Annotated in this window: 58 protein-coding genes and 1 tRNA gene (2 of these 59 running past the window's edge); 26 read left to right on the forward strand and 33 right to left on the reverse strand. The window is 71.7% G+C overall.

The genetic code is table 11. From position 1 onward, the window contains the following. Positions 1–342, reverse strand: partial view of a TrmH family RNA methyltransferase gene (locus KU893_RS04280; protein WP_218233149.1) — the 5' portion only. The gene continues 306 nt to the left of window position 1, outside the view; only the first 342 of its 648 coding nucleotides appear in the window; it begins with the start codon at positions 340–342; the stop codon falls past the left edge of the window. A gap of 133 nt (positions 343–475) precedes the next feature. Between KU893_RS04280 and KU893_RS04285 the strand changes: the two genes are divergently transcribed. Both KU893_RS04285 and KU893_RS04290 read left to right on the forward strand, forming a co-directional pair. After that, positions 476–1,210, forward strand: a complete 735-nt coding sequence (locus KU893_RS04285) for a DedA family protein (protein ID WP_257440857.1) — start codon at positions 476–478, stop codon at positions 1,208–1,210. Positions 1,211–1,334: 124 nt separating this feature from the next. Next, positions 1,335–1,769 (forward strand): VOC family protein, encoded by a 435-nt coding sequence (locus tag KU893_RS04290; RefSeq protein WP_218233068.1) that lies wholly within the window; start codon positions 1,335–1,337, stop codon positions 1,767–1,769. Positions 1,770–1,903: 134 nt separating this feature from the next. Here KU893_RS04290 and pyrE read toward each other — a convergent pair whose 3' ends face one another. Then, positions 1,904–2,449, reverse strand: a complete 546-nt coding sequence (gene pyrE / locus KU893_RS04295) for an orotate phosphoribosyltransferase (protein WP_218233069.1) — start codon at positions 2,447–2,449, stop codon at positions 1,904–1,906. 27 nt (positions 2,450–2,476) lie between these two features. Here pyrE and KU893_RS04300 point away from each other — a divergent pair, with 27 nt between their 5' ends. Then, positions 2,477–3,649, forward strand: a complete 1,173-nt coding sequence (locus KU893_RS04300) for a pyridoxal phosphate-dependent aminotransferase (RefSeq protein ID WP_218233070.1) — start codon at positions 2,477–2,479, stop codon at positions 3,647–3,649. 24 nt (positions 3,650–3,673) lie between these two features. Here the strand turns inward: KU893_RS04300 and KU893_RS04305 are convergent, their stop codons facing one another. Continuing rightward, positions 3,674–4,705, reverse strand: coding sequence for a hypothetical protein (locus tag KU893_RS04305; protein WP_218233071.1), 1,032 nt, complete (start codon positions 4,703–4,705; stop codon positions 3,674–3,676). Positions 4,706–4,827: 122 nt separating this feature from the next. Then, positions 4,828–7,419 (reverse strand): ATP-dependent chaperone ClpB, encoded by a 2,592-nt coding sequence (gene clpB, locus KU893_RS04310; protein ID WP_218233072.1) that lies wholly within the window; start codon positions 7,417–7,419, stop codon positions 4,828–4,830. Between the two features lie 505 nt (positions 7,420–7,924). On the opposite strand from clpB, the gene KU893_RS04315 reads away from it, so the two are divergent. Beyond that, positions 7,925–9,418: a helix-turn-helix domain-containing protein gene (locus tag KU893_RS04315; RefSeq protein ID WP_218233073.1), complete on the forward strand. Its 1,494-nt coding sequence runs from the start codon at positions 7,925–7,927 to the stop codon at positions 9,416–9,418. 27 nt (positions 9,419–9,445) lie between these two features. Here the strand turns inward: KU893_RS04315 and KU893_RS04320 are convergent, their stop codons facing one another. From KU893_RS04320 to KU893_RS04360, 9 genes are all read right to left on the reverse strand, one after another. Further along, positions 9,446–10,363 (reverse strand): Abi-alpha family protein, encoded by a 918-nt coding sequence (locus KU893_RS04320; RefSeq protein ID WP_218233074.1) that lies wholly within the window; start codon positions 10,361–10,363, stop codon positions 9,446–9,448. A gap of 25 nt (positions 10,364–10,388) precedes the next feature. Further along, complete coding sequence (locus KU893_RS04325) at positions 10,389–11,723, reverse strand: DUF445 domain-containing protein (RefSeq protein WP_257440858.1); 1,335 nt, start codon at positions 11,721–11,723, stop codon at positions 10,389–10,391. Positions 11,724–11,886: 163 nt separating this feature from the next. After that, the gene (locus tag KU893_RS04330) at positions 11,887–12,336 is read right to left on the reverse strand and encodes a heat shock protein transcriptional repressor HspR (protein WP_246591758.1); all 450 of its coding nucleotides are present in this window, start codon (positions 12,334–12,336) and stop codon (positions 11,887–11,889) included. Then, a complete protein-coding gene (dnaJ, locus tag KU893_RS04335) occupies positions 12,336–13,517 on the reverse strand; it encodes a molecular chaperone DnaJ (protein ID WP_218233076.1) in 1,182 nt (393 codons plus the stop codon). Before dnaJ ends, KU893_RS04330 begins: the two co-directional genes overlap by 1 nt. 39 nt (positions 13,518–13,556) lie before the next feature. Continuing rightward, complete coding sequence (grpE, locus tag KU893_RS04340; RefSeq protein ID WP_257440859.1) at positions 13,557–14,108, reverse strand: nucleotide exchange factor GrpE; 552 nt, start codon at positions 14,106–14,108, stop codon at positions 13,557–13,559. After that, the gene (gene dnaK / locus KU893_RS04345; RefSeq protein ID WP_218233077.1) at positions 14,105–15,964 is read right to left on the reverse strand and encodes a molecular chaperone DnaK; all 1,860 of its coding nucleotides are present in this window, start codon (positions 15,962–15,964) and stop codon (positions 14,105–14,107) included. The genes grpE and dnaK overlap by 4 nt, the downstream gene beginning before the upstream one ends. Before the next feature lie 452 nt (positions 15,965–16,416). Beyond that, a complete protein-coding gene (locus KU893_RS04350) occupies positions 16,417–17,019 on the reverse strand; it encodes a hypothetical protein (protein WP_218233078.1) in 603 nt (200 codons plus the stop codon). Positions 17,020–17,048: 29 nt separating this feature from the next. Then, positions 17,049–17,489: a nuclear transport factor 2 family protein gene (locus tag KU893_RS04355; protein WP_218233079.1), complete on the reverse strand. Its 441-nt coding sequence runs from the start codon at positions 17,487–17,489 to the stop codon at positions 17,049–17,051. A gap of 22 nt (positions 17,490–17,511) precedes the next feature. Then, complete coding sequence (locus tag KU893_RS04360; RefSeq protein WP_218233080.1) at positions 17,512–17,997, reverse strand: nitroreductase family deazaflavin-dependent oxidoreductase; 486 nt, start codon at positions 17,995–17,997, stop codon at positions 17,512–17,514. A gap of 46 nt (positions 17,998–18,043) precedes the next feature. On the opposite strand from KU893_RS04360, the gene KU893_RS04365 reads away from it, so the two are divergent. Both KU893_RS04365 and KU893_RS04370 read left to right on the forward strand, forming a co-directional pair. Beyond that, positions 18,044–18,934 carry a TIGR03619 family F420-dependent LLM class oxidoreductase gene (locus KU893_RS04365; RefSeq protein WP_218233081.1) on the forward strand — a complete coding sequence of 297 codons (891 nt, stop codon included), beginning with the start codon at positions 18,044–18,046 and terminating at the stop codon, positions 18,932–18,934. Beyond that, on the forward strand, positions 18,934–20,103 hold the full coding sequence (locus KU893_RS04370; RefSeq protein WP_218233082.1) for a hypothetical protein: 1,170 nt from the start codon (positions 18,934–18,936) through the stop codon (positions 20,101–20,103). Before KU893_RS04365 ends, KU893_RS04370 begins: the two co-directional genes overlap by 1 nt. A 9-nt stretch (positions 20,104–20,112) precedes the next feature. Here KU893_RS04370 and KU893_RS04375 read toward each other — a convergent pair whose 3' ends face one another. After that, on the reverse strand, positions 20,113–20,961 hold the full coding sequence (locus KU893_RS04375; RefSeq protein WP_218233083.1) for an aldo/keto reductase: 849 nt from the start codon (positions 20,959–20,961) through the stop codon (positions 20,113–20,115). Between the two features lie 127 nt (positions 20,962–21,088). On the opposite strand from KU893_RS04375, the gene KU893_RS04380 reads away from it, so the two are divergent. Together KU893_RS04380 and KU893_RS04385 are read left to right on the forward strand one after the other, a co-directional pair. After that, entirely contained in the window at positions 21,089–21,883 is a 795-nt protein-coding gene (locus KU893_RS04380) for an SDR family oxidoreductase (protein WP_218233084.1), read from the forward strand. Further along, positions 21,880–23,037 carry a sulfotransferase family protein gene (locus KU893_RS04385; RefSeq protein WP_218233085.1) on the forward strand — a complete coding sequence of 386 codons (1,158 nt, stop codon included), beginning with the start codon at positions 21,880–21,882 and terminating at the stop codon, positions 23,035–23,037. The genes KU893_RS04380 and KU893_RS04385 overlap by 4 nt, the downstream gene beginning before the upstream one ends. A gap of 18 nt (positions 23,038–23,055) precedes the next feature. Here KU893_RS04385 and KU893_RS04390 read toward each other — a convergent pair whose 3' ends face one another. Further along, complete coding sequence (locus KU893_RS04390) at positions 23,056–23,415, reverse strand: VOC family protein (RefSeq protein ID WP_218233086.1); 360 nt, start codon at positions 23,413–23,415, stop codon at positions 23,056–23,058. A gap of 112 nt (positions 23,416–23,527) precedes the next feature. Here KU893_RS04390 and KU893_RS04395 point away from each other — a divergent pair, with 112 nt between their 5' ends. Next, the gene (locus KU893_RS04395) at positions 23,528–24,073 is read left to right on the forward strand and encodes a hypothetical protein (protein WP_218233087.1); all 546 of its coding nucleotides are present in this window, start codon (positions 23,528–23,530) and stop codon (positions 24,071–24,073) included. Here KU893_RS04395 and KU893_RS04400 read toward each other — a convergent pair. Genes KU893_RS04400 through KU893_RS04410 form a run of 3 tightly spaced genes read right to left on the reverse strand, consistent with a single transcriptional unit; the run spans position 24,024 to position 28,667 of the window. Continuing rightward, a complete protein-coding gene (locus KU893_RS04400; RefSeq protein WP_257440860.1) occupies positions 24,024–25,442 on the reverse strand; it encodes a cytochrome P450 in 1,419 nt (472 codons plus the stop codon). The genes KU893_RS04395 and KU893_RS04400 overlap by 50 nt on opposite strands. Before the next feature lie 40 nt (positions 25,443–25,482). Beyond that, on the reverse strand, positions 25,483–28,461 hold the full coding sequence (locus KU893_RS23125; RefSeq protein ID WP_218233088.1) for a helix-turn-helix transcriptional regulator: 2,979 nt from the start codon (positions 28,459–28,461) through the stop codon (positions 25,483–25,485). Positions 28,462–28,514: 53 nt separating this feature from the next. Continuing rightward, positions 28,515–28,667, reverse strand: a complete 153-nt coding sequence (locus tag KU893_RS04410; protein WP_218233089.1) for a hypothetical protein — start codon at positions 28,665–28,667, stop codon at positions 28,515–28,517. Between the two features lie 167 nt (positions 28,668–28,834). Between KU893_RS04410 and KU893_RS04415 the strand changes: the two genes are divergently transcribed. Further along, positions 28,835–29,494 carry a nitroreductase family protein gene (locus tag KU893_RS04415; RefSeq protein WP_218233090.1) on the forward strand — a complete coding sequence of 220 codons (660 nt, stop codon included), beginning with the start codon at positions 28,835–28,837 and terminating at the stop codon, positions 29,492–29,494. After that, positions 29,494–31,461 carry an ABC transporter ATP-binding protein gene (locus KU893_RS04420; protein ID WP_218233091.1) on the forward strand — a complete coding sequence of 656 codons (1,968 nt, stop codon included), beginning with the start codon at positions 29,494–29,496 and terminating at the stop codon, positions 31,459–31,461. The genes KU893_RS04415 and KU893_RS04420 overlap by 1 nt, the downstream gene beginning before the upstream one ends. 72 nt (positions 31,462–31,533) lie before the next feature. On the opposite strand, the gene KU893_RS23480 is transcribed toward KU893_RS04420, so the two are convergent. Together KU893_RS23480 and KU893_RS04430 are read right to left on the reverse strand one after the other, a co-directional pair. Further along, complete coding sequence (locus KU893_RS23480) at positions 31,534–32,715, reverse strand: PucR family transcriptional regulator (RefSeq protein ID WP_218233092.1); 1,182 nt, start codon at positions 32,713–32,715, stop codon at positions 31,534–31,536. Between the two features lie 98 nt (positions 32,716–32,813). Continuing rightward, a complete protein-coding gene (locus tag KU893_RS04430) occupies positions 32,814–33,002 on the reverse strand; it encodes a DUF1918 domain-containing protein (RefSeq protein ID WP_218233093.1) in 189 nt (62 codons plus the stop codon). A 71-nt stretch (positions 33,003–33,073) separates the two neighbouring features. On the opposite strand from KU893_RS04430, the gene KU893_RS04435 reads away from it, so the two are divergent. The 3 genes from KU893_RS04435 (at position 33,074) to KU893_RS04445 (ending at position 35,611) form a co-directional block, all read left to right on the forward strand. Beyond that, positions 33,074–33,565 (forward strand): DnaJ family domain-containing protein, encoded by a 492-nt coding sequence (locus tag KU893_RS04435; RefSeq protein ID WP_218233094.1) that lies wholly within the window; start codon positions 33,074–33,076, stop codon positions 33,563–33,565. An 85-nt stretch (positions 33,566–33,650) separates the two neighbouring features. Next, a complete protein-coding gene (locus KU893_RS04440) occupies positions 33,651–34,739 on the forward strand; it encodes an HpcH/HpaI aldolase/citrate lyase family protein (protein WP_218233095.1) in 1,089 nt (362 codons plus the stop codon). A 5-nt stretch (positions 34,740–34,744) separates the two neighbouring features. Next, a complete protein-coding gene (locus KU893_RS04445; RefSeq protein WP_218233096.1) occupies positions 34,745–35,611 on the forward strand; it encodes an HpcH/HpaI aldolase/citrate lyase family protein in 867 nt (288 codons plus the stop codon). A gap of 102 nt (positions 35,612–35,713) precedes the next feature. Here the strand turns inward: KU893_RS04445 and KU893_RS04450 are convergent, their stop codons facing one another. Further along, complete coding sequence (locus KU893_RS04450) at positions 35,714–36,580, reverse strand: SGNH/GDSL hydrolase family protein (RefSeq protein ID WP_218233097.1); 867 nt, start codon at positions 36,578–36,580, stop codon at positions 35,714–35,716. Then, positions 36,577–37,767, reverse strand: coding sequence for a PucR family transcriptional regulator (locus tag KU893_RS04455; protein ID WP_218233098.1), 1,191 nt, complete (start codon positions 37,765–37,767; stop codon positions 36,577–36,579). The genes KU893_RS04450 and KU893_RS04455 overlap by 4 nt, the downstream gene beginning before the upstream one ends. 93 nt (positions 37,768–37,860) lie before the next feature. Here KU893_RS04455 and KU893_RS04460 point away from each other — a divergent pair, with 93 nt between their 5' ends. The 8 genes from KU893_RS04460 (at position 37,861) to KU893_RS04495 (ending at position 44,540) form a co-directional block, all read left to right on the forward strand. Next, positions 37,861–39,015 (forward strand): ferredoxin reductase, encoded by a 1,155-nt coding sequence (locus tag KU893_RS04460; RefSeq protein ID WP_218233099.1) that lies wholly within the window; start codon positions 37,861–37,863, stop codon positions 39,013–39,015. A gap of 64 nt (positions 39,016–39,079) precedes the next feature. Beyond that, positions 39,080–40,321: a fatty acid desaturase family protein gene (locus KU893_RS04465; protein WP_218233100.1), complete on the forward strand. Its 1,242-nt coding sequence runs from the start codon at positions 39,080–39,082 to the stop codon at positions 40,319–40,321. Between the two features lie 89 nt (positions 40,322–40,410). After that, positions 40,411–41,811, forward strand: a complete 1,401-nt coding sequence (locus KU893_RS04470; protein WP_218233101.1) for a hypothetical protein — start codon at positions 40,411–40,413, stop codon at positions 41,809–41,811. 5 nt (positions 41,812–41,816) lie between these two features. Beyond that, positions 41,817–42,806 (forward strand): hypothetical protein, encoded by a 990-nt coding sequence (locus KU893_RS04475; protein ID WP_218233102.1) that lies wholly within the window; start codon positions 41,817–41,819, stop codon positions 42,804–42,806. Positions 42,807–42,850: 44 nt separating this feature from the next. Continuing rightward, entirely contained in the window at positions 42,851–43,648 is a 798-nt protein-coding gene (locus KU893_RS04480; protein WP_218233103.1) for a crotonase/enoyl-CoA hydratase family protein, read from the forward strand. A 140-nt stretch (positions 43,649–43,788) separates the two neighbouring features. After that, complete coding sequence (locus tag KU893_RS04485) at positions 43,789–43,929, forward strand: hypothetical protein (RefSeq protein ID WP_218233104.1); 141 nt, start codon at positions 43,789–43,791, stop codon at positions 43,927–43,929. 12 nt (positions 43,930–43,941) lie between these two features. Then, positions 43,942–44,268 (forward strand): DUF1294 domain-containing protein, encoded by a 327-nt coding sequence (locus KU893_RS04490; RefSeq protein WP_218233105.1) that lies wholly within the window; start codon positions 43,942–43,944, stop codon positions 44,266–44,268. Positions 44,269–44,384: 116 nt separating this feature from the next. Then, positions 44,385–44,540, forward strand: coding sequence for a hypothetical protein (locus tag KU893_RS04495; RefSeq protein ID WP_218233106.1), 156 nt, complete (start codon positions 44,385–44,387; stop codon positions 44,538–44,540). A gap of 17 nt (positions 44,541–44,557) precedes the next feature. On the opposite strand, the gene KU893_RS04500 is transcribed toward KU893_RS04495, so the two are convergent. The 5 genes from KU893_RS04500 to KU893_RS04520 form a co-directional block, all read right to left on the reverse strand. Further along, positions 44,558–44,842 (reverse strand): DivIVA domain-containing protein, encoded by a 285-nt coding sequence (locus tag KU893_RS04500; protein ID WP_257440861.1) that lies wholly within the window; start codon positions 44,840–44,842, stop codon positions 44,558–44,560. Further along, complete coding sequence (locus KU893_RS04505) at positions 44,839–45,765, reverse strand: oxidoreductase (protein ID WP_218233107.1); 927 nt, start codon at positions 45,763–45,765, stop codon at positions 44,839–44,841. The genes KU893_RS04500 and KU893_RS04505 overlap by 4 nt, the downstream gene beginning before the upstream one ends. Positions 45,766–45,826: 61 nt before the next feature. After that, on the reverse strand, positions 45,827–46,642 hold the full coding sequence (locus tag KU893_RS04510; RefSeq protein WP_218233108.1) for a maleylpyruvate isomerase family mycothiol-dependent enzyme: 816 nt from the start codon (positions 46,640–46,642) through the stop codon (positions 45,827–45,829). Positions 46,643–46,667: 25 nt separating this feature from the next. Then, the gene (locus KU893_RS04515) at positions 46,668–47,768 is read right to left on the reverse strand and encodes a family 43 glycosylhydrolase (RefSeq protein WP_218233109.1); all 1,101 of its coding nucleotides are present in this window, start codon (positions 47,766–47,768) and stop codon (positions 46,668–46,670) included. 94 nt (positions 47,769–47,862) lie between these two features. Next, complete coding sequence (locus tag KU893_RS04520) at positions 47,863–49,728, reverse strand: acyl-CoA dehydrogenase (protein WP_218233110.1); 1,866 nt, start codon at positions 49,726–49,728, stop codon at positions 47,863–47,865. Between the two features lie 265 nt (positions 49,729–49,993). On the opposite strand from KU893_RS04520, the gene KU893_RS04525 reads away from it, so the two are divergent. Next, positions 49,994–50,452 (forward strand): RrF2 family transcriptional regulator, encoded by a 459-nt coding sequence (locus KU893_RS04525; RefSeq protein ID WP_218233111.1) that lies wholly within the window; start codon positions 49,994–49,996, stop codon positions 50,450–50,452. A gap of 104 nt (positions 50,453–50,556) precedes the next feature. Here KU893_RS04525 and KU893_RS04530 read toward each other — a convergent pair whose 3' ends face one another. Next, a complete protein-coding gene (locus KU893_RS04530; RefSeq protein WP_218233112.1) occupies positions 50,557–51,225 on the reverse strand; it encodes a hypothetical protein in 669 nt (222 codons plus the stop codon). A 192-nt stretch (positions 51,226–51,417) separates the two neighbouring features. On the opposite strand from KU893_RS04530, the gene KU893_RS04535 reads away from it, so the two are divergent. Both KU893_RS04535 and KU893_RS04540 read left to right on the forward strand, forming a co-directional pair. Beyond that, the gene (locus KU893_RS04535) at positions 51,418–51,870 is read left to right on the forward strand and encodes a nuclear transport factor 2 family protein (protein ID WP_218233113.1); all 453 of its coding nucleotides are present in this window, start codon (positions 51,418–51,420) and stop codon (positions 51,868–51,870) included. Positions 51,871–51,919: 49 nt separating this feature from the next. Continuing rightward, positions 51,920–52,411 carry an FBP domain-containing protein gene (locus KU893_RS04540; RefSeq protein ID WP_218233114.1) on the forward strand — a complete coding sequence of 164 codons (492 nt, stop codon included), beginning with the start codon at positions 51,920–51,922 and terminating at the stop codon, positions 52,409–52,411. Positions 52,412–52,423: 12 nt separating this feature from the next. Here KU893_RS04540 and KU893_RS04545 read toward each other — a convergent pair whose 3' ends face one another. The 3 genes from KU893_RS04545 to KU893_RS04555 form a co-directional block, all read right to left on the reverse strand. Then, a complete protein-coding gene (locus KU893_RS04545; protein ID WP_218233115.1) occupies positions 52,424–53,056 on the reverse strand; it encodes a DUF2461 domain-containing protein in 633 nt (210 codons plus the stop codon). 75 nt (positions 53,057–53,131) lie between these two features. Further along, positions 53,132–53,716 carry a phospholipase D-like domain-containing protein gene (locus KU893_RS04550; protein ID WP_218233116.1) on the reverse strand — a complete coding sequence of 195 codons (585 nt, stop codon included), beginning with the start codon at positions 53,714–53,716 and terminating at the stop codon, positions 53,132–53,134. Between the two features lies 1 nt (position 53,717). Next, positions 53,718–54,446 (reverse strand): phospholipase D-like domain-containing protein, encoded by a 729-nt coding sequence (locus KU893_RS04555; RefSeq protein WP_218233117.1) that lies wholly within the window; start codon positions 54,444–54,446, stop codon positions 53,718–53,720. 379 nt (positions 54,447–54,825) lie between these two features. Between KU893_RS04555 and KU893_RS04560 the strand changes: the two genes are divergently transcribed. After that, on the forward strand, positions 54,826–55,053 hold the full coding sequence (locus tag KU893_RS04560; protein WP_218233118.1) for a DUF5652 family protein: 228 nt from the start codon (positions 54,826–54,828) through the stop codon (positions 55,051–55,053). Positions 55,054–55,104: 51 nt separating this feature from the next. On the opposite strand, the gene KU893_RS04565 is transcribed toward KU893_RS04560, so the two are convergent. Continuing rightward, positions 55,105–55,180: transfer RNA gene (locus KU893_RS04565), tRNA-Gly, on the reverse strand. Positions 55,181–55,210: 30 nt separating this feature from the next. Further along, positions 55,211–55,662: the 3' portion of an SGNH/GDSL hydrolase family protein gene (locus KU893_RS04570; protein WP_218233119.1), read on the reverse strand. Its footprint extends 322 nt past the window's final position; only the last 452 of its 774 coding nucleotides appear in the window; the start codon falls outside the window, past its right edge; its stop codon occupies positions 55,211–55,213.

The raw sequence follows: 55,662 nt of genomic DNA on the forward strand, positions 1-55,662 counted from the left end.
GTGGCGGACGTGCTGGTAGCGGTCGGTGACCATGGCGCCGCGGCGGTTCCAGCGCCGGTTGCCGACGATGTGCACCTCGGCGGCGAGGAAGGCGTTGGCCGAGCGGACGATGGTGCCGATGTTGAAGTCGTGCTGCCAGTTCTCGATGGCGACGTGGAAGCCGTGGCGACGCTGGTCGAGGTCGGCGACGATCGCCTCGACCGACCAGTACCGGTACCGGTCGACCACGTTGCGGCGATCGCCGTCGCGCAGCAGCGTCTCGTCGTACACCTCACTGCCGGGGCCCTGCGGCCAGGCTCCCGGCCAGGGCCCCACGCCGACCTCCGGCTGCCCGTGCGGCATCGGGTCGTACGGCGCCCGCTCGTCCTCGACCACGGGCTGGTCCGCAGGCTGGTCCGCGGGCTGGTCCACCGGCTCGTCCACGGATGGCACCCTAACCACCACCCCGTTGGGCACCGGCCGGTAGCGTGGCGTCGTGAACTCGCTGGTCGCGACCCCCTTCGTCGTGCCGATGCTGCTCGGGATCAAGTGGCTCGATCCTGAATGGCTGCAGCACGAATACGGCACCACCTTCATCTGGATCGCGATGGCCATCGTCTTCGTCGAGTGCGGCCTCTTCTTCCCGTTCCTGCCCGGCGACACGCTGCTGTTCGCCCTCGGCCTGTTCATCGCGGGCAGCAACAAGACCGGCTACTCCGTCGTCGGGATCTCGAACGAGCCCGTCGAGCTCGCCATCGCCTGCGTCCTGCTGGTGATCGCCGCGTTCGGCGGCAACGTCGCCGGCTACGAGATCGGGCGCAAGCTCGGCCCGCCGCTGTACCACCGCGAGGGCCGGATCCTGAAGAAGAAGTACTTCGACAACACGAGCGTGTTCTTCGACAAGCACGGCAACAAGGCGTTGGTCATCGGCCGGTTCGTACCCTTCGTGCGCACTTACATCACCGTGGTCGCGGGCGTGACGCTGATGGAGCGGCGCCGGTTCTTCCTGTGGAGCGCGGTCGGTGCCGTGCTGTGGGTCGTGTCGATCACCCTGCTCGGCTACTTCCTCGGCGCCGCCATCCCGGCGCTCGGCGAGAACATCGACTACGTGACCCTCGCCATCCTCGCCTTCTCGGCGGTCCCGCTCGCGTGGGAGTGGTGGCGGCACAAGCGCCCCGGCGCCAAGGCCCGCACCAATGACGCCGTCGAGGTCGACTCGCCCGTCGAGTGACCGGTCGCCCGGTGGTCGCCGGGCGTTGGTGGTGACTGTCGGTGCTCGCCGCGATGATTTTCGAAGCGGGCGCCGGTCCAACCGGCATCCACCCCAACCGACCCAGCCACCCCCAGGAGTCACCATGGCGATCAACCTCAACCCCTACATCAACTGGCGCGGCCAGGCCCGCGAGGCAATGGCGTTCTACCAGTCCGTCCTCGGCGGCGAGCTCACGATGATGACCTTCGCCGACATGGGCGGCACGGCGATGGGTGTCGCCGAGTCCGAGGTCGACTGGGTGATGCACTCGTCCCTGTCGGTCTCCGACGCCGTGCTCCTCATGGGCGCCGACCACCCCTCCCACGTGCCCGGCGAGCCGCAGACCCAGCAGGTCAGCATCAGCGGCCCGGCCGAGGACGAGGCCACCCTCCGCGCCTGGTGGGAGGGACTCTCCGAGGGCGCGACCGTCCACCAGCCGCTCGAGAAGGCGCCGTGGGGCGACACCTTCGGGATGCTCTCCGACAAGTACGGCGTCGACTGGCTGGTCAACATCGCCGGCGCGCCGAGCGAGGGCTGAGCCCGGCTGCAGGGATCCCCGGATGTCCGGGGATCCCTGCGCTGGTCAGGGGTTGCAACACCTGACCAGCGCATGAATTGCCTGACCGGTGTGACGGCTGGTGCTGCTGGGACGCCTCGCCAGCCGTCGCGACGTCAGGCCTGGGCGGCCGCCCGGGCCGCGTCCAGCTCGGCCTTGGTCAGCACGGCGCGGACCTCGAGCGCCACGTCGGCGAGCGGGTTCTCGCCGGCCGGGCTCCGGTCGATCGCGCAGACCACGGTCTCCACGACCGCGCCCCCCGCACGCAGCGCGTTGGTCGCGTCGCGGACCGCACCACCGGTGGTGATGACGTCCTCGATGAGGACCACCTTGCTGCCCTCGTAGGACGGCCCCTCGGCGAGCTTGGCGGTGCCGTACTCCTTGGCCTTCTTGCGGACGAACACGACCGGCAGGCCGACGAGCTGGCTGACCGCGGTGGCGATCGGGATGCCGCCCATCTCCAGGCCGCCGAGCAGCTCGGCGTCGGCCGGCAGCAGCTGGGCGACCTCGCGGGCGACGCGGGCGAGGAGGAGCGGGTCCGCCTCGAAGAGGTACTTGTCGAAGTACTCGTTGCTCACCTGGCCGGACCGGAGCACGAACTCACCGGTGAGGCGGCAGGTGGCGTCGATGTCGGCGGCGAGGGCGGTGTCGGTGGTCGTCACGGTTCGACATTATCTATCGTGCAGGGCGTGCCTCCTGCAGCTCGCCGCGTCGCCGGGATGGGCGCGACCATCTTCGCCGAGATGTCCGCGCTCGCCGCCCGGACCGGCGCCGTCAACCTCGGCCAGGGATTCCCCGACACCGACGGCCCCCCGGTGATCCTCGACGCCGCGGTCGCGGCGCTGCGAGGCGGCGCCAACCAGTACGCGCCCGGGCCCGGTGTCCCCGCGCTGCGGCAGGCGATCGCGCGCCACCAGCGGCGCCGCTACGGCATCGACCTCGACCCGGACCGCGAGGTCGTGGTGACCACCGGCTGCACCGAGGCGATCGCCGGCGCACTCCTCGGCCTGGTCGACCCCGGCGACGAGGTCGTCGTGCTCGAGCCCTACTACGACTCCTACCCGGCGATGATCGACTTCGCCGGGGGCGTACGACGGCCGGTGACGTTGCGCGCACCCGACTTCCGCCTCGACCCGACCGAGCTCGCGGCGGCGGTGAGCGACCGGACGAAGCTGATCCTGCTGAACACCCCGCACAACCCCACCGGGCGGGTGCTCGACGCCGACGAGCTCGTGGCCGTGGCCCGGGTCGCGATCGAGCACGACCTGCTCGTGGTGACCGACGAGGTCTACGAGCACCTCACCTTCGACGCTCGCGCGCACGTTCCGCTCGCGACGCTGCCCGGCATGGCCGAGCGGACCCTGACCCTGTCCAGTGCCGGGAAGTCGTGGTCGGTGACCGGCTGGAAGGTCGGCTGGGCGACCGGGCCGGCACCGCTGGTCGCCGCCGTCACCGCCGCCAAGCAGTGGCTGACCTTCACCTCCGGCGCGCCACTCCAGCCGGCGGTGGCCGCCGCCCTCGACGCCGGCGACGCCTTCCCCACGGCCCTCGCCCACGACCTGCAGGCCCAGCGCGACCAGCTCGTCACGGGCCTGCGTGCGGCCGGCCTGACGACGTACCTGCCCGAGGGGACCTACTTCGCCACCACGGACGTGAGCGATCTCAGTTGGGCCAGCGGCGGCGACTTCTGCCGCGCGCTGCCCGAGCGGGCCGGCGTGGTGGCTGTCCCGTCGGAGGTCTTCTACGACGACCCCGACGCCCCCGGCTGCGGCCGGCACCTGGTTCGCTGGGCCTTCTGCAAGCGGCCGGAGGTCATCGCCGAGGCGGTGCGCCGGCTCGGCGGCGCCGACCTGAGCGCCTGAGCCGCGGATCGGGCGCGGCCGGGGTCAGCGCCCGACGTACCACCGGGCCACCTCGGGCCGCATCAACAGGCTGGCGATGCCGGCGAAGGCGGCGACCAGGATGACCAGCGGCCAGGCACCGAGCGCGAGGAACAGCGAGAGGGCAGCGCCGCTCGCCGACCCGATCGCGAGCACGATCCGCGCCCAGTTCTGTCCGACGAACGCCAGCGCGGCCAGCACGATGGCGCCCAGCGCGCACGCGGCGGCGCCCGCCACGAGCACGTAGGTGCCGGCGACGAGGTCGTCCTCGGTGAGGTCCGAGGTGTTCAACCAGGACGGCTGGTCCTTCATCACCTCGGCGAACAGCTCCGCACTGTTGGCCGACACGTAGGCCGCCATCGCCGCGACCAGCAGCACCATGGCGACCGCCACGGCGCACGTGATCGCACACGCCGCCACCAGCGCGGGCGGCCGGGGGCCGACCACGGGGCGCTGCCGGTCGAACGGAAGCGGGGCGTGGGGTACGCCGGGCGCCGGCACGGGCCGCGCCATCGGCGACGCCGACTGCGGCGGCACGGGGCCGGACTGCGGTGCCGGGGGCCGGAGGGCGGCGAGCCGGGCGGCGCGGCGCTCCTCGTAGCGCTGGATCCACGGGCGGCCGGCGTACCAGTCACGGGTCGGCTGGAGCCACAGCAGCGCGATCCCGGCGAGGACCATCGGCGCGAGGAAGCCCGCGGTGGCGAGGCCGCCGACGAACAGCAGCGGCGACAGGGCGGTCAGCGCGATCCGGGCGCTCGCGGAGCGGCGGAAGACCTGGATGCCGAGGATCGCCGAGGCGGTCGCGGCGCCCGCACCAATCATGCAGAGCACCCGGATCGTCGCGGAGAGGGCGTCGACGTCCATGCCGAGATCGGCGGTCATCGGCTCGGTGAGGATCCGCTGCAGCTCCTCCTGCACCTCGAGGGTGTGCAGGCTGGAGATCCGCTGCCAGGCGGCGAGGACGACGAACACCGACCCGCCGACGATCAGCGCGCCCGCCAGCGTCGCCTGTCCCGGCCGGGGCTGCTCCTCGCTCATGGCCCCATTCCACCAGACCGCCCCACACGTCACACCGGATGGGCGAGTCATGCGCTTGTCAGGGGTTGCAACCCCTGACAAGCGCATGGATCCCCGGATGTCCGGGGATCCATGCACCAGCCTCAGCCGACGAGCACCAACCCGTCCTCGCCGCGGTCGACGGTGACCGCGCCGCCGTCGGTGACCTCGCCGCCGATCAGCAGCCGGGCGAGCGGGTCGCCGATGGCGGTCTGGATCAGGCGGCGCAGCGGCCGGGCGCCGTACGCCGGGTCGTAGCCGGTCTCGGCGAGCCAGGCCCGGGCCTCGGGCGTCACCGACAGCGTGATCCGCCGGGCGGACAGGCGCGACTCCAGCGAGCGGAGCAACAGCTCGACGATCTGCGCGAGGTCCTCACGCGAGAGCGCGTCGAAGGTGACGATCTCGTCGAGACGGTTGAGGAACTCCGGCTTGAACGAGGCCCGGACGACCCCCATCACGGACTCCTGCTTCGCCTCGGGCGACAGCGAGGGGTCGACCAGGAACTGGGAGCCGAGGTTGGAGGTGAGGATCAGGATCGTGTTGCGGAAGTCGACCGTGCGGCCCTGACCGTCGGTGAGCCGGCCGTCGTCGAGCACCTGCAGCAGGATGTCGAAGACCTCGGGGTGCGCCTTCTCGACCTCGTCGAGCAGGACGACGGAGTACGGACGCCGGCGGACGGCCTCGGTGAGCTGGCCGCCCTCGTCGTAGCCGACGTAGCCCGGAGGGGCACCGACGAGGCGGGCGACGGAGTGCTTCTCGGCGTACTCGCTCATGTCGATGCGCACGATCGCCCGGTCGTCGTCGAACAGGAAGTCCGCGAGCGACTTCGCGAGCTCGGTCTTGCCGACACCCGTCGGGCCGAGGAACAGGAACGAGCCGGTCGGGCGGTTGGGGTCGGAGATCCCAGCCCGGGCCCGTCGGACGGCGTCGCTGACCGCGCGCACCGCATCGGCCTGCCCGATCAGGCGGGACCCGATCACCTGCTCCATGTCGAGCAGCTTCGCCGTCTCGCCCTGGAGCAGGCGGCCGGTGGGGATGCCGGTCCAGGCCTCGACGACCTCGGCGACCTGGGTCGCCCCGACCTCCTCACCGACGAGCTTGTCGGCGGGGTCGATGCCGCCCTCGGCCGCCTCGACGGCCTTGATCTGCTGCTCCAGCGCGGGGATCTGGCCGTAGAGGATCTCGCTGGCGCCGGCCAGGTTGCCGTCACGGGTCAGCTTGTCGGCCTCGACGCGCAGCTGGTCGAGCTGGCGGCGCAGCACGCCCTCGCCCTCGAGCTCGGACTTCTCCCGCTCCCAGCGGGCCTCGAGCCCGCGCAGCTCCTCCTCCTTGTCGGCGAGGTCGGCACGCAGCGCCTCGAGCCGCTCGCGCGAGGCGTCGTCGGACTCCTTGGCGAGCGCGAACTCCTCCATCTTGAGCCGGTCGACGGCCCGGCGGAGCTGGTCGATCTCCTCCGGGGACGACTCGATCTCCATCCGCAGCCGCGAGGCGGCCTCGTCGACGAGGTCGATCGCCTTGTCGGGGAGCTGACGGCCCGAGATGTAGCGGTCGGACAGGGTCGCGGCGGCCACCAGCGCGGCGTCGGTGATCCGCACACCGTGGTGGGCCTCGTACTTCTCCTGGATGCCGCGCAGGATCTGGATGGTGTCCTCGACCGAGGGCTCGCCGACGAAGACCTGCTGGAAGCGGCGCTCCAGCGCGGGGTCCTTCTCGATCGACTCGCGGTACTCGTCGAGCGTGGTGGCACCGATCATGTGCAGCTCGCCGCGGGCCAGCATCGGCTTGAGCATGTTGCCGGCGTCCATCTGGCTGTCACCGCCGGCGCCCGCGCCGACGACCGTGTGCAGCTCGTCGATGAACGTGATGACCTGGCCCTCGGACTGCTTGATCTCGTCGAGGACGGCCTTGAGCCGCTCCTCGAACTCGCCGCGGTACTTCGCGCCCGCGACCATGCCCATCAGGTCGAGGGAGAGCACCCGCTTGCCCTTGAGGGAGTCGGGGACGTCGCCGGCGACCACGCGCTGGGCGAGCCCTTCGACGACGGCGGTCTTGCCGACGCCGGGCTCACCGATGAGGACCGGGTTGTTCTTGGTCCGGCGCGAGAGCACCTGGACGACACGACGGATCTCCTGGTCGCGGCCGATCACCGGGTCGAGCTTGCCCTCCTCGGCAGCGGCGGTGAGGTCGACGGAGTACTTCTCCAGCGCCTCGTACGTCGCCTCCGCGTCCTGCGAGGTGACGCGCCGGTTGCCGCGCACGGCGGTCAGCGACTCCCGCAGCGCGTCGGCGCCCAGGCCCGCCTCGCCCAGCACCTGGTGGGCGGAGGACTCGACGGTGGCCAGGGCGATGAGCAGGTGCTCGCTCGCGACGTACTCGTCCTTCATCGACCGCGCCAGGTCCAGCGCGGAGGCGAGGACCCGGGTCAGCGCGGCCGAGCCGGCCGGCTGCTGGACGGTGGCGCCGCTGGCGCGCGGCAGCGCGTCGCGCGCCGCGGACGCGGCGTGCACGAGACCCGGCACGTCGACGCCGGCCTTGGCGACGAGGTGGGCGGCGGTCCCGTCCTCCTGCAGCAGCAGGGCGACGAGCAGGTGGATCGGCTCGACGGTGGTGTTGCCCGCCGTGGTCGCGGCGAGCTGGGCGGCCTCGATCGCCTCGCGGCTGCGCGTGGTGAACTTGTCGGCCCCGAACTGGCTCATGCAGTGCTCCTCAAGAGTGGTCTGGCTTCATCTTGGCCGGAGCTGGTCCGACCCGTCATCAGGCCAAACGTCCCGAAAGTTGAGTCTGTTCCACTCAACTTTGGAATTTTCGGTGGGTACGCCGAACCGGACCGGGCGTCGGTGTCCGGAGCCGGGCGCCCGGCAGCCCGGCAGCCCGGGTGCCCGGGTGCCCGGGTGTCCGAAGGCCGGCTTCCGACGGCCGGTGTCCGACGGCCGGTGTCCGAGACCCGGCGCCGGGCGACGTGGCGGAGGGGACGCGGTGGGTGGACAGGTCTCGGGCCCATCCACCCGCCGCGAGTCGTCGCGGCCGACCCGGGCCGTCCTCCTGGCCCCCAGAGCAGGACACGACCCCACACCGCGTTGGCCACGGGGCCGACCGCGCCGGAAACACGGTGGCACGCCCGGTGTCCGCGAATGCGATTGTTTCGGCGCCGAGCCGTCGTGAAACGCAGCGGACGGGCCGGGCCGCAGGCACGATGTCGGGGTGGCTCGGCACACCGACGAGATCGACGACCCCACCCCGCTGGCCGGGGCACGGATCGACGTCGCGGCGCGGATCGGCTGGCTGCTGCGGGCCAGCCGGGTCGCGGCGGGGGTGCCGTTGCGCGAGCTCGCTGCCCGCGCCGGCGCCGGCAGCCACCTCTCCCCCGCCACCCTGTCCCGGGTGGAGACCACCGGACGACGCGGCGGCGCGGTGGTGGCGGCGTACGAGCGGGCGCTCGGGCTGCCTCCCGGGCACCTGCGCGTTCCGGTCGACGTGCTCTGCCGGACCTTCTCCTACGCGCCGGCCGACACCGACCCGTACCTCCCCGAGCCGACCCTGGCCGGATTCACGGCCGCGGTCGACGCCGTCGCGTCGCCGTCGCCGAGCGCCCAGGACTGGCTGCGGTTCGCGGAGTACCACGTGCTCAGCCCGTTCGGGATGCCCGCGCACACCATCCGCCCGCTCCTCGCGCGCCTCGCCGACGAGGTGGGGCGGGCCGCCGGGCTCGCCTACCAGCTGCGCTACGAGGCGCTGAGCAAGCTGCGCTGCAGCGCGTACGCCGACGTGGTGGACGAGGTCGTCCGGGCGGCCGTCACCGAGCCGGGCATGCAGCGGCCCGCCGACCTGCTCAGCGCGGTCACCGAGAACCCGACGCCCGACCTCGTCGGCTGGTGCGGCGAGCTGCTGGGCCACGAGTCCTGGGTCGTGGCGCGCGCCGCGTGCCTCGGCATCCAGAACATGCGCAGCGTCGGCGGCCTGCGGCGCTCGGACTGGCTGCCGCTGGTTCCCGTGTTCGCCGACGCCTGCGACGCCGCCGCCGGCGACCCGCTGCGCCAGCCGATCCTCAGCGCCACCCTGGCCTGCTGCCCAGCCGAGTTCCGTACGGCGGTCCGCGACCGCCTGAGCGGGACGCTGGTCGCGCCGCGGCGGGCCGCCGCCTGGACCCGGACCCGCCGCAACCGGCACTTCGCCCATGCCGCCGGGCTCGCGGCCCGGATCACCGGCACCAGCGCGGGCGAGACGATGCTGGCGCGCCTGCTGTTCGAGGTGCTCTACGACTTCCGCGCCACCCATGTCGTGACGTCGTCGTTCCTGCTCGTGGCCTCGCCGTTCGCCGACGGGGTCCGCGAGCAGATGGTCCGCTCCGCGCTCGACGGGCCGGACGAGACCACGCGGCACGGTGCCGCCTTCGCGTTCGCGAACCTGATGATCCCGTTCGACAGCGCGGACCCGGCGCCCTGGCTGGCGTCGGCCGACCCCGTGCTGCGCGGCGCGGGACTCGCGATCTGCGGCTTCGCCGGCCGGCCACTGGCCCCGGACCTGTTGCGCGAGCTGGTCGCGCACGACGACCAGGTCGGCCACGACGCGATGTTCGCGGCCGGGATGGCCCAACAGCCGGAGCTGGCCGAGCTCGCCACGGCGCCGCACCTGCCGCCCGCCGTTCGTGCGGGCGCGGCCTGGTGGCGCGCGGCCGGCGGGCGGATCGTCGACTGAGTCGTCGGCCGACGGGCGGCCGACGGCTCAGACCCCGTCGATCTCCGGCGGCGCCTCGTGCTCGGGCAACTCGGCGCTGGCGGCCGTCTGCTCGTCGACCAGGGCCAGCTTGCAGAACTCCTCACCGAACGGCGTGAGGTGGATGCTGCGTCGTACGACCTTCGCGAACTTCACCGAGTGCAGCGCGGCCAGCACGTCGGGCTGAGCCTCCAGCACCTGGTACTCCAGGTGGTCGCGCACCGGCTCGCGGGAGAACCAGACCAGGCCCAGCCGGAACAGGTTGTTGAGGTACGACGGCACCTGCTCCAGGTAGCGCAACCCGGCCCGCGGCCCGACCATGTTGAGCCCGGGGGCGATCAGCTGGCTGCTGACCATGCCGATCGGGCCGCCGGTGCGCACGTCGACCGACGGCTGCGGGCCGTCGCGCAGCAGCATCACGAGGACGCGGGCCTCGTCGGGCGCGAGCTCGTCGAGGATCCGGTCGAACGCGGGGTGCCGGTCGTCCTTGCTCCACACGTCGCGCGAGCGCTCGAGCAGCTCGTTGCCGCGCTCGCGCAGGGACTGCGGCCGCGACGCGACCACCTGGCCGTCGACCACCGGGGGCGCGACCGTCTCACGGGGCCGGTCGGCGCTGGCGCCGAGCGACTCCCCCGCACGCATCAGGGCGGTGGCGACGGGGACCCCGCCGGACACCTGCTTGGCGACCTCACCGAGCGCGCCGACGTACGAACCGACGTCGCGGACCAGCGACGCCGCCTCCTCGCGGTTGGTCACCGCGCGGCCCACCCGCATCCAGCTGCGGGTGGTCGTGCGCAGTCCCCAGCCCGCGCTGTGCAGCGCGGCGGACCCGGCGACGCGGGCCAGGCCCGGCAACGACTCCGCCACCGCGGGGCCGGTCAGCGCAGGCAGCCGCGGCAGGCCGTCCTGGTCGAGGTCCTCAGTCATGTCAGCCTTCCGTGCTCGGGATCGGTCACGCCGGCGGGAAGCCGGGGAGCCAGCCCCAGTTGAAGATGCCGAGGTGGAGGAAACCGCCGGCGGCACCCATGATCGCGCCGTGGGCGTAGAGCATCCACTCGTCCTCCTTGATCGCCGAACGCATCATCTCCACGAAGTCCTTGGGTGGGAGCTCCTTGGTCCGCCGGGCGATGAGCACCCGGATCTTCTCCGACTGCTGCTTGCTGAAGCCGGGGTCGCGGAACGGCGTGATGGTGCGCCCGACCGCCTCCTGCGCGAAGGAGTCCTTGATGCTGTCGTAGCGCCGCCCGCCCATCGCGACGTTGACCGCGCCGCGCAGCGGGCCGGCGGCCTTGTCGATCGCGGGCCGCATCGCGGTCGCGATCATCTGCCGGGTGCGGTCGCCGCGGGGACCGTCCATGAGGAAGTCGCCGATCCGTTCGAGCGTGATGACGTCGTCGGCGATGATCCGGGCGTAGACCTCCGCGCACTCGGCCTGGCGGCGCAGGAACAGGCCTTGCACCTTGATGCCGAGGATCCGCCTCTCCTCCGGCGGGTCGAAGATCAGCCACATGCCGAGCAGGTTGGTGGTCCAGCCGACGACGATGCCGAGCAGCGGCAGCAGCCACCAGATGTGCCAGGTCTGGTCGATGACCGCGACCGGGATGCCGAGCAGGAAGCCGAAGATGAAGCCGAAGGCGACCATCAAGTTGAGCTCGCGCTGGCCGACGTCCTTGAAGACCTTGACCACCAGCTCGGGGTTGTTCCGGAAGTGGTCGATGACCATGATCTTCGGGTCCAGCAGCTGGTCGATGTGGACACCGATCTCGTCGGTGATGGTCTTGACCACCCCGGGCAGCTGGGCCTGGACCCGGTCGATGACGGCCTGCCGCACCGGGCGCGGCAGGTCGCGCCACAGCCGGGGGTGCTCGCGCATCATCACGTCGTCGACCAGGGCGGGCAGGTCGGGCCGGAAGACCGCGACGATGTGCTCGGCGATGTGGTCGGGCTCGAGCTGGGCGTAGAACTCGGCGGGCGTACCGAGCTTGGCGATCACCTTGTCGACCGCGATGCTGCCCATCTTGGCGGCACGCGCGGGGACGATGCCCTGCCAGCCGAAGCCGCCCTCCATCCAGCCCGGGACCTCCTGCAGCTTGCGCGGCAGCACCCCGGCCACCTCGCGCAGCCCGGCGACCTTGACGCCGTAGAAGTTGATCGGCTTGAACAGCATCCACAGGCCCGACCAGTTGATCAGCCAGCCGATGATGCCCGTGAAGAACGGGATCGACACGAAGGCGAACCAGTCGACGTGGTCGGCCCAGTCCCTGAGCCCGTCCAGCACTGCGTCCACGCGTACCTCTCGTCCTCCTGCGGGTCCCGGCCGTGCCCCCATGCACCCGACCAACCCGACGGGTGGAGGTTAACGCCTGTGGTGGTAACCGGGCAGAGGGATCTCAGGTCACGGTGTCGCGGGAACCGGGCCGCTCACGACCGGGTACGCGACGAGCGCGATGTCAGGGACTACGGCGCCACACGACCACGGACTGGCCGACGCTCGCGCCGGGCAGCGCCGGCAGGTTGCTGCGGGGGGCGGCGGGTCGTGCGGCGACCGCCTGCCGGAGCGCATCGCGGGTCGCCTCCAGCTCGGCGACCAGCTCCGCGTTGCGCGCCCGAAGCGCCGTGACGGCGTTCTCCAGGTCGAGGATCCGCTTGACGCCCTCGATCCCGATGCCGGAGGCGGTGAGGTGCGCGATCTCGCGCAGCCGCTCGATGTCGCGGTAGGAGTACCGCCGGCCGCCGCCCCCCGTGCGGCCGGGCGTGATCAGCCCGACCCGCTCGTAGGTCCGCAGCGTCTGCGGGTGCAGGCCGCTGAGCTGGGCCGCCACGCTGATGACGTAGACGGCCTCCTCCTCGCCGGGAGGACCGAGGGACCCCGGGCTGCCCGGCATGCTGCGACCGGCCATCACTTCGCCTCTTCGAACAGGCCCGACCGCAGCCGGGTGTCGGCCGTGGCGGCGGCGTACGCCTCCAGGGCCTGCTTGGCCTCGGCACCGAGGCTGCTCGGGACCTGGACCTCGACCGTGGCCAGCAGGTCGCCCCGCGAGCCGTCGGCCTTGGCGGCACCCTTGCCGCGCACCCGGAAGGTGCGCCCGTTGGGCGTGCCGGCCGGGACCTTGAGGGTCACCGGGCCGCCCCCGAGCGTGGGGATCTTGATCTCCGCGCCGAGCGCGAGCTCGGTGAACGACACCGGTACGTCGATCGTGAGGTGCTCGCCCTTGCGGCCGAACACCCGGTGACCGGTGACCTTGACGGTGACGTAGAGGTCCCCGGCAGGGCCGCCGTTGTCACCCGAGCCGCCCTTGCCGCGCAGCCGGATCCGCTGGCCGTCCTTGACCCCGGCGGGGATCTTGGCCTGGATGGTTCGCGTGGCGCGGCCCTGGCCGGTGCCGTGGCAGGCGGGGCACGGGTCGTCGTACACGAGCTGGCGACCGCCGCACGTCGGGCACGTCTCGTTCATGGAGAACCCGCCGCCGACCGAGGCCGTGACGACACCTGCGCCGTCGCACGTCGGGCACACGTGCGGCTGGGTGCCGGGCTTGCCGCCCGTGCCGCGACAGGTCGCGCAAGCACCGTCGGAGCTGACCCGCAGCGACACCGTGGCGCCGTCGAGCGCCTCGGTGAAACCGATGGTCGCGGTCGTCTCCAGGTCCGCACCGCGGGTCGCCCGCGGAGCACGGGTCCGGGCCCGTCCACCGCCGCCGAACAGGTCGCCGAACAGGTCGCCGAAGCCACCGCCGCCGCCCGCGCGGTCACGGAGCAGGTCCTCGAGGTTCACGCTGCCGCCGAAGCCCCCGGCGCCGCCGCCGAAGCCGGCCCCCGCGGGGAACCCGCCACGGCTGAACATCTCGCGGGCCTGGTCGTACTTCTTGCGCTTCGCAGGCTCGCCGATGACGTCGTACGCCTCGGCCACCGCCTTGAACTTCTCGTGCTTGGCGGTGTCGTCGGGGTGCGAGTCGGGGTGGTTGGCGCGCGCGAGCTTGCGGTAGGCCTTCTTGATCTCGTCCTGCGACGCGGTCTTCGCGACCCCGAGCTCCTTGTAGAAGTCCTTGGTCGCCCAGTCCGACCGGATTCCGTCGTCACTCATCGCGCACCTCCCTCCTCGTCGTTGCTGTCGTTTCCGTCATCAGGCGGGGTCGACCACCAGCACCTGTGCTGCGCGGACCACCCGGTCACCGATCTTGTAGCCGGCCTTCGCGACCACCTTGCACGTGGTCACCTCGACCTCCGCGTCGGTGCCGATGTGCGAGAGCGCCTCGTGCACGGTGGGGTCGAACGCGTCGCCGACCTCGCCGAACTTGACCAGCCCGAGCCCGGCGACGACCCGCTCGAGCTGCTCGGCGGTCGCCTTGAAGCCCCCCTCGAGCGGCTCGTGCTCCCGGGCCCGGTCGATCGTGTCGAGCACGTCGATGATCGGCGTGAGCGCGGCGTACGTCGCGTTCTCGCGCAGCAGCTCGCGGTCGCGCTCGACCCGGCGCTTGTAGTTGAGGAACTCCGCCTGCAGGCGCTGCAGGTCGAGGGTCCGCTCCTCCAGCTCCATCTTCGTCACGGCGAGCTCGTCCGCCTCCGCCTCGGGCACCTCGGGGCTCTCGGCCGCCTCGGGCCCGTCGCCCTCGGGCGAGGGAGCTGCAGTCTCCTGCAGCTCCCCCTCCTCCGGGTTGAGGTTGTCCTCGGTCACTTGGCGTCGCCCTCGGTGTCCTCGTCGACGATCTCGGCCTCGACGACGTCGTCGTCGGCCTCGCCAGTCGCGCCGGTGGAGCCGCCCGCGGCCGCGGAGTCGGCCTCGGCGGCGGCGTACATCGCGGCACCCATCTTCTGGCTGGACTCGCCCAGCTTGGAGATGGCGGCGGTGAGGTCCTCGGCGCTCGCCTCGGCGTTCTCGAGGACGCTCTTGAGCGCCTCGAGGTCGGTGGTCACCTCGGCCTTGACGTCGTCCGGGATCTTGTCGCCGTTGTCGGCGAGGAACTTCTCGGTCGTGTAGACGAGCTGGTCGCCCTGGTTGCGGACCTCAACGGCCTCGCGACGCTTGGCGTCCTCCTCGGCGTACTGCTCGGCCTCCTTGACCATCCGGTCGATGTCCTCCTTCGACAGCGCGCTGCCGCCGGAGATGGTCATCGACTGCTCGCGGCCGGACGCCTGGTCCTTGGCGGAGACGTGGACGATGCCGTTGGCGTCGATGTCGAAGGTCACCTCGATCTTCGGCACGCCGCGCGGAGCCGGCGGGAGACCGGTCAGCTCGAAGTTGCCGAGGCCCTGGTTCTGCGACCAGATGGCCCGCTCGCCCTGGGCGACCTTGATCTCGACCGACGGCTGGTTGTCGTCGGCGGTGGTGAAGATCTCCGAGCGCTTGGTCGGGATCGTGGTGTTGCGCTCGATCAGGGTGGTGAAGACACCGCCCTTGGTCTCGATGCCGAGGCTGAGCGGGGTGACGTCGAGGAGCAGCACGTCCTTGACCTCACCGGCGAGGACACCGGCCTGCAGGGCGGCGCCGACGGCGACGACCTCGTCCGGGTTGACGCCCTTGTTGGGCTCCTTGCCGCCGAGCATCTCCTTGACCAGCTCGGTCACCGCAGGCATGCGGGTCGAGCCGCCGACCAGGACCACGTGGTCGATCTCGGAGAGCGCGACGCCGCCGTCCTTGAGGACGTTCTGGAACGGCGCCTTGGTGCGCTCGAGCAGGTCGGCGGTCAGCCGCTGGAACTCCGAGCGGGTGAGCCGCTCCTCGAAGTGCAGCGGGCCGTTCTCGCCGTGAGTGATGTAGGGCAGGTGGACCGTGGTGTCGCTCGACGAGGACAGTTCGATCTTCGCCTTCTCGGCAGCCTCCTGCAGACGCTGCGCGGCGATCTTGTCCTTCGACAGGTCGACGCCGTTGGCGTCCTTGAACTTCTTGACCATCCACTCGACGATCGCGTTGTCCCAGTCGTCGCCACCGAGGTGGTTGTCACCGCTGGTCGCCTTGACCTCGACGACACCCTCGCCGATCTCGAGCAGGGACACGTCGAACGTGCCGCCACCGAGGTCGTAGACGAGGATCGTCTGGTCGTCGCCCTTGTCGAGGCCGTAGGCCAGCGCAGCCGCGGTCGGCTCGTTGACGATCCGGTCGACCTTGAGGCCCGCGATCTCGCCGGCCTCCTTGGTGGCCTGGCGCTGGGCGTCGGAGAAGTAGGCCGGGACCGTGATCACCGCGTTGGTGACGGTCTCGCCGAGGTAGGCCTCCGCGTCGCGCTTGAGCTTCTGCAGGATGAACGCCGAGATCTGCTGCGGCGTGAAGTCCTTGTCCACCGGGTCGCCGATGTGCTGGGTCCAGTCGGTGCCCATGTGGCGCTTGACCGACCGGATGGTGCGGTCGACGTTGGTGACGGCCTGGCGCTTCGCGACCTCGCCGACGAGCACCTCACCGCTCTTCGCGAAGGCGACGACGGACGGCGTGGTCCGGGCACCCTCCGCGTTGGCGATGACCGTGGGCTCGCCGCCCTCGAGGACCGCGACGACGCTGTTCGTCGTACCGAGGTCGATGCCGACAGCTCGTGCCATGTGTGTTTCTCCTCCGTGCGTGAAGATCGGGATTCAAGTTAGTTGAGCCGGATGGACTCAAGTCTGACACAGACCACAACCGGCCGCCACGGGGGGATGTTCCCGACCGCACGACCGAATTTCCGGCGCGCCGTCCGCGCTCCCCGAGGAGCGGCACGTGGCGTCCGAGCGGTGTCCCCGGACGGTCTCGCCCGGCGGCTTGTAACTAAGGGTTACAGCACGGAAATCGGCGCAACAGCGCCCGGGTAGGCGTCGTAACGCCCGGGTAGTCAGGCGTCTCGCGGCACGCCTCGGCGACCCGGCACCTCGCGGACGAGCCGGGGGCGTGGGGCACCCGCGGTGGCGGCACGGCCGCAACCACCACGGCGCTGTGACATCCTCCCGGGCGCTGTGGCACCCGATTTGGCGATGTAACACTTAGTTACAAGGCGGTTCAGGTGCGGGAGGAACGATCAGCCGACGGTGACGCTGATCTCGTTGCTGATCGTGCCGCTGTCGCGGTCGACGACACGGAACCGGTTGACGCCGCTGACGCCGGTGAAGATGTAGCTGGAGAAGGTGCCGTTGGTGACGCCGACGCTGGCCGGGAAGTCGGCCCAGTCGCCGTTCTCGAAGCGCTGGACCCACAAGATCGCGCCCTCGCCGCCGGGGTAGACACCGCTGAAGTAGATCCGCTCGCCGCTGGCGACCGTGGTCGCGAGGGCCTGCAGCGAGATCTGGCCGGCACTGGGGCTGTCGCTGGGGAGCTCGGTGGTCGGCTCGTCCTCGGGCAGCTCGGTGTCGTCGCCCTCCTCGGGCACGTCGGTGCCCTGGGTGTGCAGGGTGACCAGCGGGCCGGAAGCCTCGTCGGTCTCGACCGGCGTCGGCAGGTACATCGACTGCCGCACGGTGGCGTCCGCCGCAGACTCGCCGCTGTCACCGCCGATGCCGAGCACCTTGGTGCCGACGAGGACGACCACCGCCAGGATCAGGCCGACGCCCAGCGCCACCGCGAGCAGCGCCACCAGCCCGTTGACCACGGGACGTTCGGCGGGGGGCCGCTGCTGCTCGCTCACCCGCCCATTGTCCCGTGGGGCCGAGGAAATCAGAAACCGCGCGTCCAGACGACCTGCTCGTGCAGCCGCTTCGAGCGCCAGCCGTCCGTCGTCCGGACGAAGGCATGGCGGTAGAGGCCGCCGACCTCGACCACCCGCTCGCCGTCCCGTCCTCCCGGGCCGCTCGGGATCCGCATCGGGTTGTGGAAGTACGCCGCCACGGCGGCCTCGTCGCCGCCCTGGGCGAACTCATAGGAGATCTGCCCGAGCATGTGGATCCGGTGCGTCGAGAAGCCCGGCAACGCCTCGGCGAGCCACGCCTTGACGACCGGGAAGACGTCGGCGACGCCGCCGCTCTCGGTGTAGTCGATGTGCGCGTCGGCGGTGAAGACGGTGTCGAGCCGGTCGAAGTCGCCCTCGTCGACGGCGAGCGTGTAGCGGGTGATCGCGTCCGCGATCTCGGCGCGGTCGATCAGCTGCTGGACGTCCATCCGGGGCTCCTCGTCGGTCGGGTCAGCGGGGCTCGAGGACGACGACCGGGATCTCGCGGTCGGTCCAGGCCTGGTAGTTGTCGAAGTCGGCGTACAGGTCGACCAGCCGGGGCCACAGCCCGGCGCGCTCGTCGGGTCCGGCGACCCGGGCGCGGACGGCGCGGCTGCGCTCACCGGGCACGGCGACCGTGGTCTCGGGGTTCGCGACCAGGTTGTGGAACCACTGGGGGTTCTTCGGCAGCCCGCCCTGCGAGGCGACGATCACTAGGTCCGCCCCGTCGGCGAGATAGAGCAGCGGCGTGGTGAACCGGGTGCCGCTCTTGCGGCCGACGTGGTCGAGGAGCAGCACGGGCACGGGCTTCTTCCAGCCCGCGCCGATCCGCCACTTCGCGCCCACGCGGCCGTTGGTCAGCCGATAGATCGCCACGTTGGCCCTCGCGCCGTACTTGATGATCTTCGCGACGATCGGCTTGTCGAGCCCCTCGGGCTTGGGCTTGGTCGCTGGCATAGGACTCACTCTGGCAGAAATCTAGAACGCGTTCTAGTGTGCGTCCATGCGCTTCTCCTTCGCCGAGGGCATGACCCACGCCGACTACTACGCCCCGCTCGCCCAGGCCTGCGAGGCCGCCGGCTACACCTCGATGACGATCGCGGACAGCCTGATCTACCCGCAGGAGTCGGACTCGAAGTACCCCTACACCGACACGGGCGACCGCGAGTTCCTGCTCGGCAAGCAGTTCATCGAGACCTTCATCCTGTGCGCGCACCTGTTCGCGGTCACCGAGACGCTCCGGCTCACGCCGTTCGTGCTGAAGCTCCCGATCCGCCCGCCGGTGCTCGTCGCCAAGCAGGCCTCGTCGCTGGCGCACCTCTCCAAGAACCGCCTCGGCCTCGGCGTCGGCCTCTCCCCCTGGCCCGAGGACTTCGCCGCCCTCGGCGTGCCGTGGGAGCGGCGTGGCAAGCGGATGGACGAGTGCATCGACATCCTGCGCGGCCTCACCCAGCCCGGCGACGAGCCAACCTTCTTCGGCTACCACGGCGAGTTCTTCGACATCGAGCCGCTCCAGCAGTGCCCGGCGCCGACCGAGAGGATCCCGCTGCTCGTCGGCGGTCACTCCGACGCCGCCCTGCGCCGCGCCGTACGCAAGGGCGACGGGTGGATGCACGCCGGCGGCGACGGCGAGGAGCTCGACCGGCTGCTCGCCCGTCTCGCGGAGATCCGCAAGGAGGAGGGCGACACCCGCGACGACTTCGAGGTCCATGTGATCTCGTACGACGCCTACACCCTCGACGGCATCAAGCGCCTCGAGGACAAGGGCGTCACCGACTGCATCGTCGGCTTCCGGGTCCCCTACATCAAGGGCCCCGACACCGAGCCGCTCGAGACCAAGGTCAAGCACCTCGAGCAGTACGCCGAGAACATCATCGCGAAGGCCAACGGCTGATGACGCAGGCATCGGCCGCGCTCGGGCTGACCAAGCCGCTGCAGGACGCGATCGCGGAGGCCGAGGAGCTGATCGCGAACGCGCCGTTCATCCGGACCGAGGCCGACCGGCTCGAGGGCTACGACTACCTCTCCGGCCGGATCCGGATGGCGATGCAGACAGCGTTCGACTACGACCTCGACCAGCCGGTCTTCATCAACCCCACGCACCAGTTCTCCCGGCAGGGCCTCGACAACCCCGACGCCGTCTACCTCAACGCCTACCTGCGCGAGGGCGTCGAGTACGTCGTCCGCGGCACCCGCGGCACGTCGGCCGACCTGTCCTTCCAGGTGATGGGCGGCAGCTACAGCGCGACGTCGGCCGCGACCTCGCTGATGGCCTTCGACGAGCGTGAGCTCTCGATCGGCCCCGACGGGAGCTTCGAGTTCACCTACGTCGCCGAGCCCGGGGCGAAGACCCTGATCGTGCGCGAGGTCTTCAACGACTGGGACACCGAGGTCCGCGGCACGCTCACCATCGAGCGGGTCGACACCCTCGGCCGGCCGCGCCGGCCGCTGTCCGAGGCGACGCTGCGCAAGAAGTACGAGGTGGCCGCCCGCTCACTCACCAGCTCGATCCAGACCTGGTTCGCCTTCCCGCACTTCTTCCAGTACAAGGAGCCGGTCAACACCTTGACCGTTCCCGCCTCGACGCCCGGCGGCCTGTCGTCCCAGTTCTCCTCGATCGGCCACTACGAGCTCGCCGAGGACGAGGCGATGATCGTGAGCGTCCCGCGCTGCGACGACTGCACCTACCAGGCGATCCAGGTCGGCTCGGACTGGTACGCCTCGACCGACTACGAGACGCACCAGACCTCGCTGACCAAGGCCCAGGCGGCCTGCGACGAGGACGGGATGATGCGCTTCGTCATCTCGGAACGCCCGCCCGGCCCCGCCGGCGCCCCCGTCGCGAACTGGCTGGAGACCACCGGCCACCGCACCGGCCCGATCATGCTGCGCTGGCAGCAGCTCACCCGCGCGCTCGCCGCCGCGGACGGGCCGACGGTCGAGGTCGTGCCGGTTGCCGAGGTCCCCAAGCACCTGCCCGACCTGGTCGGGCTGTCGGCGGAGGAGTACGCCGAGCGGATCGCCGCACGCCAGCGCGCGGTCGCGCGCCGGATGATCTCCTGAGGCGGCGCCTCAGGCGGGGATCCAGTCGAACACGTCCGGATTCGGGCCCTGCCGGCCCGCCTCACCCTTGTCGAGCGCGGCCAGGGCGGCAACCTCGTCGGCCGTGAGTGCGAAGTCGAAGACGTCGAAGTTCTCCGCCAGCCGCACCTTGCTCAGCGACTTCGGGAACACGATGTCGCCGCGGTCCAGCGCCCAGCGCAGCAGCACCTGGGCGGGCGTCTTGCCGTGGCGCTCGGCGAGCGCGGTCACGGCCGGGTCGGTCAGCTCGCCGCCACCCTGACCCAGCGGGGACCAGGCCTGGACGCGGGCGCCGTGGCCGGTGGTCGCCGCCCGGACCGCCTCGTTGGCGAAGTAGGGGTGCACCTCGACCTGGTTGACGGCCGGGACGACGCCGGTCGCGGCGACGATCCGGTCGAGGTGGTCGGGCTGGAAGTTGGAGACGCCGACCGAGGTGGTCAGGCCGGCCTCGCGCAGCTCGAGGAGCGCCTCCCAGGTCGAGACGAAGTCGCCGTCGTACTGCGTCGGCAGCGGCCAGTGGATGAGGAACAGGTCGACCCGCTCGAGGCCGAGCTTGTCGAGGGAGACCCGCAGCGAGTCCTTCGCGACGGCCGGGTCGTGGCGGTTGTTGTTGAGCTTGGTGGTGACGTACAGGTCCTCACGGGCGAGGCCGGAGCGCGTGATCGCGGCTCCGACGCCCTCCTCGTTGCCGTACATCTGGGCGGTGTCGACGTGGCGGTAGCCGATCTCGAAGGCGTCGGACACGACCCGCTCGGTGTCCGCCTGCGGCACCTGCCACACGCCGAGGCCGAACTGCGGGATGGAGGTCTGGTCGTTGAGCTCGATGCGCGCAATGGTCACACCAGGAGACAACCCGGATCGGGCTGGCGTATTCCGCGCGGCCCGTCGCGACAGTTTCACCGGCCGACCGGTGAAACTGTCTTCACGACACCTTCCCGAAAACTGAAACACGTTCTACTCTTTCGCCATGGTGGATCTGCTGACCGACAAGGTCGTCGTGCTCTCCGGCGTCGGGCCGGGCCTGGGCCGCTCCCTCGGCGAGGAGGCGGCCAAGATGGGCGCCGACCTGGTGCTCGCGAGCCGGACGCCCCAGCGCCTGGAGAAGATGGCCGAGACCGTGCGCTCCTACGGGCGCCGCGCGCTCGTGGTCCCGACCGACATCACCGACGAGGACCAGCGCAAGGCGCTGGTCGAGGCGGCGCTCGACGAGTTCGGCCAGGTCGACTGCCTGATCAACAACGCCTTCGGCATCCCGCCGATGGACCCGATCAGCACCCTCGACCTCGATGGCCTGCGCAACGCGAACGAGACCAACGTCTTCGCGCCGCTGCGCCTGTCCGCGCTGTTCGCCGACGCGCTCGCGCAGACCGAGGACAAGGTCGGCGGCTCGGTGATCATGGTCAACTCGTGCGTCATCTACAGCAGCCAGCCCGAGTACTCCGGCTACAAGCTGTCGAAGGGCACCCTCGAGCACCTCGCCCAGTCGCTCGCCACCGAGCTCGGCCCGCGCGGCATCCGGGTCAACAGCATCGCGCCGTCCTACATCTACGAGGACGTGAACAAGGCCTACTTCGACTGGATCGCCCAGGAGTCGGGCCGCACCCACGAGGAGGTGTACGCCGAGAAGGCGGCGCCCACCGACCTGAAGCGCCTCGCGACGCCGGACGAGGTCGCCCGGGCCGCGCTGTTCCTCGCCTCGGACCTGGCCTCTGCGGTGACCGGCCAGATGCTGAACGTCGACTGCGGCGAGTTCCACGCATGAGCGAGCCTCGCCAGCGCCCGGACGTCGGCAGCTTCGAGGACATCTGCGAGGCCGCGACCCGGACGACCGGCCTGACCGACTTCGGCTTCGCCGACGCCCCCGGGCACGAGGAGGCGTTCCGGATCCTGGTCGAGGACCTCGGCTCCGCGGAGGCCGGGCTGACCGGGATCGGCAACTACTTCATGCGCTCGCAGGTGAAGAGCGCGCTCGTCGCCCGCCTGCTCACCCAGGCCCGGTTCGCCGAGTTCCCGCAGCACGCCGACGTCGCCATCGAGCGGCCGATCTTCGTGCTCGGCCTCCCCCGCACCGGGACCACGGCCCTGAGCCGCCTGCTGTGCGCCGACCCGGCGAACCAGGGCCTCGAGATGTGGCTGACCGAGTTCCCACAGCCCCGTCCGCCGCGGGACACCTGGGAGGACGACCCGATCTTCACCGCCATGCAGGCGGCGTTCCGGGAGCACCACGTCACCAACCCCGAGTTCATGGGGATCCACTACTCCGACGCCACCGAGCCCGAGGAGTGCTGGCGGGTGCTGCGCCAGACCGGCAAGTCGCTCGGCTTCGAGTCGCTGGCCCACGTGCCGGCGTACTCCCGCTGGCTGGCCACCCAGTCCTGGACCGACGCCTACGAGCGACACCGCCAGAACCTGCAGCTGATCGGTCTCAACGACCAGGACAAGCGCTGGGTGCTCAAGAACCCGTCGCACCTGATCGCGCTCGACGCGCTGCTCGAGGTCTACCCGGACGCCCTGGTCGTGATGACCCAGCGCGACCCGGTGACCTCGGTGGCCTCCGCCTGCTCGCTCTCCGCCGAGGCGACCGACGGCCATTCGACGACCTTCGTCGGCGAGACCCTCGGCCGCGACCAGCTCGGGCACCTGACCCGCCAGTGGGACGCGTTCTGGCAGGCGCGGGAGAAGGCCGACGAGAGCCAGTTCTTCGACGTCGACTACCGCGCGTTCGTGCAGGACCCGGTCGGCACGGTCGGCGCCATCTACGACGCCTTCGGCCTGCCCTGGAGCCAGGACGCCCAGGCCGCGGTCCGCCGGCTCGACGAGGAGTCGCGCCAGGGACCGCGCCGGCCCTCGCACCAGTACGACCTCGCGGACTACGGCATCACCGAGGACGAGGTCAGGGAGTCGTTCGCCCGCTGAGCCGCGCGGGCCCGGCCCTCACCCCTGGCACAGGCAGAAGGGGTGCCCGGCCGGGTCGAGGAAGACGCGGAAGGACGTTCCCGGCTGGTGGGGATGCTTGGTCGCCCCGAGCGCGAGGGTCGCCTCCTCGGCCTCGTCGAGGTCGTCGACGTCGACATCGAGGTGCACCTGCTGCGGAACGTCCTGCCCGGGCCAGTCGGGAGCCCGGTAGTCGTCGACGCGCTGGAAGTGGAGGTGCCGGTCGCCGTCGCTGACGGTGGCCCAACCTCCGTCGGCATCCACCTGGGGCGCCCAGCCGAGCAGGGCGCCGTAGAAGGCCGCGAGCGGCTGCGGGTCGGGGCAGTCGAGGACGAACTGGGGATTGCGTGCAATGGCCATGAACCGAACCTAGGCCGCACCTCCGACACCGCGGCGCGCCTTCTCCCGCTCCTGTCCACAGGCCGGCCCGGACGGTGTTTGTCCACAGCCACGTCGTGCCGACGCTGGCGCCATGACCTCCTCCACGACCCCGCCCACCACCCCGTCCGTCTCGCTCGCGGTCCCCCGCCGCTGGACCGCCCACGACACCCCGGCCCCGGGGGTCCTCCTCGTCGCGCGCGCACCCGCCGCCACACCCTGCGGCGTCACCCCCGAGCTCGCGCTGCGCACCGGTCCGGTCGACCCCGCGCTGTCCCTGGCCGCCTGGCGGGCCGAGGCGCTGGCCGCGCTCGCCGGCCAGCTCGACGCCCTCGAGGTCGAGGACACCGACGTCGTCGACCTCGACGACCTCGACATCGACCTCGGCGGCGAGGCGGTCGCCTACGCCCGGTTCTCCCACCGGCTCGACGGGATCGGCGGGCTCGACGGGATCGACGGGATCGATGTCGTGTGCGACCAGTGGGCCTGGCTGCGCGACGGCGTCGGCGTCACCCTCACCGGGACCGTCGCGCGCGAGGACTACGCCGACTACGCGGACCTGTTCGAGCAGGTCGCCGCGACGGTGGAGGTCAGCGCGCGCGGACCCGGATCCGCGCCCCCCGCCGCGGCACGCTGGTGATGTTGCGGACCTTCGGGACGTCGGTGCCGACCGCGCTGACGTCGTACCGACCGAAGACCTCGCGGAGCACCTCGACGCCCTCCATCAGCGAGAACCCGGCACCGATGCAGCGCCGGACGCCGCCACCGAACGGGATCCACACGGTGAGCGCCGGGACGTCGTCGCCGAGGAAGCGCTCGGGCCGGAACACGCCGGGGTCCGCGAAGTTCGACTCCTGCTGGTGGCTCATGATGATCGACGGGCCGACCGTCGTGCCGGCCGGCAGGTCCCAGCCGCCGACGGTCGCCGGCGCCATCAGGGTGCGCACCACCATCGGGATGATCGGGTGCAGCCGCATCGACTCCTTGAGCACCGCCTCGAGCCAGGCGTCGTCGCCCTCGTCGACCGCGCGCTGGGTGCGCGCGAGCAGGTCGGGGCTGCGGCCCACCTCCACCAGTGCCCACGACAGGGCCGAGGCGGTCGTCTCGTGACCGGCGAGCAGCAGGGTGACCAGCTGGTCGCGCAGCTCGGTGTCGTCGAGCCCGCGGTCCGGGTCGTCGGGGCGATCGGGGTCGCTCGACGCGAGCAGCCGCGACAGTACGTCGGAGCGCTCGGCGAGGTCGGCCGCCGTACGCCGCTCGCGGATCTCGGCATACATCAACCGGTCGAGCTCGACCTGGTTGTCGACCGTCCGCCGCCAGGGGCCGAGCCTCTGCAGCCGCGGGTAGGCCCAGCCGAGCAGGATCGCCGGGTGGATCTCGACCGTGCGGTTGACCGCCGGGCGCAGGCGGGCGAGCCGCTCCTCGTCGGTGACGCCGAAGACGACGCGGAGGATCACCTCGAGCGTGAGGGCGTTCATCCGCTCGAGCGCACGGAACGGCTCGCCCTCCCGCCAGGTGTCGACCTCCGCGGCGGCGACCTCGGCGACCAGGCCGCGGTAGCCGCGCAGCGCGTGCCCGAGGAACGCGGGCATGAGCAGCTTGCGGGCGCGGTGGTGCTCGGTTGAGTCCTGCAGGAGCAGCGAGTGCTCGCCCATGATCGGGCCGAGGATCGCGTTGCCCTTGCCGGCGTGGAAGACCTCGGGGTCGGCGGCGAAGATCTCCTTGGTGACCTCGGGCCGGGTGAACAGCACGAGGGGCCGGCCGCCGGGGACCAGGTGGACCGTGTACGCGTCGCCGTACTTCTTGTGCAACCAGGGGTGGAACTGGTGCCGGAAGCGCATCAGTGCCACGGTCTGCAGCAGCGCCGGCCAGCGCGGGCCGGGCGGCAGCTGGTCGACGGGCACCGGCGCCGCGCCCCGGCCCCCGACGACGCTGCTGTGCCGGAACCGCCGCAGGGTGAGCTCGCGGGTGTCGCCGTCGAGCGCCGCGCGCTCCGCATGGGTGGTCACCCGCCCGACGCTACGCCGCCGCCCGGGGCCGGGCACCCTCCTACGGTAGGAGATCGTCGCGCCGCGCGATCGCCGCCGCCTCGGTGCGTCCGGAGGCCCCGAGCTTGCCGAGGATGTTGGAGACGTGGACGCTGACCGTCTTCGTGCTGATGAACAGCTGCTTGCCGATCTCGCCGTTGGAGCGGCCCTCGGCGACGAGGGCGAGGATCTCCAGCTCGCGCGCGGTGAGGGAGGCTCCACCGGAGTGGCTGGTCGCGGCGGCGCCGCGACCCCCGCCGGGCTCGGTCGCGAGGTCCGCGACGAGCAGGGGCGCGCGCAGGTGGTCGGCGAGGGCACGGGCCTGCTCGGCCTCGTCGCGCGCGCGGGCGGTGTCGCCGGTCAGGCGCAGCAGCTGGGCGTACGCCGCGCGCACGCGCAGCAGCTCGGGCACGTTCCCGACCTTCACGGTGGAGTCGAGCGCCGCCTGCCACGCGGCCAACAGCTCGTCGCGACGAGACTCATCGGCACCGCCGAGCCACCGCACCCTGAGGTGCTCGGCGACCAGCCGGTCGCTCCACATCCTGCCCTCGGGACCCCACGGGCCGCTGCGCTCGCAGATCGCGGCGAGGACCGCCTCACCGTCGGCCAGCAGCCGGTCCGCGCGCGTGACCAGGGCCCGGCGCTCGACGGCGCTGGCGCGGGCCATCGCGCGGGCGATGGCCGCGAGGGTGGCGGCGGCCAGCCGGATCCGGCCGCCGAAGAACTCGCCCCAGATCCGCCCGAGGACCTCGACGACGTCGTCGTAGACCGCGATCGCCGCCGTCGCGTCGGCACGGTCACCGTGGAGCTCGATCTCGGCGCCGGAGCTGTAGACGGCGACACCGCCCTCGTCCTCCCAGAGCGGGCGCAGCGCGAGCAGGCGGTCGAGCACGTCCTCGCCGCGGGCGGCCAGGACGGAGAGCCGGGCCGGCTCGATGATGCCGCGCGGGATGGGCGGACCGCTCAGCCCGTCGACGTGCTCGACGAGGGCCAGGACGTCGTCCCAGTCGCCGAGGAGGTAGCTGATCCGGGTGAGCTGCCAGCGGGACTCGATGCTGAACGGCGCCCACACCAGGCCGGCCTGCTCCCCTAGCGCCATCGCCGAGCGGAACCACCGCGCGGCCTGCTCCCAGTCGCCGGAGTCCTGGTAGGAGCGGCCGAGCAGCCAGCGCCCGCGGATCTCGGCCTGGAAGGCGCCGGCCCGCACGGCGCTGTCGACCGACGACTCGAGCGCCCGGCGCAGGGTGTCCTGCTCGGAGCCCGCGACGGTCTGCACCCGCAGTCCGCTCAGGGTCGTGACGATGTCGGAGGCCAGCTCGGGCAGCGCGAGCCGCTCGGCCAGCGCCAGCGCCTCGGTGAGGTAGGCCTCGGCCTCGTCCTGCTGGTCGCGCCGGTAGGCGCCCAGGATCCGGGCGTGGGCCGCCAGCGCCTTGGCCCGCAGCGGGCTCTCACCCTCGGGAGCCAGGGCGAGAGCCTCGGCGGAGATCTCGACCGGGTCGAGCTCGGTCTCGGTCATCGCGAGCACCTCGGCCAGGCTGACGAGCAGCCGGGAGCGGGCGATCGCGGGTGCGTCGGGCGGCAGCTGCGCCAGCTGGGTGGCGACGAGATGGCCCGCCCGCACCGCGTTGCCCCCGGTGATCAGGGCGTTGGCCGCGCGGACGACGAGCTTGGCGTGGTCGACCTCCAGCCGGGCGACGCGCTCGGGGTCCTCGAGCAGCTCGAGCGCCTGCTGGTAGTGGTCGGCGGCCTCGTCCGGACCGCCGACGGCCATCGCCTCGTCCCCCGCCTCGATGCTGGCCGTCACCGCCCGGTCGAGGTCGTTTGCCCGGCGGGCGTGACGGGCCAGCTCGGCCGACGTACCGCGGGCGGCGCCGCTGGACAGTGCGGCGACGTAGCGGGCGTGCAGCCGGACCCGCTCGCCGGGCAGCAGGTCGTCGTAGACGGCCTCGCCGAGCAGCGCGTGCCGGAAGGAGTAGAGGTGGCTGCCCACCTCGACGACGTTCATCTCGACGGCCTGGCGGATGCCCGAGTCGAGCTGGTCGACGGGGACGTCGGCCGTGGCGGCGAGCAGGTCGTGGCTGACCCGGCGGCCGGCGACGCTGGCGACCCGGACCACGTGGCGGGCCTCCTCGGAGAGGCGGTCGAGCCGGACGAGCAGCAGGTCGGCGAGATCGCCGGGAACCTCGCCCTCGGCGCAGGCGCCGGACGCCACCAGCTCCTCGACGAAGAAGGCGTTGCCCTCGGCCCGCTCGACGATCCGGGCGATCGAGCGCTCGTCGAGGCCGGCTGGCGCCAGCTCGCCGACGAGCGCCCGCACGGCCTCCGCCGGCAACGGGCCGAGGGCGAGGCGGCCGACCTGCGGGAGGCGCGTCCACTCGGCGACCTGGCGACGCAGCGGGTGGCGCCGGTGGAGGTCGTCGGAGCGGTACGACGCCACGATGGCGACCGGGCGCGCGAAGGCGCGGGTGAACAGGAAGCCGAGCATGTCGCGGGTCGACTGGTCGGCCCAGTGGAGGTCCTCGACGACGAGCAGCACAGGGGCCTCGGTGGCTGCCGCCTCGAGCAGGGCGTGCACGGCCACGAAGGTGTCGCCGCGGTCGGCGCCGCGGCTGTGCTCGTCGGCGGAGTCGTCGCCCACGACGCGGGTACGGCGACCGGGCTGGAGCCGTGCCAGCGCCGGGTGGACCGCCGCGACCGCCTCGATCAGCTCCGGGTGGCTGGCGTCGAGCCGGCCGAGCACCTCGCTGAAGGGGAGGTAGGGCAGGGCGCTGTCCCCGAAGTCGAGGCAATGCCCGGCCAGCACCTGCCAGCCGGTGTCGAGCGCGCGGTCGCGCAGCGCCCGCAGCAGCCGGGTCTTGCCGACCCCGGCGTCGCCGGACAGCAGCACGGCCCGCCGCGACGTCCCCGCCTCGGCGGCGCTGACCGCGTCGTCGAGCACGGCGATCGCCTCGGCGAGCTCGGTGTCACGCCCGACCATCGTCAGGCTGCTGTGTGCGACCACGGACACCATCATGGCGTCCGCCGCCGACAAGGTGGACAAGGGTCGATGACCGTTCAGCGCGAGCGTCGCTCCACGCTGGGGTCGGTGGCGGCGATGCGCCGCAGCCAGGAGGCGCGGCTGCGCCCGGCCCGGCTGGCGGCCATCCCGCGGGCCGCCTGCTGGCGGCGGTAGTCGTTCTCTGCGGTGAGGAAGTAGTTGCTGCTCATGACGAAGAGACTCGTCCTCTGAGGTAGGCCGCCACATCGGACAAGGTCCCTATGTTCGGGACCTCCCTACCTCAGGTTCCCGGCGCGGGCACCTCAGGCCGCGGTCCCCCAGATCGTTCGATCGAACGGCCTGAGGGCCCCACGACCTCCGCCCCTAGGCTGGCCCCGTGGAGTTCGCCGAGGTGGTACGACGACGGCGGATGACGCGCGCCTACACATCGGCCCCGGTCGACCCGGCGGTGCTCGAGCGGGCGCTCGACCACGCCACCCGGGCGCCGAGCGCCGGCTTCTCCCAGGGTTGGGCGTTCGTCGTGCTCGACACCCCGGAGTCGGTGCGCGGCTTCTGGGCGGCGCAGACCGACGCTGCCTTGCCCGGCGGTACGCCGGACCGCTGGCTGGCCGGGATGATGAGCGCCCCGGTGGTGGTCGTCCCGTGCAGCCGCCGCGATGCGTACCTCGACCGCTACGCCGAGCCGGACAAGCGGCGCGCCGGCCTCCACGAGCACGACGAGAGCCGCTGGGCGATGCCCTACTGGCACCTCGACACCGCGATGGCGTCGTTGCTGCTCCTCCAGTCGGTGACCGACGCCGGCCTCGGCGGCTGCTTCTTCGGGCTGGTCCCCGGCCGTGTCGACGCGGTGAAGGAGCTCCTCGGCCTGGTCGACACCGCCGACGAGGCGGCGCCGCACCCGATCGGCGCGATCACGATCGGCCACCCGGCCCCACGCACGACGGGCGCGCAGGGCTCGGCGAGTCGCCGTCGTCGTACGCCGTGGCGGGAGGTGGCCCACCGCGGCCGCTGGGGTGCGGGCTGGGGGGAGGCCTGATGCGGCCGAGCCCCGTCGTGACCCACCTGACGGCCGCCGACCTGCGCAAGCGTGAGCCGGTGCTGCCCCGGATCGCCCACCTGCTGCGGCCCTACCGCGGCAAGATCGCCCTCGTCCTGGTGGCTGTGCTGGCCGCGGCGGCGCTGCAGTCGATGGTGCCGTTCCTGACCCGGGCGGTGTTCGACGACGCGTTGTTCCCGCTCGACGGCAGCGGACCGGACCTCGGCCTGCTGGCCTGGCTGATCGGGGGCATGTGCGCGATCCCGGTGGTCGCGGCGCTGATCGGCATCGTGCAGATGTGGCTGACCTCGACGGTCGGGAACTCCGCGATGGCCGACCTGCGCGGGGACCTCTTCGAGCACCTGCAGAAGATGGAGCTGGCGTTCTTCACCGCCACCAAGACCGGCGCGATCCAGTCCCGGCTGGCCAACGACGTCGCCGGCGTGCGGACGGTGCTCACCGACACCGCCACCACGATCGTGCAGAACTCGGTCACCGTCACCGCGGCATTGGTGTCGATGGTCGTGCTGTCGTGGCAGCTGACCGTGCTCACGCTGTTCTTGATGCCGCTGTTCGTCGGCCTGCAGTTCCGGGTCGGGCGGGCGCGGCAGCGGCTCGCGCGCCGTACCCAGGAGTCGCTCTCCGAGATGACCGCCATCACCGAGGAGGCCCTGTCGGTGAGCGGGATCCTGCTCGCCAAGGTGTTCAACCGGGCCGAGTCCGAGGTCGAGCGCTACCGCGAGGCGAACCGCAGGCAGACCCGGCTGCAGGTCGAGCAGGCGATGACCGGCCGCACCTTCTTCGCGGTGGTGCAGACCTTCTTCGCGATCACGCCCGCGCTGATCTACCTGGTCACGGGCTGGATCATCACCGGGAACGTGCCCGTCGGCGCCGACACCATCACCGCCGGCACCCTGGTCGCGTTCACCACCTTGCAGAGCCGGCTGCAGATGCCGCTGCTGCAGCTGATGCGCGTGACGCTCGACGTACAGACCTCGATGGCGCTGTTCCGGCGGATCTTCGAGTACCTCGACCTCGAGCCGGCGATCACCGAGAAGGCCGGCGCGGTCGCCCTCGACCCCGACCGGCTGCAGGGCCGGGTCGAGTTCCGGGGCGTGCGGTTCCGCTACCCGGAGCCGCGCTCGCTGTCCGGCACCGTCACCCGCGACCGCTTCGGCGAGACCGGGGTCCGGATCGAGGGCGACACCGAGGGCGAGGACCGGGCCGTCGGCTCGTCCTGGGCGCTCGACGACGTGTCGCTGGTGGTGGAGCCCGGCCGGCTGGCCGCGATCGTGGGTCCGTCGGGCAGCGGCAAGACGACGGCGACCTACCTCGTGCCCCGGTTCTACGACGTCACCGAGGGTGCGGTCCTCATCGACGGGTACGACGTGCGCGACCTCACCCTCTCCTCGCTGGCCGACGCGGTCGGGATGGTCACCCAGGAGCCGTACCTCTTCCACGGCACGATCCGCGACAACATCGCCTACGCCCGGCCCGGCGCGAGCTCGGAGGAGATCGTGCAGGCGGCCCGCGACGCCAACATCCACGACCGGATCATGAGCTTCCCCGAGGGCTACGAGACGATCACCGGCGAGCGCGGCTACCGGCTGTCGGGCGGCGAGAAGCAGCGGCTCGCGATCGCCCGGGTACTGCTCAAGGACCCGCGGATCCTGATCCTCGACGAGGCCACCTCCGCCCTGGACACCGAGACCGAGCGGCTGGTCCAGGAGGCGCTGGAGCGCGCCACCCGGTCTCGCACCACCATCGCGATCGCCCACCGGCTCTCCACGATCCGCTCCGCCGACGTCATCTTCGGGCTCGAGGACGGGCACCTGGTCGAGCAGGGCTCCCACGACGAGCTGCTGCTCGCGGGTGGCCTCTACCGACGGCTGTACGACGAGCAGTTCTCCCGCACGCCCGCGGAGACGCCGTGGTGCGACCCGCGCCGCGCCGACGTCCCGCTGTGAACCGCGCCCCATCCGTTCTGGTCGTGATTTCGCCGAGATCACGACCAGACCGCATGGGGTGCGGTCCTGGGGTCATCCGAGGCCGAGGATCCGCACGCACTCCAGCGCGACGTACAGCTCCGCGGCGTCGACGGGGCGGGCCAGGTCGCGGCCGGTGATCTCCTCGAGCCGGCGGATCCGGTAGCGCACGGTGTTGCGGTGCACGTGCAGCCCGCGGGCCGCGGTGGACGTGGAGCCGCCGGCGGCCAACCAGGCGCGCGCGGTCGCGAACAGCACCGCCCGGTCGTCGGCGGGCAGCGCCATCACCGGCGCGAGCACGGCGTCGACCAGTACCCGGGCCTGGTCCGGGCTCGCGGCCAGCAGTACGGCGAGCGGGTCGGCGCCGAACCGGCCGACGACCGCCGACCCCGGCGACACCGCGGCGCACGCGACCCGGGCCTGGCGCCGCGCCTCCTGGATGTCGTCGAGCCGGCCGACGACGCCGCTGACCCCGACCCGGGCCCGGGCGAGGCCCGCGAGCAGCTCGACCAGCTGCTCGGCGCCGAAGCCGAGCCGCAGCGCGACCACGCCCTCCTGGTGCTCGTGGTCCAGCCGCCAGGCCGAGCGGACGTTGACGCGCCGCAGCGCCCGCTCCACGTCGGGCAGCCCCTCGGCGCCTGGGGACGGCGACTCGGCCGAGACCACGACGTACTCGGTGGCCCGGCCGAGGTCGAGCATGCCCGCCGTCTCGCCGACGTAGGCGGTCGCGTCGGCGTCGCCGTCGAGGAGCGAGCCGACGAGGACCGCCCGCATCTGCCCGTCGCGGCGGGCCCGGTCGGCGAGGGCACGGCGGTAGGCGTCGGTGACATCGGCGGCGAGCTGGTCGCTGACCGCCCAGATGTCGGCGGCGCCGAGCAGCAGCCGGTCGCGGTCCTCGGGGTCGGCCCGCTCGACGAGGACCTCCCAGATGAACCGCGTACCGACCCGGAAGGCCTGCAGCACGACGGCGTACGGGACCCCCTGCTCGGCCCGGGCGGTCCCGGTCTCGGTGGGCGTCTCGCTGACGGCGACGTCGCCGGCCAGGGTGCCGAGGATGTAGCGGGTGTTGACCGTGCACGACGCGACCAGCTCGTCGTGGGCGACCGTCTCCCCCGTGTCGTACACGGGGATCTCGGCCCGGATCCGCTCGGCCATCGCCGCGCCGAGCTGCTCGGACTCCGGGAGCAGCCGTGCGCTGAGCTTGCGCACCTCGGGGTTCACGTCCGGTCCACTCACACCCTCGAGAGTAGGCCTCCGGTTGTGCGGGCGCACACACGATGGCCCGGGAGCTCGGGTCCTGCGGCCGCCGCCACCGGCGGCCGGCTCCGCCGCCCTCAGGACCCGGCAGGCACCACGTGCGCGTCCGGCCCGGGGAAGGCCAGGGACTCGTGGCCATCCTCCCACCGGACGAGGTACGGCGGACCGCCGTCCTCGCCGCGCACCTCGAGCACCTCCGCCTCGCGGCGGTGCAGGGAGACCGTCCGTCCCTCGACCACCAGGTGATCGCCCTTGCTCGCGCGCATACCTCCACCATGCGCCTGCGGCCGACCCGGCACAAGACCCGACCTCGCCCCCGGTGCCTATCGTTGAGGACATGGACGAACAGCCGGACCCGCGCGCGGAGAAGGCAGCCGCCCGCGCCCGGATCGAGCAGCAGCAGACCTGGGTCGACCTCCAGGTCCGGCAGGCGATGGAGCTCGGCGAGTTCGACGACCTCCCCGGCGCCGGGAAGCCGATCGCCGACCTCGGCACCACCCACGACCCCGACTGGTGGGTCAAGCGCCTCGTCGAGCGCGAGCACATCACCGTCCTGCCGCCCGCCCTCCAGCTCCGCAGGGACGACGCCGAGCTCGATGCCGCCCTCGACCGGCTCGCCTCGGAGCGCGAGGCCCGCGCGTTCGTGGAGGACTTCAACGCTCGCGTCATCCGGGCCCGCTACACCCCCGTCGACGGCCCGCCGCTGATCACGATGCCCCGCGACGTCGAGGCGACGATCGCCGCCTGGCGGGAGCGCCGGGCCGCGCGCCGCCGTACGACGCCCGCCGAGCCCGTGCGCGAACCCCGCCGCCGTCGGTGGAGGCGCTGAGGCTCCGCCCGGCGCCCTGCCCGGGGTGTCTCGCGAGACATCCGTCATACCCGGACGGGGTGGCTCCCGGGTAGGTTCAGCAAACGTGAGTCACAAGAGCGCCAAGGACTTCTTCCGACCGCTGGCCGTGGGTGCGCCCCAGCCGCTGCGCGAGATCCCCGCCCGGCCGAGCCGCGCGATCCACTTCTTCGATCCCAGCAACGAGAAGATGGCCGCGAAGATCCCCGCGATGGTCGGCACCGTCGACGTGCTGCTGGGCAACCTCGAGGACGCCGTCAAGGCCGACAACAAGGTCGCCGCGCGCGAGGGCCTGGTCAAGATCGCCCAGGACACCGACTTCGGGCCGACCCAGCTGTGGACCCGGATCAACGCCCTCGACAGCCCGTGGGTCCTCGACGACCTGACCACGCTGGTGCCGGCGATCGGCGAGAAGCTCGACGTGATCATGGTCCCGAAGGTGCAGGGCGCCGAGGACATCCACTACGTCGACCGGATCCTCGCCCAGCTCGAGGCGAAGGCCGGCATCAGCAAGCCGATCCTGATCCACGCGATCCTCGAGACCGCGCGCGGCGTGGCCAACGTCGAGGAGATCTGCGGCGCGTCCCCGCGCATGCAGGGCCTCTCGCTGGGCCCGGCCGACCTCGCGGCCGACCGCAAGATGAAGACCACCCGCGTCGGTGGCGGCCACCCCGGCTACCTCGTCCGCGAGGACGCCCCGCGCGGCGCGGACGGCCTGCCCGACCTCGACGCGAAGCGTGCGATCTTCCAGCAGGACCTGTGGCACTACACGATCGCCAAGATGGTCGACGCCTGCGCGACCCACGGGATCTACCCGTACTACGGGCCGTTCGGCGACATCAAGGACACGGTCGCCTGCGAGGACCAGTTCCGCAACGCGTTCCTGCTCGGCTGCGTCGGCACCTGGTCGCTGCACCCGGTCCAGATCAAGATCGCCAACCGGGTCTTCTCCCCGAGCGTCGAGGACATCGCCCACGCCCGCCGGGTGGTCGCCGCGATGGGCGACGGCACCGGTGCGGTCATGATCGACGGCAAGATGGAGGACGACGCCTCCCTCAAGCAGTGCCTGGTCCTCGTCGAGCTGGCCGAGAAGCTGGCCGAGATCGACCCCGACCTGAAGGCGACGTACGACGCCATCGAGACCCCGGAGGCCTGACCACCATGAGCGACTTCAAGCCCCTGCGCTCCGTCCTCTACATGCCCAGCTCCAACGAGCGGGCCCTGGAGAAGGCGAAGACGCTGCCCGCCGACGCGATCATCTTCGACCTCGAGGACGCGGTCGCGCCCGACGCGAAGCCGGAGGCCCGCAAGGCCGCCGCGGCCGCCGTCCAGTCCGGTGAGTACGGCGACCGCCACCTCATCATCCGGGTCAACGGCATCGGCACCGAGTGGCACGCCGACGACATCCGCGCCGCCGCGCAGGCCGGCCCCGACGTCGTCCTCGTCCCCAAGGTGAACTCCGCCGAGGAGGTCCGCGAGCTCGTCGACGCCCTCGCCGCCGCCGGCGCGCCCGAGAAGACCACGCTGTGGGCGATGGTCGAGACGCCGATCGGCATGCTGAACGCGCTCTCGATCGCCACCGCCTCCGAGCGCCTGACCGGCTTCGTGATGGGCACCAACGACCTCGTCAAGGAGCTGTACGCCGAGCACGTGCCCGGCCGCCAGCCCGTGATCACCGGTCTCGGCCTGGCGCTGCTCGCGGCCCGGGCCGCCGGCATCGTGATCATCGACGGCGTCTACAACGACGTGAAGAACGTCGAGGGCTTCCTCGCCGAGGTCGAGCAGGGCCGGCAGATGGGCTTCGACGGCAAGACCCTGATCCACCCGGGCCAGGTCGAGGGCGCCAACTCCGGCTTCGCCCCGAGCGAGCAGGCCGTCGAAGACGCCCGCGGCCTGATCCAGGCCTGGGAGGACGGCAAGGGCGCCGGTGTGGTCACCTACAACGGCAAGATGGTGGAGAGCCTCCACGTCGAGTCCGCCGAGCGCACGCTCGCGATCCACGAGGCGATCCAGGCCCTGCAGGCCTGATCTTCAGAGATCCGGCCGGGGACAGTTTCGCCGGCCGGCCGGTGAAACTCACGCTGGGACGAGGAAGCTTCCTCGTCCCAGCGTGAGTTTTGTCGTCCAGGCTCAGCGCAGCTCGTCGACCAGCAGGTCGGCGACGACCTGCTGCTCCCGGGCGTACGGGTGGTACTCGAGGCCCGCCTCGGCGGGGACCAGCCCGGCGATCCACGGATCGGTGGAGCAGATGTCGTGGCCGTCGGTGGCGGTCCAGACGTCGACGTACGCGACGCCCGCCTGGTCGGCCGCGGCGGCCAGCCCCTCGTTGATCCGGCTGACGTAGTCGCGCGCGTACGGGTAGTCGCCGCGGGCGAGCGGCAGCAGGTCGCAGGTGCCGGCGGCCGGGAAGATCGCCGGGTACCCGACGACGATGACCGTCGCCTTCGGCGCACGCTCCCGGACCGCCTCGATGGACTCGACCATGCGGGCGGGAAGCCGGCCGAGCTGCCGCTCCACCTTGGTCCGGAAGGACGCGCCCGGCGCCGTGCACGGCGCGCCGTCGGGGTCCTTGACCGCCTTGCCGACGCAGGTCGTCATCAGCTCGGAGAAGGTCTTGCCGTCGTTGCCGCCGATGCCGATCGTCACCAGGTCGGTGGACGCGCTCAGCGCGTCGAGCTGGGGCGGCACCGGCTCGCCGTTCGGCGGGGTCTGCGACTGCGCGAGGTCGGCGCTCGTCGCACCACCGCAGGTGACGTCGGTGAGCTCGAGGTCGAGCCGCTCGGCCAGCAGGTGGGGGTAGTTCCCCTTCGTCTGCTCGCAGCCGACCGGTCCCGTGTTCGGGCCGAGCCGGGGCCCGGCGGCGTAGGAGTCCCCCAGGGCGACGTACGACGCCCCGTCCCGCGCCGCGTCCGCGCGGCTGATCTTGGACTCCGGCGGGTCGGAGCACCCGGCGAGCAGGACCGCGGCCACGACCAGCAGGGAGGCGGCACGCCTCATCCGCTCACCTCCTCGACCGCGAGAGCAATGGTCAGGGCAAGGACGGTATCGGGGTCCTCCAACCGGTCGCCGTACAGGTCCCGCAGCTGGGTCATCCGGTACCGGATCGTCTGCGGGTGCACGAACAGCGCGGCGGCGACGTCGTCGCGCCGACCCTGGTGCAGCAGCCAGGCCCGCAGCGTCTCGCGCAGCTTCGTGGCGGCGGCCGGACGCAGCTCGTCGAGCGGCGCGAGGACGCTGGCGCGCAGGTCCGCCAGCGCCTGCGGGTCGGCGGTGAGCACCAGCCGCGACAGGTGCTGCTCGGTGTCGCCGGTCAGCCCGAGCGCCCGGGCCCGGACCGCCCGGTCGTAGGACTCGCGCACCGAGAGCCACGGGCGGGCCGGGCCGACCAGGGCGTCGCGGCCGCCGACCGCCCGCAGCAGGGTCCCCCTCCGCCTGCCGTGGGCGTCGGGGACCATCAGCAGCGCCGCGCCGTCGAGCTCGGGCAGGTCGGTGGTCAGCAGCGTGCCGCGCCGCAGCACCTGCAGCAGCGCGCCCGCCCGGGACTCACCCACCAGGACGGCGGTGAGGGTGACCGGCGGCGTCCACTCGGCCCGCTCGGCCGAGGCCAGCACGGTCGCCTCGGGCGCACCGGTCAACAGGTGGCGGGCCAGCCGCTCGACCAGCCGCTGCCGGATCCGGCCCTCGCTGGCCGACTCGTCGCGGTGGCCGGCCACGCTCGCCGCGGACAGCTCGTCGATGTAGGCGAACACCAGCTCGGCGAAGGAGGCCATGGTCGCCGGGTCGATGCCCTGCTCGACGGCCTTCGCCGACAGGTGCCGCCAGGAGATCCGGGCCCCGATCCGGTACGCCGACAGCAGCGCGTCCGCCGTCCGCCCGCTGCGGACCTCGCCGCGCCCGAGCTGGTAGGCGCCGTCGAACGCCGAGGCCCGCGGCGCCAGCGCGTCCGGGCCGCGCGAGTCGCTGATGAGGGACAGGAAGCCGCCGAGCGCGACCTGCACCGCACCGCGGATGGTCTCGCCCATCGGCCCGCTGAACGCGTCCTCGTAGGCCGGCACCTCGCGGATGATCTGCTCGACGACGTCGTCGGCCACCCGGGCCAGCTCGCCGCGCAGCGCGGACACCGTCTCAGGGGGCAGCAGCACACTGCCGCCGGTCCGTGGCCGGCGCAACACTCGACGGGGCATCGGCACCTTCTTTGTCTCTCAGGTACAAAACCAGCGAGTAGATTCACCGGCTCCGGTCATGAGTTTAGCGCCAGCGGCTGGGACTCTAGAGGTGTGAGTACGACGACCGCCGCCCCCGACGCGTCCGCCCGCACCGGACGCCTCCGCACAGGCTTCCGCTCGCTGCTCGACGCCGCGGTGACCCCGCTCAGCGTCGACGACCTCCTCGACCACTTCGCGCCGCTGCGCACCGGCGCCGCCACCGGCCTCCAGGGCCGGATCGTCTCGGTGCACAAGGAGACGGCCGACGCCGCGACCCTCGTGATCAAGCCCGGCCGGGACTGGGCGGGCCACATCCCCGGACAGTACGTCCGCGTCGGCGTCGACGTCGACGGCGTGCGCCTGTGGCGCACCTACTCGCTGACCCACGGCCCGCGCCGTGACGGCCGCATCTCGATCACCGTCAAGGCGATCCCCGGCGGCGCCGTGTCGCAGCACCTCGTCCGCCAGGCCCGCGCCGGCCAGATGATCCAGCTCGCGCAGGCCGAGGGCGACTTCGTCCTCGCCCCGCCGGTCGCGGGCCGCCGGCAGAAGCTGCTGCTCGTCACCGCAGGCTCCGGCATCACTCCGGTGATCGGCATGCTGCGCAACCTCTACTCGCGCGACGAGGCCGCCCAGGAGGCTGCCCGCGCGGCGTACGACATCGTCCTCGTGCACTCCGCGATGAAGCGCGACGAGGTCATCTTCGGCGCCGAGCTGCGCGCCCACGCCGCGGCCGGCCGGCTGCGGCTGATCGAGCGGCACACCGACACCGACGGCCTGCTGACCACCGCCGACCTCGAGGCCGAGGTCCCCGACCTGGCCGAGCGCACGGCGTACGCCTGCGGTCCGGCCGGTCTCCTCGACGCCCTCGAGGCGTTCTACGACGAGCGCCGGCTGACCCTGCACACCGAGCGGTTCCGTCCGACGGTCGTCGACGTCGACGCCGAGGGCGGCACGCTCACCTTCGCCGGCGCGGCCGCCACCACCGTGGAGACCGACGGCTCGGTGCCGATCCTCGACGCGGCCGAGTCGGCCGGCGTCCTCATGCCGAGCGGCTGCCGAATGGGCATCTGCATGGGCTGCGTGCTGCCCATGAGGTCCGGCGCGGTGCGCGACCTGCGCACCGGCGAGCTCACCGTCGCCGTCCCCGGGGAGACCCACCCCGACGGCGTGAAGATCCAGACCTGCATCAGCGCCGCCGCCGGCGACTGCACCCTCGACCACTGACCACCGCGGGGTTTCGAGGCTCGTCGCTGGCGCTCCTCGCACCTCAACCACCGGAAGGGATCCCATGACGACGATCACCAACAAGGCCGAGAACCCCACGGCCCACCTGTCCGCCGAGCAGATCGAGGCGCTCGGCGCCGAGCTCGACGCCATCCGCCAGGAGGTCCTCGACGCACGTGGCGAGACCGACGCGGCCTACATCCGCAAGATGGTCGACATCCAGCGCAAGCTGGAGCTCGCCTCCCGCGCCGCCCTGCTCGTGAGCATCTTCCCGCCGGCGTGGATCGCCGGCACGGTCGGCCTCTCGGTCGCGAAGATCCTCGACAACATGGAGATCGGCCACAACGTCATGCACGGCCAGTGGGACTGGATGCGCGATCCCAAGATCCACTCGACCACGTGGGAGTGGGACAACGCCTCGACGTCCGACGGCTGGAAGCACTCCCACAACGAGGTGCACCACACCTACACCAACATCGTCGGCAAGGACAACGACCTCGGCTACGGCATCATGCGCGTCGACGAGGAGCAGCGCTGGTACCCGCTCTACCTCGCACAGCCGCTGTGGAACTTCATCAACGCCTGCTTCTTCGAGTACGGCATCGCGGCCTACGACCTCGAGCTCGGCCGCAACCTGCGCCTGCCGAAGGAGAAGCGCAGCGAGAAGTTCAAGGCGGACCTCGCCAAGACGCTGAAGAAGATCCGCAAGCAGGCGACCAAGGACTACGTCGTCAACCCGGCGCTCGCCCTGCCGACCGGCTCCTTCCTCCCGGCCCTCGCCGCGAACTTCACCGCCAACGTGGTGCGCAACATCTGGTCGCACTCGGTCATCATGTGCGGCCACTTCCCCGAGGGCGTCGAGACCTTCGAGCTGAAGTCGATCCCGGAGAAGGAGACCCGGGGCGAGTGGTACCTGCGCCAGATGCTCGGCTCCGCCAACATCTCCGGCTCCAAGCTGATGCACACCATGACCGGCAACCTGTCGCACCAGATCGAGCACCACCTCTTCCCCGACCTGCCGAGCAGCCGGTACGCCGAGGTCGCGCCGAAGGTGCGCGCCGTCTTCGACAAGTACGGCCTCAACTACCACTCCGCCCCGCTCCCCCAGCAGGTCTACAGCGCCTGGCACCGGGTGGTCCGGCTGTCCTTCCCGAACGGCTGGCTCGCGACGACCAACGCGAAGAACCTGCCCTCGCAGCTCAAGCTGCTCTACGCCATGACCACGGCCGACAAGCGCAAGCGCCGCGTGCTGCAGCGCCTCCTGGAGAGCGCGGCGGCGAAGAAGGAGATGGTCAAGGCCGCCTGACGGGCGCCCGAGCACCCAGGGCGTTTCGGACGGTGTCCCGCGGGGCACCGTCCGGGACGCCCTGACGCCTCTTCGAAGGACCGACTCGGATGTCCTCCTACGACGACCTCGACTCCCTCATCGTCGCCCTCAAGATCGCCCGCATCAGTGCGTGGATGAAGTCCGAGGGCTGGATCGGTCACGCCAGCTACGGGTGGTTCCGCCTGCGCGTCGCCGGCACGACCGGCTACCAGGAGGAGGTGACCGGCACCGACAGCAACGGCGAGGGCGGCGGCAAGTACAGCCTGTCGAACGTCGACCAGGACCACATCCACGACTACATCGACGCCTTCAACGAGATCCGCAGCGCCGTCGACGAGCACCTCAGCCCGTGGCGGACCCTGCCCGATCCCGCCGTCATCCAGAAGTGGATCGAGCCGATGCGGCTGGCGACCTCCGAGATCGCCATCTCGGCCATCGACCAGGACGGCGGCCCGACCGGCGGAGGCGAGATCGTCGGCGCGATCGAGCTCGCGATGACCGCCGCCAAGGAGTGGGCGGGCCACACCGCGGCCGCCTTCAAGCTGAACTTCCTGTCGCAGCTGAGCACCGCGGTCGGCGGCCAGTACGCCCTGTGCCTGTGCCTGGGCGGCCACCTCGAGGCGCAGAAGGGGATCTGGACCGAGGCACGCCAGGCGGTCGCCGACATCGTCGTCAACACCACCAAGGCCTACGACGCCGTCACCTACGACAGCGGCCTGAGCTGGAGCCTGGCCTTCAAGGTCCTCGGGTACGCCGCCGCCGGCGCCGCCATCTTCGCCACCGGCGGGGCCGTGATCCCGGTCGCGGTCGCGGGCCTCGGCATCACCGTGGCCTCGGACGCCTACGAGGCGGTCACGACCGAGACCGAGAAGCCCAGCGTGAGCTACGAGTCCGTCCGCGACGCGATGCCGGGATACTTCACCCAGCTGAACGAGGACATCGTGAAGGAGGAGCGGGCCATCCAGACCAACCTGAACCACAACCTGAACGTCGTGCTCAACAACAAGTCCAGCTTCGACCTGTCCCGGCCGGCGCTGCTCGACGTCGACGACGACAGCGACCTCAGCAACGACAACATCTTCTACCGCGACCAGGAGGTGCGCGACATGTGCTCGACGTACCTGCCCGCCGTCGCGCGGCACCTGTTCAAGGCGAGCCGCAACGTCTCCGACTCCTACGTCGGCAGCATCTTCAGCGACTTCGACCGCGGGCCGGGGATCGGGATCGACAGCAACGGTCCGATGGAGGAGTGGGACAACATCTGGCTCATCACCCGTGACCTGCTGGAGGACCTCGGCGAGGAGACCAAGGCCTCCGCGACCACCCTGGACCTCGCGATGAGCGACATCGGCCAGGCGGACACCAGCGGGAAGGACGCGCTCGAGAAGCACGCGGCCGCGTCGAAGGACATCGGCACGGGCGACAGCTTCGGACTGTTCTGGTCCGAGCACCGCGACCCCGAGGCATGAGCCCGGTGGCGAGGTCCCGACGGGCATCCCTCGTCGGCATCGCGGCGGTCGCCGCCCTCCTGGCCGGGGGCGTCGCAGCGTTCGCCGTGGTGTCGGGCGACGACGACGAGGCCGGGGCCCGCAGCGCGGCGCAGCGCTACCTGCGGATCCTCTCCGACGACGGCCGGGACCCGGACGACCTGACCGAGCTGGTGGCCGTCGGGGACCCGGAGGCCCTCGACCGCGCCGACACCCTGCTCGCGCAGGCGCGGGAGCGGATCAGCGACGTGTCGCTCGGGGAGTCGCGGGAGATCTCCACCGCCGAGACGTCGAGCGACGTGGTGTTCGACCGGTTCGAGCGGGTGGAGGTCCGCTACCGCCTGGCCGGGGAGCGGCACCGCTCCGCGATCACGCTCGGCCTGCCGCGCACCGGCACGGACGGCGGCTGGCTCGTGGTGACGCCGCTGTCCGGCGAGGTCGACTGGAACGCGGCGAGCTGGGGGACGGCGCAGCTCGACGTCGAGGTCGGCGACGTCGCGGTGACCGAGCCCGGACGGACGACGTACGAGCCGGACGCCCAGCTCGTCCACCCGGGCGTCTACCCGGTGCGGGCGAGCGTGGGGCCCTACCTCACCTCCCCCGCGACCGACCTCGTCGTCGCCACCGGCTCGACGCCGCTGCCCACGTTCGACCTCGCGCCCACCGCCGACGGCACCGCCGCGATCACCGAGCAGGTGCTGGCCGCCTTCGAGCCCTGCACCCGCGGGACGGCGTACTGCCCCGCGACCACACTGGTGGACGACGACCCGCTGCCCGAGGGGTGGTGGCACGGGTTCACGACCGAGCCGACGGTCACCGTCGAGGGTACGACGATCACGCTGCGCGACGGAGCCTTCCGCTACGCGTCGGCCGCCGGGGAGCGGACGGTGCGGTTCGACGGCACCGGCCGGATGGTCGTCGACCCGGCCACGGGCGAGCCGGGCGTCGCCGTACCGCTGGAGCTCGAACGTCGGTAGGGCGACCTGGTCCGCCGATGTTACCTACGGGTAGCATCGGGGCCATGAGCACCCACGTCAGCTGCACGATCACCGACGGCATCGCCCACGTCCGGCTGGACCGTCCCGACAAGCTCAACGCGCTGACGCTCGACATCCTCGACGACCTCGTCTCCACCGCGCACACCCTGCGCCGCGACAAGACGCTGCGCGCCGTCGTGGTCAGCGGCGAGGGCGACGCGTTCTGCGCGGGCCTCGACTTCGCCTCCGTGCTCCGCAACCCGGCGGGCGTCGCCAAGGCGTTCGTCCCGCGCCCGCTGCGCGGCACCAACACCTTCCAGGAGGCCCCGTGGGCCTTCCGCCGGATCCCCGTCCCCGTGATCGCCGCGGTCCACGGCCACTGCCTGGGCGGCGGCCTGCAGATCGCGCTCGCTGCCGACTTCCGGATCGCCACCCCCGACTCGCGCTGGTCGGTGCTCGAGGGCAAGTGGGGCCTGATCCCCGACATGTCGGGCATCCAGGCCCTCAAGGAGCTCGTCGGCATCGACCAGGCCAAGCTCCTCACGATGACCGCCGAGGTCTTCGACGGCTCCCGCGCCCACGATCTCGGGCTGGTCACGCGTCTGGACAACGACCCGCTGGCCGGCGCCCTGCGCCTGGCCGACGAGCTCGCTCAGAAGTCCCCTGACGCGATCGCCGCGGCCAAGCGGCTGTTCAACGACACCTGGACGTCCTCGCCCCGCCGTACCTTCGCCCGGGAGCGGATCGAGCAGGCCTACCTGCTCGCCGCGCGCAACACGAAGGCCGCCCGGGAGGCCGCGTTCACGAAGGCCGAGGCCGTCTACGGTCCGCGCGGCCGCTGACTCCCCTCGGCCGGTCGGCTCCCCTCCTGGTCCTTCCGGGCCTCCCGGTTCAGGCCCGAACAGCCGATGAGTCCCGACCCCCTCTCGGGTCATCCTGTCCGGGTACCGACCAGTCGGACCGAGCCGAGAGGAGGGCAGCCATGGACCGCTCCGAGCACCTCAGCCACGACCTGCCCTGTCTGGTCTGCGGGCACGCGGCGCACACCTTCCTGGCCTGCAGCGACACCTGTGACTGCGCGCCCACGGTGATGCCCGGGTCCGCGGCCTTCGCCGCCGCCTGACACGCTTCGCCCGTGGTCATCGAACGCGCGGACGTCCTGCTCGGGCTCGCCGCGGCGTACGCCGTCCTGAGCGTCGTCGCCCTCGTCCTGTACGGCGCCGACAAGCGTGCCGCCCAGCGCGGCGCGTGGCGCACCCGCGAGTCGACCCTCCACCTCGTCGCGCTGCTCGGCGGCTGGCCGGGCGCCCTCGCCGGGCGCCGCCTGTTCCGCCACAAGACCCGCAAGCAGCCGTTCGTCACGGTGCTGTGGCTGACCGTCGGCACCAACGTGGCCGGGGCCGCCGCCGTGCTGCTCGCCGCACCGCTCGACCTCGGCGGCCTCGCCGGCCTCGCCGGTTGACCGCTCAACGGGACCGCCGGACTTCCTGCAAGGTTCCTGCGCCCACGATGTCGTATCAGGGCGACCTGCTTCGTCGTCCTCGTAGAAGCAGGCGAGACCACGAAGGAGACACGGCCATGTGGAACACCATCCCGGACAGCCCGCACCAGCACCTCAGCCACGACCTGCCCTGCCCCGCGTGCGGGCACGCCGTGCACACCTTCCTCGCCTGCAGCGAAAGCTGCGACTGCGCGCCGACCGTGATGCCGGGCTCGCTGCCCCTGGCCGCCTGAGCCGCGAGGACGCGACCTCAGGCGCGCGCGACGCGGGCCACCTCGGCGAGCAACGCGTCGACATCGGCCCGGCGGTAGCCCTCGCGGAAGCGGGTGGCGGTGAAGACCGCGCGGGCGATGGTCGACCGGACCGGTCGGCCGGCGTCGAGTGCCTCGACCAGCCGGTCGAGCAGCTGGTCGACCTCGCCCATGTCGTAGCCGGGCACGAACCGGACCGGCGTGAACCGGGCATCGCGGATCGTGGCCGCCACGCCGCCTTGCGCCCGGTTCGGGTAGTAGCGGTTGCTCCCGTCGTCGCTCACGGGTACCTCAGGTCCACGGTCTGCTCGCTGATCTCCCACAGCCGCCGGGCGTTGTCCTCGTTGCGGGCGAGTCGGCTGCGGCCGACCGTGCGGGGCCTGCCGGAGAGCTGGCGGAAGCCGCCGGGGCCGACGAAGGTGTCGCCGGGCAGGTCGGCGGTGGCGGCCATGAGCGTCGGCCAGGCACCGGCCTCGGCGGTCTGGGACACCGCCTTCACACCGGCGTCGAGGATCGAGGCGATGCCACCCGAGGAGCGGCCGTACTGACCGTTGGCGGCCAGGTGGGTGCCGGCGAAGCCCGGGTGAGCGGCCAGGGCCCGCACCGGGAGGCCGGCCGCGCGGAGCCGCCGGTCGAGCTCGGCGGTGAAGTACAGGTTCGCGAGCTTGGTCTGCCCGTAGACGCGCCACGTGCTGTAGCGGCCGGTCTGCTCGCGCGGCGGACCGAGCGGCGCCTTGCCGGCGAAGTTGTGGAAGAGCGAGGACACCGTCACCACACGGCCCTGCGCGCTCTGCACGAGCTGCGGCAGCAGCAGGCCGGTCAGCAGGAAGGGCCCGAAGTGGTTGGTGGCCATCTGCAGCTCGAGGCCGTCGGCGGTGCGGGCGTACTTCGTGCCCATCACGCCGGCGTTGTTGACCAGGACGTCGATCGCGCCGACCTGCGCCACGGCGGCCGCGGCGGTGCGGACCGAGCCGAGGCTCGCCAGGTCGAGGTGGAGGGCCTCGAGCTGCGCGTCGGGCACCTGCGCCCGGATCGCGGCGACGGTCTCCTCGACCTTCGCCGGGTTGCGTCCGGCCAGGATCACCCGGGCGCCGTGGCGCGCCAGCTCCAGGCCCGTGTGGTGCCCGAGCCCGCCGAGCGTCGGGCCGGTGACGACGATCGTGCGGCCGGTCTGGTCGGGCAGGTCGGCGACGTTCCAGTCAGACATGTTTCCCTCCAACTCGGTGGTCGAGGCGCGAGCTCGCGAGCCTCGCAGGGAGCCTCGGAACCTACGGCGTGGTGGCGAGGCTGGCGACGATCCGCTCGCCCAGCTCCTGGTCGCCCGAGATGGTGATCGCCCCCGGGGCGGCGGTACGACGCCCGCCGGCGAGCACGATGAAGCTCTCCCGGTCCATGGCGACCCTCACCGTCGCCGCGTCCGGTACGTCGGCGAGCCGCTGCGCGCGCCCGTCCTCGCCCACCCGTACGGCGATCGGCGCGCTGCCCTCGACGGCGAGGATGGCCGTCGTACCCGCGGGCGGGGAGACCCGCTTGCCGACGATGAACCCGAACGCCTCGACGAGGTAGTCGGCGGTGTGCTGCGCGCCGCGGCTGTCGAGGCCGCCGGGGCGACCCACGGCCCGGCGGATGTCCTGCTCGTGCATCCACACGTCGAGCGGCCGGTTGCGCAGCAGGGTGCGGGTGTTCCAGCCGATCAGGCCGAAGATCCCGTCGGCCGGTGCGGCCGCGTCCTCGGGCGGCGCGGCGTCCAGCGCCGCACGGCGGCTCGCGGTCGTGGTCCGGATCTCCTCGATGATCGCGGCGGGGTCGCAATCGCGCCGGGTGACCACGCCGATCTCGGTGAACTGCCCCATCGGACCGGTGACGTGCGCCGGCTCACCGATGTCGGCGCTCTCCTCGGGGCCGCCGGCGAGGATCGACTCCAGGTGGGCGGTGTGGGAGGCGACGGCCTTCACGTCCCAGCCGGCGAGGTCGGTCGGCGTGCTCCAGTCGTCGGGGTCGAGCTCCTCGAGCAGGGCGACGAAGTCACCCACCGCGCTCCACCAGTTCTCGACGTAGCCGGCCAGCAGCTCGCGGTCGCTCATGCACCCGACCCTACCGATCGGGGCCTCAGTACGGCGCGGGAACGCGCGCAGGCACGCCCGTGCGGGTGAGGTACTTCTTCACCGTCGGTACGCCGCCCGGGAAGCTCAGCCGGGCGGCGTACATCGCCCGACGCCCGTACTTCTCTCCGCCGTTCCACGCCCAGTAGTCGGCGCCCTTCGGCTTGGACGAGTGCAGCCGCACCCAGCCGTGGAAGTAGAGGGTCGTGCGGCCGCGGTGCTGGAGGATGTCGCCGCCGGCGGGTCCGCAGAGCCCCTGGGTGACGGTGCTGTCGAGCAGCACGGTGGACACGGCGAGGGACCAGTCGGTCAGTGAGGCGGACTGGCGCCAGGTCTGCGCGTAGGAGCAGCGCGCGAAGTCGCCCTCGGAGGCGAACAGGTAGTACTGGCCGTCGTGGCGGGTCAGCACCGGGTTCTCGATGACGCCCTCCGAGCGCACCAGCTCCACGCTCGGGTTGGCCGGGTCCTGCCCGGGGCGGACCTTCCGGCCGTCCCTGCTCAGCGGCAGCAGCCGGATCGACGAGGGGCGACCGTCGGTCTTGTAGAGCAGGTAGTTCTGCTTGCCCTCGCGGTACAGCGACGGGTCGATGATGCCGCGGCTCGGCAGGTCCGGCGTCACGACGGGGTCCCGTGCGGGCGGCACCAGGGCCCGTGAGGGGCACACCAGCGGTCGGCGCCCGACCGGCCGGAACGCGTCGAGGGGCCTCTTCGCCACCGCGACGCCGATGCAGCGCCCGAAGTCGCCGAGCCCGGCGACCGGCACGGCGTAGTAGAGCACCCACCGGCGCCCGACCTTGGCGAGGTCGGCGGCCCAGATCCCGCCGTCGGCGATCGCCCACCGCGGCCGGTGCGTGAGCACCGGCTGCTGGTAGCGCCACGGGCGACCGGGGTCCTTGTAGGCCCGGTTGACCTGCGGCCCGGTCGCCACCACGACCATCCGCTTGCCGACCATCGCGACGCTCGGGTCGCCGACGTTGCCGTTGAAGAACGGCTCGGGATACCGCTTCGCCGGGTCGTCGTCGGCACGCGCCGGCGTACCGCACAGCGTCAGGACCAGCGCGGCGAGGACGGCGAGGCAGCAGGCGAGACGGGGAGCAGACCGGGGCACCCGCAGACCATAGGCGACGACGCGCCCCCGGCGTACGACGACGGCCGCCCCGGTTGCCCGGAGCGGCCGTCGTACAGACTGCGTCAGCCAGAGGTCAGAACGCGGCCTCGTCGAGCTCCATCAGGTCCAGGCCGGTGGCCTGGGCGATCTTGAGCTCGGCCGAGAGGCGCGGCAGGTTGAGCTGGGCGAACCACTGGGCGGCGGCGACCTTGCCCTCGTAGTAGGCCTGGTCGTTGCCGGCGCCGCCGTCGAGCTTGGCGAGCGCGACCTCGGCGCCGCGGAGCAGCAGCCAGGCGCAGACCACGTCACCGAGCGCCATCAGCAGGCGCGTGGTGTTGAGGCCGACCTTGTAGATGTTCTTGATCTCGCCCTGGGCGGACATGAGGTCGTTGATCATCAGGCTGACCATGGCCTCGGCGTCGGCGAGCGCGGTCGCGAGGAGCTCACGCTCGTTCTTGAGGCGACCGTTGCCGGCCTCCGACTCGATGAACGACTTGATCTCGCCGGCGATGTGGCCCAGCGCCTTGCCCTGGTCCTTGACGATCTTGCGGAAGAAGAAGTCCTGGCCCTGGATCGCCGTGGTGCCCTCGTAGAGGGTGTCGATCTTGGCGTCGCGGACGTACTGCTCGATCGGGTACTCCTGCAGGAAGCCCGACCCACCGAAGGTCTGCAGCGACTCGGTGCCGAGCAGGACCCACGAGCGCTCCGAGCCGTAGCCCTTGACGATGGGGAGCAGCAGGTCGTTGACGGCCTCGGCGAGCTCGTTGCGCTCACCGGCGGCCTTGGCGAGCTGGACCTTGTCCTGCCAGGTGGCGGTGAACACGACCAGCGAGCGCATCGCCTCGGCGAACGACTTCTGGGTCATCAGCGAGCGGCGCACGTCGGGGTGGTGGGTGATGGTCACCCGCGGCGCGGCCTTGTCGGCGGACTGGGTGAGGTCGGCGCCCTGCACGCGCTCCTTGGCGAACTCCAGCGCGTTGAGGTAGCCGCTCGACAGGGTCGCGATGGCCTTGGTGCCGACCATCATCCGGGCGTTCTCGATGACGTCGAACATCTGGCGGATGCCGTCGTGGACCTCGCCGAGCAGCCAGCCCTTCGCGGGCTCGCCGCCACCGACCTGCGGGTCGCCGAAGGTGACCTCGCAGGTGTTGGACACCTTGATGCCCATCTTGTGCTCGACGTTGGTGACGTAGACGCCGTTGCGCTCGCCGGTCAGCTCGCCGCTCTGGTGGTCGAAGTGGTACTTCGGCACGAGGAACAGGCTCAGGCCCTTGGTGCCCGGACCGCCCACGCCCTCGACGCCCTTCGGGCGGGCGAGGACCAGGTGCATGATGTTCTCCTGCAGGTCCGACTCGGCGCTGGTGATGAAGCGCTTGACGCCGGAGATGTTCCAGGAGCCGTCCTCGTTGGGCGTGGCGAAGGTCTTGCCGGCGCCGACGTCGGAACCCGCGTCGGGCTCGGTGAGCACCATGGTGGCGCCCCAGAGGCGCTCGACCATGATCTCGGCGATGCGGATGTCGCGGGCGACGCCGTTGGCGTTCTTGAAGACGACCGAGCCCATGGACGGGCCGGTGGCGTACATCCAGATCGGGGCCTGGGCGCCGAGAACCATCTCGCCGGTGGTCCACACCAGCGACGGCGGCGCGGTGGTGCCGCCGATCTCCTCGGGCAGGCCGAGGCCCCAGAAGCCCGACTCCATCCAGGTGTCGTACGACTTCTTGAACGACGCGGGGATGGGCGCGGTGTTCGTCTTGGGGTCGAACACCGGCGGGTTCCGGTCGGAGTCGACGAACGACGCCGCCAGGTCCTCGCGTGCGATGCGCTCGACCTCGGAGAGGATCTCGCGCGCGGTGTCGGCGTCCATCTCCTCGTAGAGGCCGGTGCCGAGGTAGTCCTGCACGTTGAAGAGCTCGAAGAGGTTGAACTCGATGTCGCGCAGGTTGCTCTTGTAGTGGCTCACAGTTCCCACCGTTTCCAGGTCCAGGGATTCATGGAGTGGCTTTGCCGTGTCCGTCATGAGCACGGCTACTCACCAGTAACTTCATGATACGGGGGGTGCTAGCAGCGGGCAAGCACGGGGGTGGCGGGATGGCTCACACCGCCGCGGTCCCCTGCCCGGGTCCCGCCCGGCCCCGGTGGCGGCGTACCCGGCGGCGAGGTACCCGGTGGCCGCGAACCACGCCTAGGTCGACTGAATCGATCGAGCAATCTGACAGACTGGCCCCATGCGCGTCTCCGCCAAGTCCGACTACGCACTGCGGGCCCTGATCGCCATGGCGAGCAGGTCCGACGGTCGGGCCGTGAGCGCCGAGGAGCTCGGACGCCTCCAGGACATCCCCCACGGCTTCCTCCAGGCGATCCTCGCCGACCTGCGCCGCGCGGGCATCGTGATGTCCCAGCGCGGCCAGTCCGGCGGCTGGCGGATGGCCCGCGAGGCCACCACCGTCTCCGTCGCCGACGTCATCCGCGCCGTCGACGGCCCGCTCGTCTCCGTCTACGGACTGCGCCCCGAGGCGGTCAACTACAACGAGGCCGCCGAGGTGCTCCAGCACGTCTGGATCGCCGCCCGCCGCGCCCTGCGCGAGGTGTTCGAGGACGTCTCGATCCAACAGCTCGCCGACGGCCAGCTCCCCGAGGCCGTCACCAGCCGCACCGCGGACGACGACGCCTGGGCGCCGCACTGATCGGCATCCACCGCCTGGTCCCCCTTTTCGTTCGATCGAACGGATAGGCGGACTTCTGCGCCGCAATCTCCCCCGAATCGTTCGATCGAACGAACAGGGGGAGCTCAGGCCGCGCTGTCCAGGCGCCGCTTGAGCTTGCGCCGCTTGCGGTCCAGCTCCTCGAGCCGGATCTCGAGCGAGGCGTTGCGGCGGGCGAGCCGCTCGACCTCACGCAGCGCCTCGGGGAGGGTCTGCAGGGTCGCAGAGGCGCCGGGAAGGTCGTCGAGACCGAGGGACGCCGTACCGAAGCCGACGACCTTCCCGCATGCCTTCCAGACCTGGGCGGGCCCGAGGCCGTCGGTCTCGATGACGTGCAGGCGCTCGGGCTTGCGGCAGGCGGCCTGCCACTGGGCGATCGCGGGCGCCACGTCGTCGAGGCCGGTGGTCAGGACGACGTGGACCTGGTAGCCGGCGAGGGCGTCGACGAGGAGCGCGACCTGGTCCGCCGTGGCCGCCGCGAGGAGCGACTGGCTGAAGACGATGTCGCTCTTGGTCTTGTGGGCCCGGCGGACCAGTCGCGTCCACTGCCCCTCGACGTCCGCACGCTTGAGGCCCCAGTCCTTGTGGGAGCGGGTGATCTCGACGGCCGCGCGGAAGCTCTCCGCGGTCGAGTGCGCGAGCGAGGCGACGCCGAGCTCGACGAGCGCCGCGCGGTGGTGGACGAGGGCCGACTCGACGACGTCGCCGGCACCCGGCACGCCCACGTGGATCCAGGCCTTCTGCTTCTTCGCCATGCGGGCACCGTGACAGCCTCCGATGAGCGCTTTGTGAACGGACGACGACGAGAAGCGGGCATACCGGCGGTCGTTGGGGAGGCCGCGAGGGACGAGCGAACCGTCACCACCGGTTGTTGAGGAGGTTCGCGAGGGACGAGCGAACCGTCTCGAACCATAGAACACGTTCTAGATCCGTCCTACCATGACCGCATGATCACCTCCGACGCGATCGTCTGGAACGCCCCCAACGACCCGCACCCGGCCCGCGCCGCGTCCCAGCGGTCCTACTCCGCGGTCGCGAAGGGCGACCTGGCCGAGTGGCTCACGGTGTACGCCGAGGACGCGGTGCTCGAGGACCCCGTCGGCCCCTCGATGTTCGACCCCGAGGGCACCGGCCACCACGGGCACGCCGGCATCTCGGCGTTCTGGGAGAAGGCGATCGCGCCGATCGCGACCTTCGAGTTCCAGATCAACGACTCGTTCGCCAACCCGGGCAGCAACACCTGCGCCAACATCGGGCGGATCAAGACCTCCTTCGCCGACGGGTCACACACCACGACCGACCTGATCATGGTGTACGTCGTCGACGACGACGGCCGCGTCACGTCGATGAAGGCGTTCTGGGAGCCGGAGCGCACGATGGCGAGCTTCACCTCCGCCTGACCCTGCGCCAGCGGAAAATGGGTGGCGGGGGTTCGTAGTCTGGATCGACGTGAGCCCCCTGACCGAGCAACAGATCCGCGCCTCCTTCGTGAACTGCTCGAAGGGCGAGGCGAAGCGACTGCCGGTCCCGCGCGGCCTGTCCGACCAGCCGTGGGAGCACCTCGACTTCCTCGGCTGGCGCGACCCGCAGTCGCGGGTCCGGGGGTACGTCGTGGCGGAGGTCGACGGGGCGCCACAGGGCATCGTGCTCCGGGCGACCGACGGCAGCGCCGGCGTACCGCGCAAGAACCTGTGCACGCTGTGCCTGACGCCCCACGGCTCGGGCGGGGTGGTGCTGATGGTGGCGCCGCGGTCCGGCAAGGCCGGACAGAACGGCGACTCCGTCGGCACCTACATGTGTGCCGACCTGCAGTGCTCGCTCTACGTCCGCGGGAAGCTGGTCAGCGACCAGGGCCGGATGCCGGAGTCGCTGACCCTCGAGCAGCAGGTCACGCGGCTGACCGACAACCTGGCCGCCTTCCTGCGGCGCGTGCGCGGCTGACCGGGCCGGACCTCACTCGGCGATCGCGTCGGCGACCCAGGTGACGAGCGGGCGCAGCCGGCGCCAGTCCTCGCGCACGCGGTCGAGCAGCTCAGCGGTGTGCACGAACGGCTCGAAGCCGTAGGAGCGCATGCCGAGCACGGTCTTCATCTTGAGCAGCTCGATGCGCGGGTGCTCCTTGTCGTAGCCGCGGGGCACGGTCTTGAGCCGCTCCCCCGCCACCTCGAAGCCACCGCGCTCGAGGTCGCGCAGGATCCGCTGCAGCACCTTGCCGGTCTTCTCCTCGGCCATCGCCTCGCGCAGCCGGGCCAGGTACACCCCGGACGCCTCGTAGATCCCTCCGCCGACGCGGACGCCGGGCGCCGCGACCTCGACGTACCAGCCCGTGGCGGGGCCGACGCCGACGAACGCGCCCTGGTGGGTCTTGTACGGCGTCTTGTCCTTCGCGAACCGGACGTCGCGGTAGGGCCGGAACACCTTGGCCGCCCCGAACTCCTGGCCGAGCGCGTCGGTCAGCGCGACCATCGGCGCCTTCACGTGCTCGGTGTAGACGTCCTTGTGGGCCTCCCAGAAGGACTTGGTGTTGTCGACCTCGAGGTCGTCGTAGAAGTCGAGGGCGGCCACGGGGAAACCAGCGAAGCTCACGCGGTGAGGGTACGCGCCGCGATGCAGGGATCCGCCGCGACCGTCTGCCGCAGGGCTGGCCGCCGTGTCGTCGTGCTACCCCAGCTCCGCTTCAAGATCCTTGAACGGGTAGTCCTTGGGGCGGAGGTACTCGCCACCGGGCACGGGACGCGCCGGATCCGCCGAGTTGACGTAGTTGTTGAGGCTACGCGGCGCCTGACGGTAGATCAGGTCGACCCACCTCGCGTACTTCGACGCCATGGCGGCGTCGTCCCAGAAGATGATGTCCTGCTCGTCGGAGTGCCATCCGAGACGGGTCCAGTTCTCGCTGCTCGACAGCACCACGCTTCCGTCCGGGCGGCCATTCACATTGCCCTGGACAGCCAGGCCCTTCATGTGGACGTAGCGATCCTTGAACCTGTTGGCGGTGGCTCCGACGATGTAGACCATCTGCTTCGCCCGCATTCCCCGGAGAATGGCGCGAATCTTGCTCTGCATCATCATGAAGACGACTTCGACGTCACAACCCGCGCGGTCGAGCTCGCGCACCTTTCGCGCGATCCGCGCGCCGCGCTCCTCGCCCCAGACAGCATTCGCGATGCGGATCTTCGTACGTCCGCTCGACGTGTTCGTCGCGCCCGTGCACTGCACCTTGTTGAGGACGGCCAGCGCTGGATCCACCTCACCCTTGTGCGGCGAAGACGGACGTGACGCCGCCGGTCGAGAAGCGGGCTGCGGGGAAGTCCCGGTCCTTGACAGCCTCGTTCCAGATGGCCGTCCAGCCGTCCCAGAGCGCCTTGTTCTCGGTCACCGTCGTCCAGTCGTTGAACTGCTGAACAGCAGCGGCGCCGGTGAAGTTCCCCGACCCTTGGGAGACCACCCAGCTCGTGGCTCCCGAACGGCTGACCAGCATGAACTTGAAGTGCATGGCGCCGCCCCCGCCTCGGCACGTGGACCGGCAGGTGCGAATCCAGCTGCGCATCGACGAGGGCCGGTCCGCGTTCCCTGCTGCCAGAGCGGACCGCAGGATCCGGTAGGAGCCACCTGCCCCTTGGGTCCGGGCCAGGCCGCGCGACATGACGATCTGCACCGACACCCCTCGCCGGTGCGCGTTGACGAACACCTTCTCCAGCCTCGGTGAGTCGAAGTTCCAGGTCGCGAGCCGGATCGTCTCCCCCGCCGGCACGTTCCGGACGGTGTTGATGATCTTGCGCTGGATCCTCGCCCGGTTCTTCTTGCGGAAGGGATGGTTGAAGACGATTCCTGGCGCCACCACGTATCCGGGGTCGGCAACCGCCCTCGCCGCGACTCGGCGCCCGTCGGCGTCCGCAGCCGAACTCGCACGAGCCGACCCGGCCGGGATCACCGACAACACTGCAGCCACCACGACCATGGCCATCGCGGTGGCCACCGCGAAGCGCTGCCCAGCCCTCACCTGTCCGCCGTCAACGCACACTTCCGAACTCCCGTTCCGCTGCCCCGTCCCCGCGCGAAACGCAGTCGGACGAACAGACATCCAGCGAGGCCCGCGCTCGGCCCCCTCGAGTGGCGATCAGCTCGAGTGGCCCCGGCGCAGGCTCCGCGCCACCATTCACGTCGGGCTCCGTGCCCCACACCAGAGCGAGACGGATCGAGTGCCGCGTTCCTTACGAGGCTCGACGGCCCGGGCCCCGCGGGCCACGCGACAGGCTCCTGCGGCGCCGAGGCGAGGGGCGAGGCAAGGGGCGAGGCCGACCGGCGGTGGCTCCACGTGCACCATGGACCCCAACGCCCCCCGAAGGAGGAACGACATGGCCAAGAAGCGCTGGAAGGACCTCAGCCCGCGTACCCGCAGGATCATCCTGGTCGGCAGTGCCGTCGACGGCGCACTCAAGGCGGCGGCACTCGCCGACCTCAGGGGCCGCGACGAGAGCGAGGTCAACGGCTCGAGACGGACGTGGGCGCTCGCGCTGACCTTCGTGAACTCCGCCGGCGTCCTGCCGGTGGTGTACCTCCTCCGCGGCCGACGCCCGAGCTGACGCCGGACGGGCGCCCATTCCCGCGCGGCGACACGCTCGCGCCAGTGAGAGTGGAGCGGACGACGAGGTTCGAACTCGCGACATTCAGCTTGGGAAGCTGACGCTCTACCAACTGAGCTACGTCCGCAGACCCCGGCGAACCGGGGCGAAGAGGATGCTACCCGATGGGTTGGAAGGTGCTGCGCTTCGGCTCCACCCCGTCGCCCGACGAGCGGCCGGTGACCCGGCGCTGGACCCACGGCGCGAGGTGGGTGCGGGCCCAGGCGAGATTGGCGGCGCGCCGCTCGCGGGCGCTCAGGAGGGGCGCCGGGACCGGCGGGATCGGCTGCAGGTCGTGGGCGACGCCGAGGGCGTCGAGGGCGGCGATGGCGACCGCCTGGTGACCGACGTCGTTGAGGTGGAGGCGGTCCTCGTCCATCACCTCCGCGACCTTCCACCCCCGCATCCGCCACATGTCGACCAAGGTCGCGCCGTGCTTCTCGGCGATCTCGCGGGCCCACTCGTTGAAGATCGCGGTCCGGCCGCGGATCAGCTTCATCACGGCGCTGTCGCCGGTGTCGGCGATGGTGAACATCATGACGTGGGCACCGCTGGCGGTGAGCCGGCCGA

Origin of the sequence: Nocardioides daeguensis (assembly GCF_019192965.1) — a bacterium.
GTDB classification, from domain to species: domain Bacteria; phylum Actinomycetota; class Actinomycetes; order Propionibacteriales; family Nocardioidaceae; genus Nocardioides; species Nocardioides daeguensis.

Coding starts and splice junctions, on each gene's coding strand:
- KU893_RS04290 (WP_218233068.1), top strand. CDS start 1,335: ATGGCGATCAACCTCAACCCCTACATCAACTGGCGCGGCCAGGCCCGC.
- KU893_RS04305 (WP_218233071.1), bottom strand. CDS start 4,705: ATGAGCGAGGAGCAGCCCCGGCCGGGACAGGCGACGCTGGCGGGCGCG.
- clpB (WP_218233072.1), bottom strand. CDS start 7,419: ATGAGCCAGTTCGGGGCCGACAAGTTCACCACGCGCAGCCGCGAGGCG.
- KU893_RS04320 (WP_218233074.1), bottom strand. CDS start 10,363: ATGACTGAGGACCTCGACCAGGACGGCCTGCCGCGGCTGCCTGCGCTG.
- KU893_RS04330 (WP_246591758.1), bottom strand. CDS start 12,336: ATGGCCGGTCGCAGCATGCCGGGCAGCCCGGGGTCCCTCGGTCCTCCC.
- dnaJ (WP_218233076.1), bottom strand. CDS start 13,517: ATGAGTGACGACGGAATCCGGTCGGACTGGGCGACCAAGGACTTCTAC.
- dnaK (WP_218233077.1), bottom strand. CDS start 15,964: ATGGCACGAGCTGTCGGCATCGACCTCGGTACGACGAACAGCGTCGTC.
- KU893_RS04355 (WP_218233079.1), bottom strand. CDS start 17,489: ATGGACGTCCAGCAGCTGATCGACCGCGCCGAGATCGCGGACGCGATC.
- KU893_RS04360 (WP_218233080.1), bottom strand. CDS start 17,997: ATGCCAGCGACCAAGCCCAAGCCCGAGGGGCTCGACAAGCCGATCGTC.
- KU893_RS04365 (WP_218233081.1), top strand. CDS start 18,044: ATGCGCTTCTCCTTCGCCGAGGGCATGACCCACGCCGACTACTACGCC.
- KU893_RS04370 (WP_218233082.1), top strand. CDS start 18,934: ATGACGCAGGCATCGGCCGCGCTCGGGCTGACCAAGCCGCTGCAGGAC.
- KU893_RS04380 (WP_218233084.1), top strand. CDS start 21,089: ATGGTGGATCTGCTGACCGACAAGGTCGTCGTGCTCTCCGGCGTCGGG.
- KU893_RS04385 (WP_218233085.1), top strand. CDS start 21,880: ATGAGCGAGCCTCGCCAGCGCCCGGACGTCGGCAGCTTCGAGGACATC.
- KU893_RS04390 (WP_218233086.1), bottom strand. CDS start 23,415: ATGGCCATTGCACGCAATCCCCAGTTCGTCCTCGACTGCCCCGACCCG.
- KU893_RS04395 (WP_218233087.1), top strand. CDS start 23,528: ATGACCTCCTCCACGACCCCGCCCACCACCCCGTCCGTCTCGCTCGCG.
- KU893_RS04410 (WP_218233089.1), bottom strand. CDS start 28,667: ATGAGCAGCAACTACTTCCTCACCGCAGAGAACGACTACCGCCGCCAG.
- KU893_RS04420 (WP_218233091.1), top strand. CDS start 29,494: ATGCGGCCGAGCCCCGTCGTGACCCACCTGACGGCCGCCGACCTGCGC.
- KU893_RS04430 (WP_218233093.1), bottom strand. CDS start 33,002: ATGCGCGCGAGCAAGGGCGATCACCTGGTGGTCGAGGGACGGACGGTC.
- KU893_RS04435 (WP_218233094.1), top strand. CDS start 33,074: ATGGACGAACAGCCGGACCCGCGCGCGGAGAAGGCAGCCGCCCGCGCC.
- KU893_RS04445 (WP_218233096.1), top strand. CDS start 34,745: ATGAGCGACTTCAAGCCCCTGCGCTCCGTCCTCTACATGCCCAGCTCC.
- KU893_RS04450 (WP_218233097.1), bottom strand. CDS start 36,580: ATGAGGCGTGCCGCCTCCCTGCTGGTCGTGGCCGCGGTCCTGCTCGCC.
- KU893_RS04455 (WP_218233098.1), bottom strand. CDS start 37,767: ATGCCCCGTCGAGTGTTGCGCCGGCCACGGACCGGCGGCAGTGTGCTG.
- KU893_RS04465 (WP_218233100.1), top strand. CDS start 39,080: ATGACGACGATCACCAACAAGGCCGAGAACCCCACGGCCCACCTGTCC.
- KU893_RS04470 (WP_218233101.1), top strand. CDS start 40,411: ATGTCCTCCTACGACGACCTCGACTCCCTCATCGTCGCCCTCAAGATC.
- KU893_RS04480 (WP_218233103.1), top strand. CDS start 42,851: ATGAGCACCCACGTCAGCTGCACGATCACCGACGGCATCGCCCACGTC.
- KU893_RS04485 (WP_218233104.1), top strand. CDS start 43,789: ATGGACCGCTCCGAGCACCTCAGCCACGACCTGCCCTGTCTGGTCTGC.
- KU893_RS04495 (WP_218233106.1), top strand. CDS start 44,385: ATGTGGAACACCATCCCGGACAGCCCGCACCAGCACCTCAGCCACGAC.
- KU893_RS04505 (WP_218233107.1), bottom strand. CDS start 45,765: ATGTCTGACTGGAACGTCGCCGACCTGCCCGACCAGACCGGCCGCACG.
- KU893_RS04510 (WP_218233108.1), bottom strand. CDS start 46,642: ATGAGCGACCGCGAGCTGCTGGCCGGCTACGTCGAGAACTGGTGGAGC.
- KU893_RS04525 (WP_218233111.1), top strand. CDS start 49,994: ATGCGCGTCTCCGCCAAGTCCGACTACGCACTGCGGGCCCTGATCGCC.
- KU893_RS04530 (WP_218233112.1), bottom strand. CDS start 51,225: ATGGCGAAGAAGCAGAAGGCCTGGATCCACGTGGGCGTGCCGGGTGCC.
- KU893_RS04535 (WP_218233113.1), top strand. CDS start 51,418: ATGATCACCTCCGACGCGATCGTCTGGAACGCCCCCAACGACCCGCAC.
- KU893_RS04560 (WP_218233118.1), top strand. CDS start 54,826: ATGGCCAAGAAGCGCTGGAAGGACCTCAGCCCGCGTACCCGCAGGATC.